This window comes from Hymenobacter sublimis (genome assembly GCF_023101345.1).
Taxonomy (GTDB): Bacteria; Bacteroidota; Bacteroidia; order Cytophagales; family Hymenobacteraceae; genus Hymenobacter; species Hymenobacter sublimis.
In genome coordinates this window covers 824217-881887 of the sequence record NZ_CP095848.1, presented here as the reverse complement: position 1 = coordinate 881887, position 57671 = coordinate 824217, and the positions used below count along the sequence as shown (strand labels likewise).

The window sequence follows — 57671 nt, the reverse complement described above, 5'->3', positions numbered from 1 at the left end:
CTGGTGACCCTATACCATCTGGATCGGCCTTACTACCTGTTCCGGCAGTCAGTAGGTGATGCGCGCAATGCTAACGGCAACCCGTTCTCGCAGCCTTCAGCCATCAAGAGCACGGTGGAAGGCGGCGTGGGCGTTTTCACGGTGCTGAGCTACGACCGGAAGCAGATTATCATCCGGTAAGGCATCGTTTCAAAGCAGCTTCCAGCACCCCCTAGTGTCCTGGCGGGCACCGAAACAGCAGTATATAGCAGCCCGAATGCAAAAGGCTGGCCCCAGTTCTACCCCCACAAGATGCCCCAGACCGATTAATACAAAAAAGGGCCGTTGCCACATTGGCAACGGCCCTTTTTTGTATTAGTCAGCGTGTTTTACTACAACTTCTCCAGTACCCGGCGTAGCAAGGCCGTGAGGCGGGGCTCGGCTACGGCAGCCGTGCGCAGGATGTCAGCAATGTCAACCTTCTTGAGCTTGCCCGGCGCGCACAGGTCCGTAATGACGGACACGGCTAGCACGGGTAGGCCCATGTGCACAGCGGCTAGTACCTCGGGCACCGTACTCATGCCCACGGCGTCGGCCCCAATGGTGCGCAGGTAGCGGTATTCAGCGGGGGTTTCGAGCATGGGGCCGGGCAAAGAGGCGTACACCCCGCGGCGCAAGTACTTCTCTAGGCCTAGCTCCTGGGCGGCTTCCTCCGCCAGCTGCAACAAGCCCAAGTCGTAGGGCTCCATCATATCGGGGAAGCGGGGGCCTAGCTCGTCGAGGTTTTTACCGATAAGCGGGTTGGTTGGCTGCAGGTTGATGTGGTCCGAGAGCAGCATCAGGTCGGAGTAGTCGTAGTCGGGGTTGAGGCCGCCGCTGGCGTTGCTCACGAACAGGCGCCGGATGCCGAGCAGCTTCATCACGCGCACCGGAAATACTACCTGCTCCATGGTGTAGCCCTCGTAGTAGTGAAACCGCCCGCGCATCACCAGCACCCGCTTACCGGCCAGCGTGCCGGCCAACAGCTCACCGGCGTGGCTTTCCACCGTCGAAACCGGAAAGTGTGGAATATCGGCGTAGCTGAAGCGGTGCTGCACATCCACGTCTTTCACCAAAGCGCCCAGCCCCGTTCCGAGGATGATACCCGCTTCGGGCTGAAAATCTTGCAGGGTCTGGCGGAGGTAGGCGGTGGCTTCGTGAAGTTGGTGCATGAGGTGATTGGTTGTCAGGTTTTAGTCGGTGGTTGGCAGTGTTAGCTGGCAGTTGCTGGTTGTTAGCGGAGAGGCGTTAGACGTGGTTTGCAGTTGCTAAAAAGCTTCAACTATCTGCAAGGTTTATAAAAAGTCTGTCATCCTGAGCAACGCGAAGGACCTTACCACGCGGCACGGTCCTCGTTGTTACGATTCGTGCCTACGTGATAAGGTCCTTCGCGCTGCTCAGAATGACAGTTCTTGTGGTAGATCAGCTTTAAGTGGCCGACACCTGTCAACTGACAATTAACAGTTGCCGACCAGAACTAACACCGAGCAGCTGTCAGCTAAAAACCAGCAACTAAAATTTACTGCACGTTCACCTCGAACGGCATGCGCATCTGGGCGCCCTTCATTTCCGAGAGCTTCTTGTACTGCTGGTACATGGGATACATCGGGCCCATTTCCTCGCGCACCATGCGCAGTTTGGCTTCCTCCGAGAACGAGCTGAACAGGTTTTCGGCGAAGGATTTCTGGCGGGGCAGCTTCTGAATGCGGTAGTCGCCCTCCTTGAGGTTGGCGCGACGGGCGGCAATGCGCAGGGCATCGTCGAAGGAACCGAGTACATCCACTAGGCCGCGGGCCTTGGCTTCCGTGCCCGACCATACCCGACCCGAGGCCAGGCGGCGCAGGCGTTCTACCGGCATGCGGCGGCCCTGGGCGGCTTTGGTGGTGAAGTCGGCGTAGATGCGGTTGATTTCGGCCTGGAACTGGCTTTGCTCGAACGGCGTCAAGGCGCGCGTGATGGTGGGGAAGTCGGAGAACTTACCCGTGGTTACGCGGTCCGTCGTCACGCCAATTTTGTCGCGCAGGAAGGGCTCAATGTTGGGCAGCACGCCAAACACGCCGATGCTGCCGGTAATGGTGGTCGGGTGGGCCACAATCGTGTCGCAGCCCATGGCAATGAAGTAGCCGCCCGAAGCCGCTACGTCCGACATGCTGGCAATAACGGGCTTCACCTTCTTGGTCAGCATCACCTCGCGGTAAATGATGTCGGAAGCCAGTGAAGAGCCGCCGGGCGAGTTCACGCGCAGCACCACGGCCTTCACGTTTTTGTCGAGGCGGGCCTTGCGGATGGCTTCGGCAAAACGGGTGCTCCCGATGCTTTCGTTGCCGCCCTTGCCCGTTACAATGTCGCCCTCAGCATACACCACTGCAATGCGGTTACCGCTGGTGCTACCCTCTTTGTCGTCCTCGGCCTTTTCGTAGTCCGATAGTTCGATGAGGCTGAGCTTCTCGTCTTTCTCTACCCCAATTTTACCTTTAATGTAGTCGGTAGCCTGGTCGTAGTAGCCCAGGTCCGTTACTAGGTTCAGGCGCTTGGCGTCGTCGGCGTTGTGCACCAGCATGGAGTCGCTGATAACCTTGAGGCGGGCCGGCGCAATTTTGCGGGCGGCGGCTACCTCGGCCAGCATGGAGTTGTTCAGGGAATTCAGGAACGAAGACGTCTGCAAGCGGGCCGAATCCGACATGCTGGTACGGAAGTAGGGCTCCACGGCGCTTTTGAACGAACCCACCCGGAAAATCTGAGCCTGCACGCCCAGCTTGTCGAACAGGTTTTTGTAGTACATCGTCTCGGAGCTCAGGCCGTTGAACTCCAAGGTGCCCTGCGGGTTCAGGTAGATTTTATCGGCTACGGAAGCGAGGTAGTAGCTTTTCTCCGACTGGGCATCGGTGTACGACACCACAAACTTGCCCGACTTCTTGAAGTCGAGCAGGGCGTTGCGGATTTCCTCCATGGAGGCCATGCCGCCCTGCACCAGCTCCAGATTCAGGAAGATGCCCTTGATATCCTCGTCGCCCTTCGCCCGCCGGATGGCGGCTTTCAGCTCGTCGAGGCCGATGGAGCTGCTCTGCCCCCCAGTAAAGCCCGACAGCGGATTGTTGAACTCCCGCTCGCCAATGGGCTTATCGAGCTTGAGCTCCAGCACGGAGTTGCTGGCCACAGTTACCTCTTTGTCGGAAGAAGCGGCGGCGGCAATCAGGGCTACCAGCAGCACCACCCCTACCAGGGCAAAGAGCACGAGGCCGGTGAGGGTAGCCAGCACGTACTTGAAGAATTGTCTCATCGTCAGAAAAATGAATGGTCAGTTCGGTCTGGAAACAAAAGTATCGGCTTTTCCTCCCCGCTCCCGGGTATTCAACCAACCGGCTGTTTTGGGGCGGGAACGGGTGGTAGTGAAGGGGTGATGAAGTGAATGGTGATGAGGTAGGGAGGTGACAGGTAAAAGGAATGGTGCTAGGGTAATTAGAAGAACGTCATGCAGAGCGCAGCGAAGCATCTCGCCCGATTCGTTGAGTTAGCACTACAACGTCAGCACGCGAGATGCTTCGCTGCGCTCGGCATGACGTTCTTCTAATTACCCTAGCACTATTCCCTTCATCATCTCACACCCTAATACCCGTACTTCTCGCCCCAGAGTTGGCGGAGGCGCTCCTGGGCTTTGGCTTCGGCGGGGTTTTGGCCGGGGTGGTAGAACACGCGGCCACTAAGCTGCTCGGGCAGGAATTCTTGGTAGGCAAAGTTGCCCTCGTAGTCGTGGGAATACATATACGTATTGCCGTAGCCCAGCTCTTCCATGAGCTTGGTGGGGGCGTTGCGCAGGGCTATGGGCACGGGCTGCACGCCCTGCTGGCGCACTAGGGCCCGGGCCTCCCGAATGGCCTTGTAGCTGGCGTTGCTCTTGGGCGAGGTGGCGAGGTACACTACCGTCTGGCCCAGGATAATGTCCGATTCGGGCATACCAATCACCGTCACGGCCTGAAAGCAACTTTGGGCCAGCATGAGGGCATTGGGGTTGGCCAGGCCCACGTCCTCACTGGCCAGGATAAGCAGGCGGCGGGCAATAAACTTCACGTCCTCGCCGCCTTCCAGCATCACGGCCAGGTAGTAAAGTGCCGCGTTGGGGTCGGAGCCGCGGATGCTCTTGATAAAGGCCGAAATGACATCGTAGTGCATTTCGCCGCCTTTGTCGTAGCGCGCGAGGTGCTGCTGGGCCAGCTGCTGGACGGCCTCGTCGGTGATGGTGATGGCGCCGGTTTTGGGGTTGGGGCGGCTGGCTTCTACTACAATTTCCAGTAGGTTGAGCAGCTTGCGGGCGTCGCCGCCGGAAATGGTCAGCAGGGCGTTGTACTCCTGCACGCGCACCTTTTTCTGCTTCAGGATTTCATCTTCGGCCAGAGCCTTGTCTACTAGGCTAGTCAGCACGTCTTTACCCAGGGCCTCCAGCACGTACACCTGGGCCCGGCTCAGCACGGCCGGAATTACCTCGAATGAGGGATTTTCGGTAGTGGCCCCAATCAGCGTCACTACGCCTTGCTCCACGGCGCCTAGCAGCGCATCTTGTTGGCTTTTGCTAAAGCGGTGAATCTCATCAATAAAGAGCACGGTGCCTCGCTGCTTGCGGGCCCGCTCAATTACCTCGCGTACGTCTTTCACGCCAGCATTAATGGCCGACAGCGCCGCAAAGGGCAGCCCCAGCTCCTGGGCCAGCAGGTGGGCTAGGGTGGTTTTGCCTACTCCGGGTGGGCCCCACAAAATCAGGGAAGGTAGGCGGCCGGCGTTGAGGTAGCGGCGCAGCACGCCCTCGGAGCCGATGAGGTGCTGCTGGCCGGCGTAGTCGGTTAAGGTGCGCGGGCGCATGCGCTCGGCTAGTGGCGCGCCGGGCCGGGGCACGTAAGCGGCCGAAGCGTCAGGAGCAGGGTCAGAATCGAAAAGAGAGCCAGTGGCCATAGGAAAAGTTCAGAAGCGGCAACGTACAGCTACAGTACGGGCGCGGAGGAGCCCACATACCGCAGTATCTCTACGGTGTGGGTGTTATCGAGGCCACTAGCGTCGCGCTCCTGCTGAAATTGCCGGAACGAAGGCACGGCCAAGACTTGCTGCTGGGTAGCTTCGTCGCGGTACATGGAAAGGTGCACGAAGGTTACGCCATCGTCCTTGGTGTACACGGAGTAGCGAAAGGCCGCGGCATCCAGCTGGGCGAAATCAGCCAGAAAAGCCGCAATGTTTCGCTGGTTCTGCTCAGCGTAGCCAGGCACGACCCGGTAACTTACCTGCACTGTAATCATGCTCTACTTGAAAAGCGGTGAATAGTACCGCAAGATATCGGGAAACCGGCCGCTTTCGGTTTGGGCTTCGTAGTTTGCGGCTGCCCATGAAAAACTCGTTAAAAGTACACGCGGCCCTGTTTGTGGTAGCTCTGATTTACGCGGCCAACTACAGTATTTCCAAGGACGTGATGCCGCGCTACATGGGCCCGTTTGCCCTGGTGCTGCTGCGGATTGTGGGCGCTACGGTTTTCTTCGGCGTGCTGAGCCGGTTGGTTGCCCCGCACGACCGAATTCAGGGCCGCGCCGACCAGCTGCGGGCCGTTGCCTGCGGGGTGCTGGGCATTGGGCTCAACCAGCTGCTCTTCTTCTCGGGCCTGAACCTGACGTCGCCCATCAATGCGTCCCTGATTCAAACCATTGCGCCCGTTGTAACGGTGCTGGCCTCGGCGGTGCTGCTCGGTGAAAAGCTTACGCTGCCCCGGCTGCTAGGCATCGGGTTGGCGGCTGCAGGTGCGGCCAGCATTATTCTGAGTCGGGGACCGGTAGCGGCGGGCGGGCAAGACGGGCTGCTGGGCAACGTGTATATCTTGCTCAATGCCACGGCTTTCGGGATTTACCTGGTACTGGTAATGCCCTTGATGCGCAAGTACCACCCGTTTACGGTGCTGGCGCGCATTTTTCTGGTAGGAGCCGTGCTGGCCGTGCCCGCCGGCTGGCAGCAAATTCAGCAGCCTGACTACGCCAGCTTTCCCACTAGCGTTTGGGCGGCCATTGCCTACATGGTCATTTGCCTGACTATTCTGGCGTATCTGCTCAACAACTGGGCCCTGAAGTACGCCTCGCCATCCTTGCTGGGGGCCTACATCTACCTGCAGCCGGCCCTGGCCGTGCTGATTGCCGTAGCCGTGGGCAAAGACGCGCTTACCTTGTCGAAAGCCCTGCAGGCCCTGCTGATTTTCGGGGGCGTATTCCTGGTAAGTCGTAAGCCCCGGCAGCCGGAACCGGTTGTCACCGCGGCGCCCCTGGAGCCCGTGCAGGACTAAAGCAGTGGCGCCGGCTACGTTGTCATTCCGAGCGAAGCAAGGAATCTGGTTCAGCCGCTTGTGAGTAACCCAGATTCCATGCTCCGCTCGGAAGGGCAGTGCGGCTGATCCAGGATTGAAAAGGGGTAGCGGTTAACACCGGTTGCTGCTTGTTTTCGTAGGTGGTTTTTCGGCTGCCGGGTGCAGCCTGCAGCTTGGCTGGGCTGCTATACTCTCTTTTGCGCGCTGTTTATGACTCAGCTCCCCTCTCCTACCCCTGCTCCAGAAGTCCAGCCTACCCTTCTCACCCCGTTTACCTACTCCCTATTTCGGGCCATCTGGATTGCCTCGGTGGTTTCCAATGTTGGCACCTGGATGCAGAACGTGGCGGGCGTGTGGCTGGTCACGACGCTTACTTCCTCGGCCCTGCTGGTAGCCCTGATGCAAACGGCCACCAGCCTGCCGGCCTTTCTGCTGAGCATGCCCGCTGGCGCCATTGCCGACCTGATTGACCGGCGCCGGCTGCTGCTCTTCACCCAGGGATTTATGGCGGTAGTGGCCCTGCTGCTGGCCGCACTTACCCTGCTGGGCGAGGTTTCGGCCTTGAGCGTACTGGGGTTTACGTTTCTGCTGGGCATTGGCGCGGCCATCAACGCGCCCGTGTGGCAAACCGCAACCATTGAGTTGGTGCCGCGGCGGGTGCTGGGGTTTGCTATTACCCTGAACGGAGTTAGTAACAACATTGCCCGGGCGATTGGGCCGGCCATTGGCGGGGCCATCATTACGTATTACTCGCCGGGCTGGGTGTTTCTGGTCAATGCGGTGTCGTTCGTGGGTACGTTTGCCGTCGTGTATGCCTGGAAGCGGGAGGCGGAGGTAGCCAGCGGTCCGGCCGAAAACCTCACGGGCGCCCTCCGCGCGGGCATGCGCTACGTGCAGTATTCGCCGGCTATTTACGCCGTGCTGTTTCGCACGTTTGCCTTTGCCTTCGGGGCCAGCGCCATGTGGGGCTTGCTCTCGGTAGTAACGGCCCGCCGCCTGCACCTAAGCTCCGATACCTACGGCGTGCTACTTTCCTGGCTGGGGGCTGGGGCCATTACCGGGGCCTTTCTGATGGGCCGGGCTGGCAACCGCCTGACTTTCAACCAGCGCGTTCTGCTCGGCAGCGCGGTATTCGTGGGCACCAACGTGGCCCTGGCCCTGGTGCCGTCGGTGTACTGGCTGTACCCGGTTATGTTTATTTCGGGTATAGCTTGGCTAATGGCCATGACCAGCTTCAGCACCACCGTGCAGCTGCATGTGCCTAAGTGGGTGCAGGCCCGGGTAGTGAGCATGTACATGCTGGTGTTTCAGGCTGGGTTGGCCCTGGGCAGCATGGTGTGGGGCGAGCTGGCCGACCGCACCACCCTGGAAACGGCCCTGCTGGCCACGGCCGCCTGGATGCTGCTAAGTTTACTACTGGCTATTCCGTTTCCGATGCGCTCGGCCGAAGGTCTCAACCTGGAACCCGCCGGGCACTGGCCCGCCCCCACCGTAGCCACCGACATCGACCCCGATGATGGGCCGGTGGTGGTGATGATAGAATACGAAGTAGCCCTGGCCGATCAGCCCGCATTTCGGGTGGCCGCCGCCCAGCTCACCCGGCTGCGCCTGCGCGACGGGTCGTTGCGGGCCGGGGTGTTCACGGATCTGGCCCAGCCTACCCGCATTACCGAGTTTTTCTACGTGGCTACCTGGGGTGAGCACCAGCGCCAGCACCACCGCTTCACTAAGGAAGATCAGGCAGTGGAGGCCCACGTTCGGCAGTTTCATGCGGGCCCAGAGCCGCCCCGCGTTACGCACTTTCTGGCTTTTCCGCGCTCCGGTAATGTGGAAATGGCTACTTCCTACGAAACGATGGAAAGTCTGCAGTAACCACCTCGTTGGCGGGGTGGGGTTTTGCCGGCGCCGGCAATCTGCTACCTTACCATCCTACCTTTCCTTGCTCCCATGAAGCTTCTCCTTCTGCTATCCTTGCTTACGGCCGGCGCGGCGTCACCTGCCCTGGCCCAAACTCCCACCACGCGCATGGCAACCGCTCCTACCCAGGTTCAAACCGCCAACGGTTTGCTCGAAGGCCTGATTACAGCCAATGGTATCCGCGCCTTTAAAGGAGTTCCGTTTGCGGCCCCACCCGTAGGCGAGCGCCGCTGGAAAGCCCCGCAACCCGTGGCTAACTGGACGAATGTGCGCCCGGCCAAGGATTTCGGGCCGCGGGCCATGCAGCTCCCCTTGTTTGGCGACATGAACTTTCGCTCCAACGGCGTCAGCGAGGATTGCCTCTACCTTAACGTCTGGACGCCGGCTAAATCGGGGCGGGAAAAGCTGCCGGTGTTGGTGTATTTCTACGGAGGCGGTTTTGTGGCCGGCGACGGCTCGGAGCCGCGCTACGACGGGGAGAGTATGGCCCGACGCGGCATCGTGGCCGTTACGGTCAACTACCGGCTCGGCGTGTTCGGGTTTCTGGCCCATCCGGAGCTAACTCAGGAGTCGCCAGACCACGCCTCGGGCAACTACGGTTTTCTGGATCAGAGCGCTGCCCTGCGCTGGGTGCAGCAGAACATTGCCGCCTTCGGGGGCGACCCGCAGCAGGTGACAATTGCCGGCGAATCGGCGGGCTCCATGTCGGTTAGCGCCCAAATGATTTCGCCCTTGTCCAAGAGCCTGTTTGCCCGTGCCATTGGTGAAAGCGGCTCGATGCTGAACACGGGTTTTGGCCCAGTCCCACTATCCCAGGGTGAACAGGCGGGGGTAGCGTTTGCCAGTAATTTGGGCGCTTCCTCCCTGGCGGCCCTGCGGGCCCTACCCGCCCAACAACTGCTGGAAGCCACAGGCAAGCCCGGCACGCCCCGCTTCGCCCCTACCCTAGACGGATATTTCTTCCCCAAGCTGCCCGTTGCCACGTTTGCCGCCGGCGAGCAGGCCCGCGTGCCGCTGCTGGTGGGCTGGAACTCCCAAGAAATGTCGTACCAGTTTCTGATGGGGGCCGAAAAACCCACGGTAAACAACTATACTCAGACAGTTCAAAAACTGTACGGCGACCGGGCCCCGGAAATCCTGAAGCTCTACCCCGCCGCCAACGATGCCCAGGCGGAGCAGTCGGCCACGGCTTTGGCCGGCGACCGGTTTATTGCCTACAGCACTTGGAAATGGGCCGATATGCACGCCCAAACCAGCGGCCAGCCCGTGTACCGCTACCTCTACGCCCGGCCCCGCCCCGCCATGACACCCGAAATGGGCAACGCTACGGCGGGCCTAGCGGGCGGCGTGGTGAAGCAGGCGCCCTCGGCCCCTAAAGCGCCGCCTGCTGCTGGCGCCGTGCACTCAGCCGAAATTGAGTACGCCTTGGGCAACCTAGCCACCAACAAAGTCTACGCCTGGACTCCCGAGGACTACAACGTGTCGCAGACCATGCAGAGCTACTTTGCCAACTTTATCAAAACCGGTAACCCCAATGGCAAGGGCCTTCCCACGTGGCCGGCGCTAAGCAAAGGCCCTGGCGGGCAAGTGCTGCGCCTGGATGTGCAAACCAAAGCCGAGCCAGACCAGACCCGTCCCCGCTACCTCCTGCTCGATCAGCAAGCCGGAAAGTAAGAGGCGCTGGCGGAGAAGCCTCGCTGCTCGCATTTTGCTTGCATTAATCAACCACCTCTTTCTATAACCACAAGAAGGGCTGCGGCTGCTCATGTGCAAGATAGTACTCAGAATAAGTCACGTCATGCAGAGCCAGAGGCGAAGCATCTCGCGTGCGGAGGTTGCCATAGTAACCACACGTCAGCACGCGAGATGCTTCGCCTCCGCCTCTGCATGACGGTTGTAGTTGACATTTCCCACAACCCCAGAACATTGCTACCGCCGCAGTCTAGGAGTTACCGGGAACATTCCGGGTTCTCTATATACTTCCTGGTCTGGCTGGCAACCCAGACCTTTGCCGGACGGAACGCCTCCGGGCGGCTCCTACCCCGCCATCAAGCCTACCCCCTACCCGTGGACACCTCGGAAGCCCGCAAGATTATTCACCTCGACATGGATGCCTTTTATGCCTCCGTGGAGCAGCGTGATAATCCGGTGTTGCGGGGTAAGCCCGTGGCCGTGGGTGGCTCCCGGCAGCGCGGGGTAGTGGCAGCGGCTTCTTACGAGGCCCGGCAGTTTGGGGTGCGCTCGGCCATGCCTTCCAGCACGGCCTTGCGCAAATGCCCGGAGCTGGTGTTCGTGAAGCCGCGCTTTGAGGTCTACAAAGAAGTCTCGCGCCAGATTCGGGCCATCTTCGCCGAATATACGCCCCTGATCGAGCCGCTTTCCTTGGATGAAGCCTACCTCGATGTTACGGAGAACCTTAAGGGTATTGCGCTGGCCACGCAGGTAGCCCGCGAAATTCGGGCGGCCATCCTACAGAAAACCGAGCTAACGGCATCAGCGGGCATTTCCTACAATAAATTTCTGGCTAAGCTAGCCTCCGACTACCGCAAGCCTAACGGGCAATTTGTCATTCGGCCCAGCCAGGGGCTAGAGTTTGTGGCGGGCCTAGCGGTGGGGCAGTTTCACGGCATTGGGCCAGCTACGGCGGCGCGCCTCAACCACTTGGGCATCTTCTCGGGCCTTGATTTGCGGCAGCAATCCGAAACTTTCCTGCGCCAACATTTCGGCAAGGCGGGCTCCCATTACTACCGTATTGCCCGCGCCCAGGACTTCCGCCCCGTTGTGCCCGACCGGCTGCGCAAGTCTATTGGCTCAGAAACCACTTTTGAGCAGGATTTGCGTACGCCGGAGGAGTTAACCACTGGTCTGCAACCTTGCTTGGCGTCGGTGTGGCAGCACTGCCAGCGCACCGGCTTGCGGGGCCGCACCGTGACGCTCAAGGTCAAGTACGCCGATTTTCAGCAGATTACCCGTAGCCGTACCTTGTTTGGAGTTGTGCCTGGCCCCGATGCCCTGGCTCACGTGAGCCAGGAGCTTCTGATGGGCATTCAACCCCTTTCCAAAGGCATTCGGCTGCTAGGCGTCACGCTTTCAAACCTGGAAGCTTCGGAGGAAGCTGCCGGTAAGCAATTGGCCCTGCTGCTTTAAACGCAAACCGCCCCGGCTGTGCTAGCCGGGGCGGTTTACAAGCAGAAAGTACGTGACCTTACTGGGGGTCAGCTTTTACTTTTGACTTCTTTTTCTTGTCTTTCATTTTTACGTCCGCAGGCTTGGTCGTCATGGGCGTGTACGTGCCCGAAGTGCTCGACTGCGTTTCTACCGTAGTGGTGGTGGTAGCGGGCGTTGTCGTGGTAGTCGACTGGTTGATGGTGCTGCCGGAGGTAGTACCCTGCATCGGCTGGGTCTGGGTAGTGGTGCTCTGGGTCGGCTGCGTGGTGGTGGTAGTGGTAGTGCTGGAGTTGGTTTGTGCGCTAGCAGCAGAAACACCAGTTACCAATACGGCAGCGAGGGCAAGGAGCTTTTTCATAGCAGGTGGTAGTTAAGGTGGAGAGAAGATCAACCATATGGCTGGTCTGAGTAGCCTTTAACGCAGCTCAACGGCTAAGGTTTTTCAGCGCTACTTTCCATTGACTTACAAGGCCTTACCCTCTTTCCACATTACGCACGCCTAGCTCTTCAGCAACTCGTGCAGCACGGTTTGCATCGAAAACACCCGGTTCCCGGCCTCCTGAATCACCAGCGAGTTCGGCGAATCCAGAATGGCGTCCGACACCTCCACGTTGCGGCGCACGGGTAGGCAGTGCAGGAACTTGGCGCCGTGGGTACCGGCCATGTGTTCGGGGGTGAGCATCCAAGACGGGTCGTTGCTGAGTACCTGGCCGTAGTGCTGGTAGCTGCTCCAGTTCTTGGCCTGCACGAAGTCGGCGCCTTCCAGAGCCTTCTGTTGGTCGTACTCAATGCGGGCCCCTTTCGTGAACTTGGGGTCCAGCTCGTAGCCTTCGGGATGCGTGATAACGAAGTCTACCCAGTCTACTTCTGAAAACCAGTCGCAGAACGAATTAGGCACGCACTGGGGCAGGGCGCGCACGTGGGGGGCCCAAGTCAGCACCACTTTCACGCGCTCCTTTTGCTTGGTCTCAGCCACCGTAATCAAGTCGGCAAACGACTGCAACGGGTGCAGCGTGGCACTTTCCAGGCTGATAACCGGCACAGTGGCGTACTTCAGAATCTTATTGAACACTTCCTCGCTGTAATCGGCCTCCCGGTCCTTGAGCGTAGGAAAGGTGCGCACGCCCAGCACGTCGCAGTACTGGCTCATTACGGCAATGGCTTCCTTGATGTGCTCCTGGGTACCACCGTTCATCACCGCGCCATCGGCCATTTCCAGCGTCCAGGAATCAGCACCAGCATTGAGTACCCAGGCCTGCGCGCCTAGGTTGTAAGCTGCCTTAACCGAGCTAAGCCGGGTCCGCAAGCTAGGGTTGAAGAAGATCAGCCCCACGGTTTTATTGCGCCCAATGTGCTGGTAGCCAAACGGATTCGCCTTGATTTCTAGAGCTTGCCGCAACAGGGCTTTATAGTCGCCCGCATCGGCGAAGGAGGTGAAGTTTTTCATGGGGTGTGTAGCGCGAACTTTATAGTTCGCGTCGTGGAACGTGTATTGCGATGCAACGCGAACTACAAAGTTCGCGCTACAACCACTTCATGGGACTGGCAAGAAACAAGGGGCCGAACCTGTCGGCTCCGCCCCTTGCCAACCCATTAGCCGAGCCAGTGTCGGGCCGCGGCTGCTAGCGCCACTTTGACCGTCTCCAGCATCAGCCACCACCAGAAACTTTTCGGAGCCTCCGGCGGTATAGGTTTACGAAGGACAGATTTCTTCCGTACCTTCGACGCACGCTTTCTACTCATCTGACCGAGAAGTTAGGTGCATCTCCACCTACTTCTTCGAAGCCCTTGGTATTCCCGTACCAAGGGCTTCACCTTTTCAGGAGGCAGCCGTGTGGTGAGGTGGAATGACCGTGCGGTACGGCGAAGGTAAGTTGTTAATCTATGCCTGAGAAAGGCATCAAATTTTTAGTAGGGGAGAAATCTACTTTCCATACATCAAGCTCGAAGAGTTGATCATATTGATCTATCACCAGACTAATCATAACTGGAATCCCATCCTCATCTTGTAATTGTACCTGTGCAATGTCACCTCCATAGCGCCGGTTAGTAGTTGAGCTTGCGAAAAGAAGACTTTCCATTTCTCCGTCGTTCATATCCTCTACTCGAAGCTCATCGAGTAAGGGTAAGTACGTAGCTGCATATTCAGTACCTGCTAGTAGCTGACTTACAATAATTTTCTCTTTTGAAAACAGAGGACGAGGCAAGGGGTAGTGATTGAATCGCTGTTTGTATATCTAAAAAGAATGTCATGCTGAACTGCCACCGCAAGCTCAGCATGACGTTCTAACGTTTCTAATGAAACCGACTACATGGCCTTATACTCGTTCCAGCTTTTGATTTTTAGGTCCTTCATTTCCAGACGGCAGAAGGCTTGAATGAAGGCTTTGGCCAGGCGGGCGTTGGTGAGCAGCGGGATGCCGAAGTCGATGGCGGTGCGGCGGATTTTGTAGTCGTTGTCCAGCTCGCCCTTCGAGAGGTTCTTGGGGATGTTGATGACTAAGTCAATCTTCTTTTCCTTCAAGTAGGTTAGCACGTTGGGCTCCTGGTAGTCATCGGGCCAGAACAGCAGGGAGCTGGGAATGCCATTTTCGGCGAAGAACCGGTGCGTGCCCTGGGTAGCGTAGATGGTGTAGCCCTTCTTTACCAGCAGTTCCACGGCTGATAGCAGTGCTACTTTCGACTTGATGGGGCCGCCAGAAATTAGCACCGACTTCTGCGGAATCTTGTAGCCCACGCTTAGCATGGCCTTCAGCAGGGCTTCGTCGGCGGTGTCGCCGAGGCAGCCTACTTCGCCAGTGCTCACCATGTCCACGCGCAGCACTGGGTCGGCGCCGGGTAAGCGGGTGAAGGAGAACTGCGGGGCTTTCACGCCCACAAAGGGCAGATCGTACACCCGCTCGCTCTCGTCGCGCGACACTTTCTTGCCCAACAGCACCTGCGTGGCCTTTTTGATCAGATTGTTGCCCGATACTTTCGACACGAAGGGGTAGCTGCGCGAGGCGCGGATATTGCACTCAATTACCCGAATTTCGCCAGCTTTCTCCAGGAACTGAATGTTGAACGGCCCGCTGATTTCATAGCGCTTGGCAATCTTCTCGGCAATGGTTTTCAGCCGACGGATGGTGCGCACGTACACCTTCTGCGGGGGGTAGTACATGGTGGCATCACCAGAATGCACGCCGGCAAACTCCACGTGCTCGGAAATGGCGTAGCTCACGATTTCGCCCTTGTCGGCCACCGCGTCCAGCTCAATTTCCTTGGCCTCCTGCATAAACTCCGATACCACCACCGGGTACTCGGCGCTTACCTCAGTGGCTGCCCGTAGGAAGGCTTCCATTTCGAAGGCGTTGGAAACCACGTTCATAGCGGCGCCTGATAGCACGTAGCTCGGACGAATCAGCACGGGGTAGCCTACCTCCCCCACGAACTCGAACATAGCGTCCAGTGAGGTCAGCTCTTTCCAGCGGGGCTGGGCAATGCCCAACTCGTCCATGATGCTGCTGAACTTGTGGCGGTTTTCGGCCTCATCAATGCGGGCCGGAGCCGTACCCAGGATGGGCGCGTTGGCGTCGGCCAGACGGGTAGCCAGGTTGTTCGGAATTTGGCCGCCAGTGGAGAGAATTACGCCCTCTGGTTGCTCGAACTCCAGGATGTCCATCACCCGCTCGAAGCTCAGCTCCTCGAAGTACAGCCGGTCCGACACGTCGTAGTCGGTGGAAACGGTTTCGGGGTTGTAGTTGATGATGATGGTTTTGTAGCCCTCCTCGGCGGCCGTCTGCACGGCATTCACGCCGCACCAGTCGAACTCCACGGAGCTACCGATGCGGTACACGCCCGAGCCCAGCACCGCAATCGACTTGTTGGTCTCCGGCTCCAAGTCGTTTTCGGTGCCGTGGTAGGTGCTGTAGAGGTAGTTGGTTTTGGCCGGAAATTCGGCGGCCAGCGTGTCAATCTGCTTGATGACGGGTAGCACGCCCAGGGCCTTGCGGCGGGCGCGCACCAGCAGTTCGTCGGCTTTCACGTCGCCTTCGCCCAGCAGCTTCACGGCAATCTGCTGGTCCGAGAAACCGGCTTTTTTCACGTCGCGCAGAAGGACCGTTTCCAGGGCATCTAGGCCGCTGCCACGCTTTTCCGCCAGCTTCTTGCCCAGCTCGAAAATGGTGAACAGGCGCTGCAAGAACCAGTGGTCAATCTTGGTCAGATCGTGCACTTGCTCCAAGGTGTAGCCCGCCTCGAAGGCCAGATTGATGGCGAAGATGCGCTCCTCGTTGGGCTCACTAAGCAGCCGGTCGATGGTGGGGTTGTCTACCTGCTCGGGCTTGTTGGCCACGAAGCCGCGCTTGCCGGTATCCAGCATGCGCAGGCCTTTCTGAATGGCTTCCTCGAAGGATTTGCCGATGGCCATGACCTCACCCACGCTCTTCATGGCCGAGCCAATCTGCCGGTTCACGCCTTCGAACTTGCCCAAGTCCCAGCGCGGCAGCTTTACTACCACGTAGTCGAGCGCCGGCTCGAAGAAGGCCGAAGTAGTCTGCGTTACGCTGTTCTTGAGCTCCGACAGCGAGTAGCCTAGGCTCAGCTTAGCCGCCACAAACGCCAGCGGGTAGCCCGTAGCCTTGGAAGCCAGCGCCGAGGAGCGCGACAGGCGGGCATTCACCTCAATCACACGGTAGTCCTCCGACACGGGGTCGAGAGCGTACTGGATATTGCACTCACCCACAATGCCTAGGTGGCGGATGGTTTTGATGCCGATGCTGCGCAGCTTGTGGTACTCGCGGTTGCTCAGGGTCTGCGACGGAGCTACCACGATGCTTTCCCCGGTGTGAATCCCGATGGGGTCGAAGTTCTCCATGTTGCAGACCGTGATGCAGTTATCATACTGGTCGCGCACCACCTCGTACTCCACTTCCTTCCAGCCCTTCAGGGACTCTTCCACCAGAATCTGGTCCGAAGTGGTGAAGGATTTCTGGGCCAGGGTCCGTAGCTCGTCCATGTTGTTGGCAAAACCGCTGCCTAGGCCACCCAGCGCAAACGCCGCCCGCACGATAATCGGGAAACCGATTTTCTCGGCTGCGGCCAGCGCGTCCTCCATGTTGGTCACGGCCACGCTGCGGGCCGAGAGTACGCCAATCTGGTCGAGCTTCTCCTTGAAAATGTCCCGGTCCTCGGTGTCGATGATGCTCTGCACGGGCGTGCCCAGCACCTTCACGTTGTACTTCTCAAACACGCCAGCGCGGAACAGGGCCACGGCGCAGTTCAGGGCCGTTTGGCCCCCAAACGCCACCAGAATACCATCAGGCTGCTCCTTCTTGATGACTTCCTCCACGAAGTAGGGCGTCACGGGCAGGAAGTACACGTCGTCGGCAATGTTGTCCGACGTTTGCACGGTAGCAATGTTGGGGTTGATGAGGATGGTGCGGATGCCTTCCTCTTTCAGCGCCTTGAGGGCCTGAGAACCGGAGTAATCGAACTCACCGGCCTCGCCAATTTTCAGCGCACCGGAACCGAGGATGAGAACTTTCTGTGGTTTTTCCATTCTAGGGGTTAGGGTAACAGACCGCTGGTGCGGTCATGTTAAAAGGCAGTCGTGCTAGGCCGGCTACAGCCGGTGGTTTATATAGAGAGAGTAGGTGTTACTTGGAAAATAGGGTGTCGCTCTTCACGATTTCCCAGGTGCCGGATGCCCGTTTGGTCATCCAGAGTTTGATGGTGGCATTAGCTTGCTCACCGTCCAACAAGAAGCGGAAGACGAGCGAGTCCTTCTTAGCACTCAGGTTCTCCACCTTGAAATTTTTGGAGCTTATGCGTCCTGTTCTACTGGTTATTCTGGGTGAAACTCGAGCCGAACTCATGGCGGTAGCAATTAGATCAGCGGGTTCTCCCAGCACTGCTTTCATAATCGTTCGTTGGCCTAGGTTCCTGACGAAGTAAAACCCCGCGAAAGCCAGAGCGCCCAACAACACATACCCCCAAGTCGGAAAAACTCTACTTTTCGCTGGCATGGGAGGAGTGCGGTTTACTTAGTGAAAACGGTGTCGCTTTTCAGCATTTTCCATTCGCCAGATAGCTGCCTCATGACCTTAGTCTTGATGGTAGCGGTAGCTTTCTCGCCTTTTAGCACGAGCCGGAACGTGAGGGAGTCCTGTTTCGGGCCTGGCTTCCCGGCGTCAAACTTCTTAGAGACAATCTTTCCGGTGCGGCTCAGAATTCGAGGTGATACATTGGCACTATTCAGTGCCGAAAGAACCAACTCCGATTTTTTACCCATTGCCAGTCTGACCACGTCTTCTGCCTTGATGCTCCTGATGAGGTAGTACGCCGCAAATGCCACGATTCCCAATGCCACATATCCCCAGTTCTGCAGACCCCTACTTTTTGCATGCATAGTGTTTGATAGTGTTTGTTTATGCGTTGGAAATGGCCGGGCTGAAGACAGGGAAGCTCAGCATGAAGGGGCAGTGACATTTTCGGCCAGCTTATTTCGCAGCTTTGTGCTCGGCTACGGCTTTGAGGAAGTCATCGAACAGATACTCCGTATCCTCGGGGCCGCCGGCGGCTTCGGGGTGGAACTGCGTGGAGAAGAAGGGCTTGGTCTTGTGCTTGATGCCTTCGCAGGTGCCGTCGTTGAGGTTCTCGAACAACATGGTCCACTCAGCGGGTAGCGTGTCGGTATCTACCGCGAAGCCGTGGTTCTGGCTGGTGATGTAGCTGCGCTGGGTGCCCGTAAGCTTTACCGGTTGGTTATGGCTGCGGTGGCCGTACTTCAGCTTGAAGGTGTCGCCGCCCGCGGCCAGGCCCATAAGCTGGGAGCCTAGGCAGATACCGAAAATGGGCTTGTCCTGGCCCAGCGCGGTTTGCAGGTGGCCGATGGTGGCGGTGCACATCTTCGGGTCGCCGGGGCCATTGCTCAGGAACAGGCCGTCGTAGTCAATTTTAGTGAAGTCGTAGTCCCAGGGCACGCGGATGAGCTCCACGTCGCGCTGGAGGAAGCAGCGGATGATGTTGGTCTTGGTGCCGCAGTCGACGAGCACGATTTTATGCTGGCCGTTGCCGTAGTGCTTTACCTGGGTAGGGCTCACCTGGGCCACCAGGTTGTCCTGGTTGGGGTCGTGCAGCTCCACGTCTTCCTCGGCCACAATCTTGCCCAACATGGCGCCTTTTTCGCGCAGGATTTTGGTGAGCATGCGCGTATCCACCCCAAAGATGCCGGGAATGTTGTACTCCTTGAGCCAGTCGCCGAGGCTTTTGGCAGCGTTCCAGTGGCTGTGCTCCTCGGAGTAGTAGTTTACCACGAGGCCGGCAATGTGAATCTTGTCCGACTCGAAAATCTTGGAAATCGACTCATATAATTCCTCGCCGGGTACGCCGTAGTTGCCTACCATCGGGTAGGTTAAAACCAGAATCTGGCCGGCGAAGGAGGGGTCGGTGAGGTTTTCGGGGTAGCCGGTCATGGCCGTGCTAAACACTACCTCGCCCGCGGCGGAGGTGAATGCGCCGAAAGACTGGCCCTGAATTTCAGTGCCGTCCTCGAGAATGAGTTTTACCGATTTAGCGTTTTCCACTCTGTTATGCGAAAAAAGGTTTACTCTGTTGTTGATAGGTTGCAGTAGTCAGACAGGCAGCTCCCTGGCTCGTTGCGAGGGCGGCGTTTGGTGCCCTCCTCGATCCACTCAACGCGGATTGGCGCTTTGCTAGCGAAGGAAAAGGCAACGGCCTGGCGTTTCCTATCCCGGGCGTTTTGCGCGTGTGCGGCGTGGCTTCGGCCACCTTTTCGAACCACCCGGATACAATTTCGGCTGGAACAGAACCAAAAATTAGAGGTCTATTCCAGCCGAACGGTGACTTAAGCCAAACGGGAGCGAAAGAGGATACATCTATCGGCCCCGCGCACTGCCGCTTCCGGATGTCAGGCATCGGAAAATCGGGCGGGCACAACTGCTGGAAGGAAAAGTGGGAGGCCGTTCTTTCAGGGAAAGAACCGGCCGGCTGCTGGGCAATAGTCACCAATGGCAGCGGGCAGCTAATCAGAAGGGGAGCCGGGCTCGGGAACTTCATCGTGCTACTCATTGGGGCTGCAAGTTAGGTTACAGGTTGCTTACTTTTTTACCCCAGCCGGAATAAGTGTGTATAGCGCCTGCAAGAAATGGTCAACTTCGGCCTTGGTGATGTTCAGCGGGGGTAGCAGGCGCAGCACGGTGGGGTCGGAAGCATTGCCCACGAAGATGTGGTGCTTCGTTAGCAGCTTGTCGCGTACGTCTTTGATGGGAAAGTCGTACTTGATGCCCACCATTAGGCCGCGGCCGCGGATTTCCTCGGCCCCGGCATTGGCTTCCAGCTCCGAGCGGAGGTAGTGGCCTAGCCCGGCGGCGTGGTCCAGCAGGTTTTCCTGCTTAATAACCTCCAGCACGGCTAAAGCAGCGGCGCAGGCCAGGTGGTTGCCGCCGAAGGTAGTGCCCAGCAACCCATAGGACGCCTTCAGCTCCGGCGCAATCAGGATGCCGCCGATGGGAAAACCGTTGCCCATGCCCTTGGCCACCGAAATTACATCGGGCCGGACGCCCGCGTGCTGGTGGGCGAAGAACTTGCCGCTGCGGCCGTAGCCACTCTGTACCTCGTCGGCAATTAGCAACGCACCGTACTGCTTACACAGCGCGGCTAGGCCTTGCAGAAACTCGTCGGAAGGCATGATGATGCCGCCTACCCCCTGAATAGGCTCGATGATGGCCGCGCACACGTCGCCACCTTGCAGCACCTGCTCCACCGCCGCCAAGTCGTATTCCAGAAAGGAAATGGCGTGGTCGGCGTTGAAAGGCGCTACAATTTTGGGGTTGTCGGTAGCCGCTACCGCCCCAGACGTACGGCCGTGGAAAGCCCCTTTGAAGGCCACCACACGTTTTTTGCCGGTGTGGAAAGACGCCAGCTTCAGGGCATTCTCGTTAGCCTCGGCGCCGGAGTTACACAGGAATAGCGAGTAGTCTTCATAGCCCGACACCTGCCCGAGCTTGCGGGCCAGCTCCTGCTGAATCGGAATCTGCACCGAGTTGGAGTAGAAGCCGATGTTCTGCAGTTGCTCGGTGAGGCGCTGCACGTAGTGCGGGTGGCTGTGGCCGATGGAAATAACGGCGTGCCCGCCGTAGAAATCCAGGTATTCCTGGCCCTTATCGTCCCAGAGTTTCGCCCCCAGCGCCTTTACCGGCGTGATGTTAACGAGCGGATATACGTTGAAAAGCTCCATGGTATGGAAATGAGAGCTGAGAGGTTAGAACTAAGTAGCAGGGTCAGAAATCAGAAAAAGAACGTCATTCCGAGCTTGCCAAGGAATCTCGCGTGCTGGTGTTGAGATGCTATTCAGAAGGCAGCACGCGAGATTCCTCGACTTCGCTGCGCTACGCTCGAAATGACGTTTTGTGGGGTTAAAATAGCCCCGCTTTCAATCCTAGGCCAGTCGTTTCCGGCAAGCCAAATAGCAGGTTCATGTTCTGCACTGCTTGGCCCGAAGCGCCTTTCACTAGGTTATCGATGACCGAGGTAATGAGTAGCTGCTTGCCGAACTTCTGCACGTGTAGCAGGCACTTATTGGTATTTACTACCTGCTTCAAGTGAATTTCCTGGTCCGATACCGTGGTGAACGGCGCCTCGGCGTAGAACTTCTGGTACAGCTCCCGCGCTTCGTCCTGGGTTAAGTCCGAGGGCGTGTAGACGCTAGCGAAGATGCCCCGCGAGAAGTTGCCGCGGTACGGAATGAAGTGCATGGCGCTGTTCAGTTGCGGCTGTAGCTGCGCTAGGCTCTCCCCGATTTCGCCGAGGTGCTGATGCGTGAAGGGCTTATAGATGGATACATTATTCGTGCGCCACGAGAAGTGCACCGTCTCCGACAAGCTCTGTCCCGCGCCCGTGCTGCCCGTAATGGCCGATACGTGCACATCTTCCGTGAGCTTGCCGGCCTGCGCCAGGGGTAGTAAGGCCAGCTGAATAGTCGTGGCGAAGCAGCCGGGGTTGGCAATACTCTGGGCCTGCTGGATGCGGCTTCGGTTCAGTTCCGGCAGCCCGTACACAAACTCCCTACCCCCAAAGTCCGCGTCGGCTTCCAGGCGAAAGTCGTTGCTCAAGTCGATTACGGCGGTAGTTTCCGGTAGCTCGTACTTCTCGAGCCACGCCTTGGAATTGCCGTGGCCCAGGCACAGAAATACCACGTCCTCATCACCAGCCAGCTCCGAGGCAAATACCAGGTCTGTTTCGCCAACTAGGTCATCATGAACTTGATACACCGGATTTCCGGCGTTAGAAGAACTGACCACGGCCACCAGTTCCGCGTACTCGTGGTGCAGCAGAATGCGGAGTAGCTCCCCGGCCGTGTAGCCGGCGCCACCGACGATGCCAACCTTAATTTTCATCGTTGAACGAGGAATGAATGCGCAACTGGTTGCTGAAGATTTTGATGAAGCCTTTCGCGTCGCGTGAGTCCCAGGCGTTGTTTTCCTCGCCGTAGGTCGCCACTTTCGACTGCATCATGTCGAAGTCCGACTCAATACCCAGCAGTTCAAACTGGTACGGCTTCAGCGCCACGTACACCGTACCTGACACCCGCGCCTGCGACGACTCTAGGAACGCCTCCATGTCGCGCATCACCGGGTCGAGGTACTGGGCCTCGTGCAACAGCGTGCCGTACCAGTTGGCGATGTAGTCCTTGTGCAGCAACTGCCACCGCGACGACACATGTTTCTCCAGCAAATGGTGGCCCTTGATGAGAATCAGCGGCGCGGGAGCCTCAAAACCCACCCGGCCCTTAATACCCAGAATGGTGTCGCCCACGTGCACGTCGCGGCCGATGGCATACTGCCCAGCCAACTCATTCAAGGCTACAATCAGGTCCACTGGGCTCATGGTTTTGCCGTTCAGGGCTACCGGTTCGCCTTCCTCAAAGGTGATGCTGATTTCCTGCGGCTCGGTTTTGCTCAACTGGGTAGGCCAAGCTGATTCCGGCAGGCCCTGGCGAGAGGTTAGCGTTTCCACCCCGCCCACGCTGGTGCCCCAAATGCCTTTATTAATAGAGTACTTAGCCTTTTCCCAGCTCATTTCTACCCCATTGGCTTGCAGGTACTCAATCTCCTGCTGGCGCGAAAGACCCAGGTCGCGGATGGGCGTGATGATTTCCGTGTCGGGCGAAATCACCGAAAAAGCCACGTCGAAGCGCACTTGGTCGTTGCCAGCCCCGGTGCTACCGTGAGCAATGTAGTCGGCCTTGTTTTCCCGAGCGTACTCAGCCAGCGCCAAGCTCTGAAACATTCGCTCCGCACTCACGCTCAATGGGTACGTATCGTTTTTCAGGATATTTCCCGCCAGCAGGTAGCGCAGACAGTCGTGGTAAAACCGCTCGGTTACGTCGATGACCTCGTGGCGCTTGGAGCCCATTTCGTACGCGCGCTTTTCGATGCCAGCCAATTCCTCTTTCGAAAAACCGCCTGAATTAACGATGACCGTGTGGACTTCCAGGCCCAGTTCTTTCGTCAGATAGACGACGCAATACGATGTATCCAATCCGCCGCTGTAGGCGAGAACTACCTTTTTCATTCGTTGGTAAAGAGGTTTTAGAACGTCATGCATGCCTCCTGAAACAGTCATGCCGAGCCGAAGGGGGCTATTGCTGCTGGCTTAAAATTTCGATGGTTTGCTGGCTGAATTTGTCATTCAGGTTGTCGTATACCATACCGGTGCACAAGCACATCTTGCGCTGATTTTCCATCAGGATGCCGTAGTTCTTGCAGCTGGAGCAGCCTTTCCAGAAGTCGTCGGATTGGGTAAGTTCAGGAAAGGTTACTGGCCTGTAGCCCAGCTCGTTATTGATCTTCATCACGGCTGCGCTGGTTGTAATACCGAAGATTTTGGCCTCCGGATACTTCGTGCGCGACAGCTCAAACACGCGGTGCTTGATGGCGCGGCCCAGGCCCTCCTTACGGAGCTCGGTATTTACAATCAGGCCCGAATTGACCACGAACTTATTATCCTCGAAGGTTTCAATGTAGCAGAAGCCAGCCAACTGCTCATCAAGGAAGGCAATGATAGAATCGCCCCGTTCCATCTTCTTTTTCAGATAGTTAGGGTCGCGCTTGGCAATGCCAACGCCGCGCGATTTGGCAGATTCCTCATACCACTGACATAGGGTATCCACGTACTGCGCATCGGCAGCATGGGCGACTCGTAAAAGCATGGTCGAAGCTCGGTTGGTTGCCTTGATGTACGGCAACAGACTCGGGAAGACGATAAACGAAGGGCTGAAAATGCCGCTTTTAGGTGGGGCCTGGCCGCTACCAGCACAGAACTAGTCGCGGAAAAAGCAGCCCAGAAAAAGCAAGGAAGCCGGTATAGCAAGCCGCCGGAGCGGAGCAGTTAGGCGAAATTCGGCTGGGGGAGGCGCACCAAGGCTTACACTCGTGTCAATTCGTTATTCGTAGAACCTTTCTTCAGTAGGGCGTCGCTTTCGGAGCCCTATCGTCGGTTTTTATTGTACTAAAAATGCCGACGAGATATTGCATGCCAGCGCTTAAGCTGGCATTGTTCGCACGACCAAGTTGGGTCGTCGCAGAAGCGCAATAGAAGAGAGACGAATCATGAAGACTGCCGTGAGGCGAGGGAAGTGTTTCTGCGGTTTAAAATGAATAGGACCGCTAAATCGTTGCAAAACTAGATGTTTTTTTTTGGAAACTTTGCTGGCCCAGCCGCAAAAAAAGCGCTGTTCTATGTTGGGCCTACCCAGGCTGTGCACGGGTTTGGCGGTTTGTTTTGGCCACCGGTGGTCCCCTACGGCCTGTTTTTCTCCTCCTCTTTTCTATGCGCGAAGGCCTGAAAATTTTTAAGATTGGTGGCGGTATCATCGATGACACGGCTCAACTAGGCCAGTTCCTAACTCAGTTTGCCCAAGTGCCGGGCCGCAAGATGTTGGTGCACGGTGGTGGCAAAGGCGCCAGCCAGATGCTGACCGATTTAGGCATTGAGCCGAACATGGTGCAGGGCCGCCGCATCACTGATGCCCCTACCCTCGACATTGTAACCATGTTTTACGCCGGCAAAACCAACAAGCAAGTGGTGGCCCTGCTACAAGCCGCCGGCGTAAATGCCCTGGGCCTCTCCGGCGCCGATGGCAACGCAATTCGGGCCGTGAAGCGGCCGGTTCAAGATATTGATTACGGCTTTGTGGGAGACTTGCCCGAAGGCAGCATCAACACTGCGCTGCTGGATCAATTGCTCCAAGCCAGCATCACGCCCGTGTTCTGCGCCATCACCCACGATGGCCAGGGGCAGCTGCTCAACACCAACGCCGACACCATTGCCAGCACTCTAGGCCGGGCTTTGGCCGCTCGGTACGAGGTAGAGCTGCACTTCTGCTTCGAGAAAGACGGCGTGCTACGGGACCTTAATGATGAAGCCTCCGTGATTCCGCAAATCACCGCCGACCAGTACCAGCAGCTGAAGGCCGGGGGGATTATTGCCGCTGGCATGGTGCCAAAGCTGGACAATGCCTTTGCAGCCTTGGAAGCGGGCGTGGAGCGAGTAGTGATTGAAAACGCGCTGAAAATCAATGAACCCGTGAAAACTGTCCTATGCCGAAGCTAATTGAGCGGCTGACTGAGGATGCCATTACGCTGCTGCGGGAGCTAATTCGGACACCTTCGCTTTCACGGGAGGAAGACCAGACCGCAGAGCTGATTTTTCGGTTTCTGGCTTTCTACGGTGCTCGGCCCCACCGAGACAATAACAACGTCTGGGCCGTGTCGAAGCACCTGGATGCCACCAAACCGACCATCCTGCTCAACTCCCACCACGACACCGTTCGGGCCGGCAACACGTGGACTTACGACCCATTTGGGGCCACGGTGGAGGGCGACAAGCTGATTGGTTTGGGCAGTAATGATGCGGGCGCTTCGGCCGTAAGCTTGCTGGCTACGTTTCTATACTTTCATGAGCGCACTGATTTGGCTTATAACCTGATCTGCGCCATTACGGCCGAGGAAGAGGTATCGGGCGCCAACGGCATTCGGAGTGTGCTACCCCAGTTAGGCCATATTGACTTGGGCATTGTGGGCGAGCCTACTCAAATGGACCTAGCCATTGCCGAAAAAGGCTTGGTAGTGCTCGATTGCGTGGCCCACGGCCGCACCGGCCATGCCGCCCGTGAAGAAGGCGAAAATGCCCTTTACAAAGCCCTGACTGACATTCGTTGGTTTGAACAGTTCCGCTTTCCGCAGGTTTCGCCGCTGCTGGGCCCGGTCAAGATGACCGTCACACAGATTCAGGCGGGCTCCCAACACAACGTGGTGCCCGACCGGTGCACTTTTGTGGTGGATGTGCGCACGAACGAGTGCTACTCCAACCAGGAGGTAGTAGAGCTGGTGCGGCAGCACATTACCTCCGACGTAACGCCGCGCTCCACCCACCTGAACTCCTCTCGCATCGACTTGAGCCACCCGTTGGTGCAGCGCGGCCTAGCCCTAGGCCATCGCACGTTCGGCTCCGTGACCCTCTCCGACCAGTCGATGATGCCTTTTACCACGGTTAAGATCGGCCCCGGCGACTCAGCCCGCTCCCACACGCCCGATGAGTTTATTCTGCTGAGTGAAATCCGGATGGGTGTGCAGGGCTATGTAGCTTTGCTGGAGGGGCTGCAGTTGTAACATGCCAGCAGCGGTTTCTCTTGTCTAATTGGGGCAAAAACCGGGGGTTGGCCAAATATTCAAAACACATGAAAATCTGGGATAAGGGCATTGCCGTCGATAAAAAGATTGAACAGTTTACCGTGGGCCGCGACCGGGAACTGGATTTATACCTCGCGCAATTTGACGTGCAGGCCTCCAAGGCGCAGGCTAACATGCTGGCTACGGCTGGGCTACTTTCCGCTGAGGAAAATCAGCAGCTCCAGCAAGGCCTAACGGAATTGGCCGCGCACATAGAGGACGGCCGCTTCGCCATTGAGGAAGACTTTGAGGATGTGCACTCCAAAATTGAGTACTACCTGACGGAGAAATTCGGCGACGCAGGCAAGAAAATCCACACGGCTCGCTCCCGCAACGACCAGGTGCTTACGGCTATTCAGCTGTTTTTAAAGAACTACACGGAGCGCGCCACCACCAAAACGCTGGAGCTGGTGCAGGTGCTACTACAGAAAGCAGAGGCCCACCAAACCGACCTGATGCCGGGGTACACCCACTTTCAGGCCGCCATGCCTAGCTCCTTTGGGCTGTGGTTTTCGGCGTATGCTGAGCATTTGTTGCTGGACCTGGCCCTGTTCGAGGCGGCCCACACCGTGGCCGATCAAAACCCACTGGGCTCGGGCGCGGGCTTCGGCAGCTCCTTCCCCATCGACCGGCTCCAGACTACGCGGGAAATGGGGTTTAGCAACTTGGCCGTGAGCAGCGTAGGCGCGCAGATGCTACGGGGCAAAACGGAAAAAACCGTGGCGTTTGCGTTGGCTGGCATGGCCGCTACTTTGGCCAAAATGGCCTACGACCTAGTGCTTTACAACGGGCAGGATATGGCATTTGTGGAACTGCCGGCGGCCTTCACTACCGGTTCCAGCATTATGCCGCACAAGAAAAACCCCGATGTATTTGAGCTGATTCGGGCGCGCTGCAATGCCTTGCAGGCTCTACCCAACACGCTGATTCTGGCCACCAGCAACCTACCCAGCGGCTACCATCGTGACTTCCAGATTCTGAAGGAGTTGCTTTTCGAGCCCATGACGCAGTTTCTGGACATTCTCGACATTGTGTTGTTTGCCCTGCCTCAGCTGAAAATCAAGCCCAACCTGCTACACCAGGAGAAGTACGACGCCGTATTTACGGTGGAAAATATCAACCAGCTTATCCAGGCTGGCACGCCGTTTCGCACCGCTTACAAGCAGGTAGGCGTGGCCGTAGAGGACGGCAGCTATGTACCTCACAAGGACTTTCACACCACCCATCTGGGTAGCGTACACAACCTTGGGCTGGCAGAAATTCAGGCAAAAGTCGAGCGGTTTAAGGAACGAACCCGCATGGGTTAACTAGTGGCAAAGAGCCCTTCGTTAGCATTTGTACTACCTCAGACATTCCACTGAAATGAAGTGTACATAAGGCTAGACTTACTATGTGTTTGCGTTCTTCACTGATAGTGCCAGGCTAATAGCAAGTGCTGATGTTCTCATCATTCAGCTGAGTAATATGCATGACAAAATTTTGAACAACTAGTATATAAATCATAAATTCAATCACTTACGCTATATAATTAGTATGGTGAGTGATTACTCACAATAAAAAAGTGAGCTACTACTTACTAGTTTCGAATTTCTTGCTTAATATTGCTCCCGCTATCAGATAACGATTCCCACTAGTTGTTCGATAGACAATTCCCACGCCCCGTTTACCCGGATGTACTCCCACCCTCATCCGGAATTTTTCAAGAACCGCGCGGCCCTGCCCCCGGCCTCGCCGCCTGCAGGTTGTTGAATCCCACGTAGCCGGCCGATTTGGTGCTCCCAAATCGGCCGGCTTCTGTTTTTAGCCAATTTGGTCCTTCGAGTGAAGTCAACCTAGCAAGTGCACTTTCCAAAAAAAATAGCGCGTTTTAGCTCGCATAGACCGAACTTGCGGCGTTTCTTCTAGTAAGTGAGGGAAAGACTACGCGGCATAGTGCCATCAAATTGAACTCCTCTGTTTATGACTAACCGCAAACAGCACATTGCAGAAATAGCATTGCAGCTATTTGGGGAAAAAGGCTTTGAAAACACCTCCACGCAGCTGATTGCCAAAGCGGCTGGCGTGTCGGAGGCGCTTATTTTCAAGCACTTCGGCTCGAAAGATCAACTCCTGGAATTCGTTATCCGCAATGGCTACAAGCGCATTATTGAGGATAACCGCGGCGGTTTAGCCGAGCCTGATCCGTTGGCTTTTATTTACAGCGTAATTGAGCTGCCCTTTAAGTTGGTACAGGCCGAGCCTCACTTCTGGAAGCTCCAGTACCGACTAGCCGACTCAGAAATGGCGCGGCAGCAGCACGAGCGGTTCATGAAACCCGTACCCGCCTTGCTCCGGGAGGCCTTCAAGAAGCTGGGCTACGCTGACCCAGATAAAGAAACTGAACTGCTGCTGCTGCTGGTAGAGGCGTTGTGGAAGCAGGAAGCCACCAAAACCGAAGAGCACGGCCGCGGTATGCTAGACTTTATCAAAGGAAAATACCGGGCGCAGTAACCAGCAAATGGCTGCAGAAGTGAGCGTTATAAGAATATGACTTTTCGGAATTGCTACGCTGTGAGCTTACTGCTGGCAAGCTGTTTATTACCCAATCGCCTGCACGCGCAAACAAACCGGATTCAGGTGCAGCACCTGGAGCAGGAGCTGGAATTGGTAAAAATGCTGCCGGACTCGCTGGATGTAAACCCGGGTCCGATGCTGGTGCTGCCATCAGCCTCATGGGGAAGCGCGCAAAAGCAGCTTCCGGCCGATAAAGGTGTGATATATGGAAGCTGTTTGCAGCGACTGGACGGCTCCCGCAGCGGCGGCTTAGGGCAATATGTTCGGGTGGTGAACCTAGAAACGCGGAAAAATTTCCGACTCAATGTGAAACCCATTGTGCGAACCCGCCGGGAAAACCCTTTCTGTTACGCCCTCCCACCCGGCCACTATGCCCTGCATAGCTACGAATTCTCAGACAGCAAGTGGTACGGGGCTCAGGCCTTCCTAGAGTCCATCCGCAAACCCCGCAACAGCCAAACTTTGGCCAATACGCGCTACGTATTTGAGGTCAAGCCCGGTCAATTGCACTATGTAGGCACCTGGGACCTTAGTCAGGAATTTGATCCACGTTTCTTGGATGAAAAATCTACTATTGACGCTGACTTCCACAAGAGTTACCCTCACCTACCCCTCAACGACGCTCAAACTGTGCTGCCGCGTTAAAGCATGAAAAGCCCCCGCCGAGTGTACGGCGGGGGCTTTTGGCTTGGTAATGGGGCGGCTACCCTACTTTCTATAAGTGGATTACCTCACCGTAGGCGGCCGCGGCAGCTTCCATCACGGCTTCCGACATGGTGGGGTGCGGGTGCACAGCCTTGATGATTTCGTGGCCAGTGGTTTCGAGCTTGCGGGCAACGACTACCTCGGCAATCATTTCCGTCACGTTGGAGCCAATCATGTGGGCGCCCAGCCACTCGCCGTACTTCTTGTCGAAGATTACCTTCACGAAGCCGTCCTTAACGCCGCCAGCGGAGGCTTTGCCGGAGGCCGAGAATGGGAATTTACCTACCAGAATGTCGTAGCCCTGCTTTTTGGCTTCTTCTTCAGTGAGGCCTACCGAGGCAATTTCCGGCGAGGCGTAGGTGCAGCCGGGAATGTTCTGGTAGTTGAGGGGCTCGGGGTGGTGACCGGCAATTTTCTCAACGCAGATGATGCCTTCCGCCGAAGCGACGTGCGCCAGGGCCGGGCCGGGCACAATGTCGCCGATGGCGAAAATGCCGGGCACGTTGGTCTGGTAGAAGTCATCTACTAGCACACGGCCTTTCTCCACCTTAATGCCCAGTTCTTCCAGGCCCAGGTTTTCGAGGTTGGTAACTACCCCAGCGGCGCTCAGCACTACGTCGCAGGCAATTTGCTGTTCGCCTTTAGCCGTTTTAATGGTTACGTTGCAGCCTTCGCCGGCGGTATCTACCTTGGTCACTTCGGCGCTGGTCAGCACGTTCACGCCAATTTTCTTGAAGGATTTCTCCATCTGGCGCGACACTTCCTCGTCTTCCACGGGCACGATGCGCGGCAGGTATTCCACTACCGTTACCTCGGAACCCATGGTGCGGTAGAAGTAAGCAAACTCGACGCCGATGGCGCCGGAACCTACTACCACGAGGCGCTTGGGCAGGGCCGGCAGCACCATGGCCTGGCGGTACCCAATGATCTTCTTGCCGTCGATGGGCAGGGCGGGCAGCTCGCGGGAGCGGGCACCGGTAGCCAGGATGATGGACTTAGCTTCCACGGTTTCTTTGCCGCCGTCAGCCTTGGTCACCTCCACTTTGCCGGGGGCCAGCAGCTTGCCAGTACCCGACACGACGTCGATTTTATTTTTTTTGAACAAGAAGTTGATGCCCTTGCTCATGCCGTCGGCCACGCCCCGGCTGCGCTGAATTACGGCGCCGAAATCGTAGCCCACGCCTTCCGCCTTCAGACCGTAGTCGCCGGCGTGGTTGAGGTACTCAAATACCTGGGCGCTCTTGAGCAGGGCTTTGGTAGGAATGCAGCCCCAGTTGAGGCAGATGCCGCCGAGCGACTCCCGCTCTACCACGCCTACTTTCAAGCCTAGCTGCGAAGCCCGGATAGCGGCTACGTAGCCGCCGGGGCCGCTGCCGATAACGACCAGGTCGTATTGCAATGCCATGTTGTGTTCGGTTGAAGGTTAAGAAAGAAGGGCCACTGCCGCATCGGGCGGGCAGGTAGCCCGGCAAAGATAGGCAGGCCGCGCTACTCCGCCGCGTTGCCCGCCAACACAGGAGCTTGCCGGTACGCGGCAAAATTTTGGGGTTAGTCATGGCCATTGCTGAGGGCTGCGCGTACAAGGGCCCACACGCCGTTTAGTGGCACTTTTGCCGCCGGTTTTCCCTTAAAACTTCCCTCATGAAGGCACCCATACTTTCGCTGGCAACCTGTCTTACGTTGCTTTTTCTGACGGATTGCGCCCGCACTACTACGGAAGTAGAACGTCCTACTTCCGCCGCCCGCAACGCGGCCCGCGAGACCTCCGTGGCCCAAGCCGCCGATTCGGCCGCGCGGCCCGCTGCTGGAGTAAATGCTACGGCCTCAACGGCTCCTACCCCACCCTTGCCGGTAGAACCTGCCGCGCGTAAAAGCAACGCCGACTACCGAGCTGACATCCGGACGGCCGACTTGGCCCTCAAAGCCAAGCCCCGCGACTTTGACGCCCTACTAGCCCGCGCCAAGGCCAAGAGCCACCTCAAGGATTACCGCGAAGCCGTAACCGACTACAATGCGGCCCTGCGGCTGAAGCCCACCAACGCCGAGGCGTACTACAACCGGGGCCTCAACCGCCTCAAGCTCAAGGAGTACAGCGCCGCCATCGTAGACTTCGGCAAAGCCGTGAAGTACAACCCCCAGGACAAGGAAGCTTATTTCGGCCGCGGAGCTGCTAAAATGCAGATGTTCAACTTCAAGAGCGCCATTCCGGACTTCGCCAAAGCCATCAGCATCGACCCCAACTACGCTGATGCCTACGAGTACCGGGGCATCAGTTACGCTTCCATCAACAAGCCCGTCGAAGCCAAAGCAGATTTGGAAAAAGCCACCCAACTCAACCCGGAAGCTGAAAAGAGCCTACGCCGCTACGCAGGGAAGTAGTGAGGTAGTGATTTAGCGACTGAGTAAATTAACCCGTCTGTCATCCTGAGCCCAGCGAAGGACCTTTTTACGCCAGCACGAGCCGTAATAACGACTTGTTCTAACGTGATAAGGTCCTTCGCTGGGCTCAGGATGATAGACGGGTTTGAGTGAATGCTCTGGCTTTGCTTTTACTCTACCCTTACCTCACACCATCCTACCCTTTTACCTCATACCCTAATTTTCTCTCTCATCGTCCCAACAGCAGCTTCGCGTAGAAACTAGGCTTGCGCAGCCGTTCGCGCAGGTCCAGGTCGAGGAACATGTTGCTGATGGTTTCGGCTAGAGTGGGGTTGTTGGCGGCGCGGTTGGCGACGAAGTTGAACAGCCAGGGATAATTAAGCAGGCGTTGCATGCCGCGGCTGAGGCGCAGTTCCTGCCACAAGCGGTTGTACACGGCCGCATCGTAGCCTTTCAGGAAATCGGCGGTGAAATCTTGTGCGGCTAGGGCCCGTCCGGCCCAGTCGGCGGCGTGGCGCCCCGATACCATGGCGTGGCTGATGCCTTCCCCAGAAAATGGGTCGATGAGGGAGCCAGCGTCGCCGAGCAGTAGGTAGGCGGGCCCCGAGAGCGGGCGGCGGCGGGAGCCCAGGGGTAGCCCAAACCCGCGCACTGGCCCGAGCCGCTCAGCGTTGGCAAACCGGTCTTTCAGGGCGGGATGAGTGAGCAGCATTTCCTCCAGCCGCTCGCGCAGCTTCACCTTTTTCTTTGAAACGGCTTCGGTGAGCATCCCTACCCCTACGTTGGCCTCGCCATTGGGCAAGGGAAAAACCCAGAGGTAACCCGGCAGAAAATCCTTGATGAAGTGAAGCTCAATGAAGTTATCGGGGTGCAGGCCCGTGACGCCCCGGTAGTAGGCCCGCAGGCCGGCACAATGGTGGGCGGGCTCCAACTCGTGGCCCCCAATCTGGCGGGCAAAGCTGGATTGGGCCCCATTGGCGACCAGCAGCAGCCGAGCCACGACAATCTCCTGACCGCCAGCATCCAGCAGGCGCCACCGGCCATCCGGCAGTTGCTCGTGGCGGGCTACATCTACGTTCTCGCGGAAGTTAATTTCCGGCCGCTGGCGTACTTCTTCAATCAAAAAGTTATCGAAGTGCAGGCGCTTGCTGATGTGGCCGGCGGCTTGGTCGGTGGCCGGATTGTATTTCGGTTTGAAGGGAACGGCCAGGCGGCGGCCGTTGGGGGCGTAGAAATCAATACCCCAGCTGGGCAGCTGAATTGGCTCGGCATTCAGACGGGCTGGCAACTCTTCTCCGATACGGCGCAACTCATTGATTACCTTGCCACTCAGGGCGTCGCCGCACACTTTGTCGCGGGGGAATGAGGCGCGGTCGAGGAGCAGGCAGCGGTAGCCGGCGTTAGCCAGGTGCAAGGCGGCCGTGGCCCCGCCCGGCCCAGCTCCTAGAATACAGATATCGGTTGTCATTGTAAGCTGTTAGCTGCTAGCTATTGGCTATAGCTTTTGGGCAAGGGTATTTCGCTGCAAGCTACGGCAAAAGCCAATGGCTCGTCCAACGAAACGCCAACCGCTACCAGCTAGCAGTTACCAGCTCAAAAAAGGCTCCTATCTTCGCCGGCATGACACAACTGCTTGACGGGAAAGTGGCCCTCATTACGGGTGCTTCCAAAGGAATTGGCCGCGCCATTGCGGTGTATTTTGCCCAGCAGGGCGCCCAGGTAGCCTTTACCTACCTTTCCAGCGTGGAAAAAGGCCAGCAGTTGGAGCAGGAGCTTTCCGCCCACGGCACCAAAGTAAAAGGCTTCCGCTCCGACGCTTCCATTTACGCCGAGGCTGAAAAGCTGGTGGATGAGGTAGTAGCTGAATTTGGCAAGCTGGATATTCTGGTCAACAACGCCGGTATCACGCAGGATGGCCTGCTCATGCGCATGAGCGAGCAGCAGTGGGACCAAGTGCTGGCCGTAAACCTGAAGTCGGTGTTCAACCTGACTAAAGCCGCCACCAAGCCCATGATGCGCGCCAAAACGGGCAGCGTCGTGAACATGACTTCGGTGGTGGGCATTAAAGGCAACGCCGGGCAGGCCAACTACGCCGCGTCCAAGGCCGGAATTATTGGCTTCACTAAGTCGGTGGCCCTGGAGTTGGGCTCGCGCAACATCCGCTGCAACGCCATTGCGCCCGGCTTCATTGAAACCGAAATGACCGATGCCCTCGACCAAAAGCAAGTAGACGAGTGGCGCAAGGCCATTCCGCTCAAGCGTGGCGGCTCCCCCGAGGACGTAGCCAAAGCCACCGCCTTCCTGGCCTCCGACAACTCGGCCTACATCACCGGCCAGGTACTGCAGGTTGATGGCGGCATGCTGACGTAGTAGCAATAGAATAATCCGATTAGACCGTCATTCCGAGCGGAGTGAGGAATCTCGCATGCTGACCTTGCAGAAGTGACTCAACGTCAGCACGCAAGATTCCTCACTCCGCTCGGATTGACTTTTTTATCTAGCTTCATTTTCTACTTTACTTCTACACTTGTATGCCCCGGCGTGGTCTATTTCTGCTGCTACCACTCTTGCTGCTGACCGTGCTGGCCTACCCCCGCCTGCGCCACCGTTATGCCCGCTACCAACAGGCTCAAGCCGCTTCAAAAGCGGTGCAACAGATATCTTCCCGCCTCCGCAACGGCGACCTGATCTTTCAAACGTCCCGGTCGGCGCAAAGCCGCGCCATTCAGCTGGCTACTCATTCCGCGTACAGCCACTGCGGCATCTTGTTTAAGAAGGACGGCGAGTGGCGCGTATTCGAGGCCGTGCAACCCGTCGGCGAAACTTCCCTGGCGGCCTGGACTGCACGGGGCCAAAAGGGCACATTTGTAGTGAAGCGCCTGCACGATGCCGAAACAGTGCTTACCCCCGCGGTACTCCAGCGCCTGCAAGCTGCCGGTGAGCGGTACCGCGGCAAAAATTACGACCTGTACTTCGGCTGGTCTGATGAGCGAATTTACTGCTCGGAACTGCTCTGGAAGATGTACCGCCAAGCCACTGGCCGCGAAATCGGGAAGCTTCAGACCCTGCGCGAATTCGATCTAAGCCACCCGGTCGTGCAAGCCAAGCTGCAGGAGCGCTACGGCAAGCGCATTCCACTGCATGAGCAGGTCATTTCGCCGGTCAGGATGCTGAAAAGCAAGGAATTAGTGACGGTGCTGTGAGGCAGGAGACAATTCGTTGTTAGACCCGAATAATTGCTGCTTCAGTACACGGAATCCTTCCCACTAAAACCGAGTATCAGGTACTCTTATATTGGTCTCCGCAGTCTGCATAAAAAGCGAGTAGTTGGGTAGTATTACCATAAGTCAAATTTTTCATTGGCAACCTCGCCCTGAGTACTGGCTTTTCATATGTGCTAGGACTCCTTCTGGGGAAGAGTACAAAACACGCGCACCCAACTACGAACAGAAAAGGCGCTATTTTCTGCATACTATATCTTCCATCATTTCCATGCTTCAAGATAGACGACCTCTACCCTACGTACTTATCCGCAACTTCCTACCTTCACGCTGCCTCCTACCCCGCCCGGCGCAACCAAGCCACGCAAAACGGGGTTCTTTAGTGCGGTTGCTATATCGTTCTGCCTTTGCTACTATCTGCTTCTCCCTGGTTTATCCTGCTGTGCCTGCTGGTGGGGGCGGGCTACGCGGCCCTGCTGTACTCGGCCAAGGCGCCCTGGGGCCGGGCCGTTAATTACGCCCTAGCTTTTGTGCGCTTTGCCGTCGTGAGCTTTCTGTGCTTTCTGCTGCTTTCCCCCTTCCTTAAATCGACAACGACTACTACCGAGGCCCCTACCCTTGTGCTGGCCCTGGATAATTCTCAATCGGTGGGGCTGTTCACGCCGCCCACAGTGCTGAGCCAGACTACTCAGGGGTTAACCCAGCTGGCTGCCACTTTGCGCGGCCAGGGCTTTCGGGTGGAAACTCAAACGCTCATGAGCTCTGGCCGGCCTACCCGCCCCGATTCGGTGCGCTTCCGGGCCCCAGCCACGGATTTAGATGGGCTGCTCACCCGCATTGGCGAAGGCTACCAAAACCGAAACTTGGCGGGCGTGGTGCTGGTCTCCGATGGACTGGTAAACCAAGGCCGGGCGCCCCAATACACCGACTACCGATTTCCAATTTATGCCGTAGGGGTAGGTGATACGCTGCCAAAAAAGGACGTGAGCATACCGGTCCTCACGTATAACCGTGTGGCGTTCAGCGGTAACCAGTTTCCCATTGAGGCTGAAATTGCCTACGATGGGTATGCGGCCGGCACTTCAGCAACGGTGTTGCTGCGCGAAAATGGCCGCGTACTGCAAACCAGGCGCGTGCCCTTGCTGGCCGGACGACGGCGCACCAAAACAACGTTTCTTGTAACGGCCCCAACGCCCGGCAAGCGCCGCTACGAGGTGGTGGTAGAAAAACTGCCTGGCGAGTTCACCCTGCTCAACAACCAGAAGTTCGCCTACCTCGACATTGTGAAGGGTAAGCTGCGGGTGCTGCTGGCCGGTGCCGCCCCCCACCCCGATCTGAAGGCCCTGCGCGCGGCCATCTTGCAAAACGATAATTTCGACCTGACTACCTACCTGCCCGGTATCAGCCCCTTGCGGCGCCAGGATTTTGACGTGGCCATTCTGCATCAGTTGCCCGCCCAGAACGGGGTAGGCGCTGAGGTGCTGGCCCAAGTGAAAGCCCGCCGGGTACCTGCCTTATATGTGCTGGGGGCCCAGTCGGATTACAGTGCCTACAACGCCCTGAGCGCCGGCCTGACGGTGACCCCACGCGGTGACCAAACCGATGCCGTGACCCCCGTGCCTAACGCCACTTTCACCCGCTTTGCCTTCGAGGAAGATGCGCTGCGCCGTTTTGCCGCTTACCCGCCCGCGCCGGTACCCTTCGGGGATATTCGGCTGGGCGCCGGGGCCGAGGCCGCGCTGTGGCAGCAAGTAGGCCGGGTGAAAACGCAGAAGCCCTTGCTGGTTTTTGGGGGCACGCCAGCCCAGCGCCAAGCCACCCTGCTCACCGATGGCAGCTGGCAGTGGCGCCTGCAGGAAGCCGGGGAGCACGACGACCGACCCGAAGCCTACGACCGGCTGGTGCTCCGGACCCTGCAGTTGCTCACCCAAAACGCCAATAAAAAGCGCCTCGACGTCTACCCCACTCAAGATGCTTTCAACTCCCAGGACGACGTAACCTTCGGGGCCGAGACTTACAACGCCATTTTTGAGCGCATTTACGGCCAGCAAATCACGCTTAGCCTCACTAACGAGCAGCAGCAAACTCGCACCTTCACGTACACCACCACCGAAGACGGTGCCCCGCTCCACCTGGGGCCCTTGCCGGCCGGCCTATACCGCTACACGGCCCGCGCTACCCTCGGGGGCCAGCCCCAGCAAGACCGGGGCGAGGTGCTGGTGCAGGAGCAGCAGCTGGAGGCCCTGCAGTCGCGGGCCGACCATAACCTGCTCTACCAAGTGGCCCGGCGCAGCGGCCAGCGCCTGTACTTTCCCGCCCAGTTTGCCCAACTTGCCCAGGACATCCGAAAAGCCAACTACAAGCCCGTCATTTATGAGCAGGAAGAGCTCAAGGACCTGATCAACCTAAAATGGCTGTTTTTTGTGTTGCTAGCCCTGCTGACCGTGGAGTGGGCTACCCGCAAATATTCTGGTGGCCTGTAAATTTGCTGCTTATCTGGCCGGGAACTGGAGCCGCCGGGGCCGTGTCATGCAGTGCTCCTCTCCCGCCGACCAATCGAATTTTCTCATGAAACCTTTATTCCTTGCTCTGCTCTGCGCGGGCTTACTGCTCACGGGCTGTACCAAAACCACCGAACAGCAAACAGAGCTGGCTGTGCAGGACTTCGTGCGCAACCGCGTTTCTGATCCTAAAAACTACTTTCCCGGCAAGTTCAAATTCAGCCCTTACACCAAGCGCGACTCTTTGCTGTACCTGGCGCAAATGGCCCAAATTAATGGCCAGCCGGCCCCGCCCGCCCCTACCCCCGCCGACTCCGTTAGAATCGGCACCCTGGTTTACCACGACTACCGCGACGAAATGCGCAACGGCGTATCGGTGCGCGACAGTGGCGAATATGTGGTGCGTCCTAACGGCGACGTGCGTATTCTCATGGCTGAAAGCATCCGGCGCCGACGCCTGCAGAAGTAAGGCGTACCTTTGTTGCCACGAGGGGCCGGACACTGGCCGAGGTACGTAGGTGTACTTCCGCTTTCTGCCCCGGCGGAATCATCTTATTTTGTTGCTTTTACGTGGGCTGGAAGGCTCATGCTCTTCCATGCGTTACATTCTGCTCAACAAGCCTTACGAAGTCCTCACACAATTTACGGACGAAACCGGCCGCAAAACCCTCAAGGATTTTGTTTCAATTCCCAACATTTACCCGGTTGGGCGACTGGATTATGACTCCGAGGGCCTCGTACTGCTCACCGACGATAAACAGCTTCAGCACCGCCTTTCCGAACCGCGCTTCAAGGTTCCGAAAACGTACTGGGTGCAGGTAGAAGGCGTTCCGACCCCGGAAGCCCTGGAAAACCTGCGCCGCGGCGTAGACCTGAAAACGGGTTTCACTACCCCCGCCGAGGTAGCCCTGCTACCCGAAGCCCCCGAGCTGTGGGAGCGTAGCAAGCCGGTTCGCTTCCGGGCCAACATTCCAACTAGCTGGGTCCAGATTCGCATTTCACAGGGCATGAACCGGCAGGTGCGCAAAATGACGGCCGCTGTGGGTTACCCTACCCTGCGCCTCGTGCGCGCCAGCATTGCCGATTTACAAGTTGACCAGCTTCAGCCCGGCGAGTGGCGTGAGCTGACCAAGGCTGAAGTGCAGGCGCTGACCGAGGATATGGCGGCCCAAACTGTGGCGGCCGGCACCTTTAAAACGCCAAGCAAAGGCTCCGAGTACTGGCCCGGCGGGGTGCGCCCCGCCGATGCCAAACCGGGCCAGAATAGCGCTGGTGGCTACAAACGGGGCGGTTTTGGTGCGCAGAACGAGGCGAAGACACCCGGGGCCAACGCCCGCTCCACCGGCTCCCGAGGCGGTGCCCGGTCGGGTGGCAATGGCACGTTTAGTCCAAAACCTACGGGTAGCAAAACCGGAAGTAACCGGGCAACTCCCGGCAAAACCGGTAGCAAGCCCGGCCCGAAATCAGCAGGCCGTGGCACTACCAGCCGGAAGCCGGGCCCGGCTGGTGGGCGTTCGGGCCGCAGCTAATGGCCCAGCGAAACAAACTGAAGCGCGGGCGTCAGCTAGCGTGGGCGCTCGTGGTAGCGTTAGTGGCTATGAACATCGTAGCCGCTTTTCATGCTTGGCGCTTCACGCATTTTACTACCCCGGTTGGCACCCACACGGATAATCCGGAGCAGCTCTCAGCCCCTCAGAAACTGTGGGTGCTGCTTACGGGCATCCGGAACCCTAAGCCGACGAACCGGATTCAGCCAGATTTTCCCTTCGAAACCGTTCATCTTACTAGCGCCAACGGCCGGTTGGAAGCGTGGCAAGGCCAAGTAGCCAACCCGCGCGGTACGGTAGCCCTATTTCACGGCTACACGAGTTCCAAAAGCAAGCTCCTAACTGAGGCGAGCTTTTTCAGAAACTTGGGCTACAACGTGCTGCTCACCGATTTTGCCGGCAACGGCGGCTCCGAGGGCAACGTCTGCACGGTAGGTCACCATGAGGCGGCTGACGTAGCAGCGGTAGTTCAGTGGCTGCAACGGCGGCCCGGGCCAGTATACATTTATGCCAATTCCATGGGCGCGGTGGCTACGTTGCGGGCCGAGGCCGAACTAGGCGTACGGCCTACGGCCAACCTGCTCGAATGCCCCTACGGCTCCATGCTCGAAACCGCCCAAAGCCGCTTCCGCTCCATGCATGTTCCGCCCTTCCCCATGGCCAACCTGTTGGTATTCTGGGGCGGAGTTGAAAACAACTTTTGGGCCTTCGACCTGGATGCCACCGCCTACGCCGCGCACGTCACGACTCCTACCCTGCTCATGTGGGGCGAAGCCGACCCACGCGTAACCCGCCAGGAAACCGACGGTATTTATGCCGCCCTCCGCGGCCCCAAGCAGCGCCAGAATTTTCCCGGCTCCGGCCACGAGCCCTACTGGTGGAAGCACCAGCAACTATGGGAGCAAACCATTCAGGGGTTCCTGGCTAATTAACCCATTCTTCTGAGCTGAGTAGAGGACCATTCCACGATAAAACGAATCGTCATCCCGATTATCGGTCAGGCGTGATAAAGCCCTTTGCAAGCGCAGAATGATGAGGAATCCATGGCTAGCACGTTACCTCCTGCCCGGCTGTCAGCATATCCTACCCTTGGTTTTCCCGTAGAAGTCAGACCGTCGCGAAACCGTGCCGCGAGCTGCCCTAAAATGACAATCTGTCACGAGTAAAGGGCATTTCTGCGGCTGGTACGCGTCTTGTAACTCCCCCGGTGCGAGTGATTCGCACCTGATATCTGACACCTCAACTCCTACATAACAACCATTCACATGGGCAAAATAATCGGTATTGACCTCGGCACCACCAACTCGTGCGTGGCCGTAATGGAAGGCAACGAGCCGGTAGTGATTCCGAATAGCGAAGGTCGCCGCACGACTCCCTCCATTGTGGCGTTCCTCGATAACGGTAAAGGCGAACGGAAAGTCGGTGACCCCGCCAAACGTCAGGCCATTACCAACCCTAAGAACACGCTCCAGTCAATTAAGCGCTTCATGGGTCGCAGCTTCGGCGAAGTGACTGAAGAAGCCAAGCACGTTTCTTACGAGCTGGTGCGCGGTTCTAATAACACGGTAGCCGTACAAATCGGCGACCGGCAGTACACGCCCCAGGAAATTTCGGCCATGGTGCTGCAGAAGATGAAGCAGACCGCTGAGGACTACCTCGGTACGTCGGTAACGGAAGCTGTAATTACGGTACCCGCCTACTTCAACGACGCCCAGCGCCAGGCTACCAAGGAAGCCGGTGCCATTGCCGGCCTCGACGTGAAGCGCATCATCAACGAGCCTACTGCTGCTGCCCTGGCCTACGGCCTCGACAAGAAGCACAAAGACCAGAAGATTGCCGTGTACGACCTCGGTGGTGGTACCTTCGACATCTCGATTCTGGAGCTGGGTGATGGCGTATTTGAAGTACTGAGCACCAACGGTGACACCCACCTCGGTGGCGACGACTTCGACCAAGTTATCATCAACTTCCTGGCTGAAACGTTCGCCAGCGAAAACGAAGGCCTCGACCTGCGCAAAGACGCTATGGCCCTGCAGCGCCTGAAAGAAGCCGCGGAGAAAGCCAAAGTAGAGCTGTCCAGCTCGACGGAAACGGAAATCAACCTGCCCTACGTAACGGCTACTGCTTCGGGCCCGAAGCACCTGGTAGTAAAGCTGAGCCGCGCAAAGTTCGAGCAGCTGGCCGACAACCTGGTGCGTCGCTCGATGGAGCCCTGCAAAAAGGCCCTGCAAGATGCTGGCCTGAGCACTTCTGACATCGACGAGGTAATCCTGGTAGGTGGCTCGACCCGCATTCCGCGCATTCAGGAAGAGGTAGAGAAGTTCTTCGGCAAGAAGCCTTCCAAGGGCGTGAACCCCGACGAAGTAGTAGCCGTGGGTGCTGCCATCCAGGGTGGCGTACTGACCGGTGAAGTGAAGGACGTACTCCTGCTCGACGTAACCCCGCTCTCGCTGGGTATCGAAACCATGGGCGGCGTGATGACCAAGCTCATCGAGTCGAACACAACCATTCCGACCAAGAAGTCCGAGACCTTCTCGACGGCTTCCGACAACCAGCCTTCGGTAGAGATTCACGTGTTGCAGGGCGAGCGTCCGTTGGCTTCGCAGAACCGTACCATCGGCCGCTTCCACCTCGACTCAATTCCGCCAGCACCCCGCGGTGTTCCGCAGATCGAAGTAACCTTCGACATCGACGCCAACGGCATTCTACACGTATCGGCCAAGGACAAAGGCACTGGCAAGGAGCAGAAGATCCGCATCGAAGCTTCTTCAGGCCTCACCGATGCTGACATTGAGCGCATGCGCAACGAGGCTGCCGCCAACGCCGAAGCCGATAAGGCGGAGACCGAGCGCATCGGCAAAATCAACGCCGCTGACTCGATGATTTTCCAGACTGAAAAGCAGCTGAAAGAGTACGGCGACAAGCTAAGCGCCGGCAACAAAACGGCCGTTGAGAATGCTCTGGCTGACCTGAAGAAGGCGCACGAGAGCAAAGACCTCGGTGCTATTGACACCTCCATGGAGGCCATCAATGCCGCTTGGCAGGCCGCTTCGCAGGAAATGTACGCCGCTACCCAGGGTGGTGCCGATGGCCAGCCCGGCGCTGACGGTGGCAACCCCTTCGGTGGTGGTGGTCAGCCCGGCGGCAACGGCCAGCAAGGCCAGCCCCACGACAACGTGACGGACGTAGACTACGAGGAAGTAGGCAAGTAATTGCCACTTAGAAAACAAAAAGGCCCGCAGCTGCTGCTGCGGGCCTTTTTGTTTTCCGGGTAATCTGCAACTGTAGGTTGTACGCTGCCTAATCTTGAAATTCAGCTACAGACCTAGTCGTGAGCAAATAGAAGTTGCTTTCTTACGGGACTTGCAGCAGCCACGCTACGGCCGCGTTTTCGTCCTCAAATAGCCGGTATACCAAACCAGATTCCCGGGCTTCGTTCATCACCAGGTTCATAGCCAATCGGGCGAAAACATCGTGCGCGAGCAGCACGGCTCCGTAGTAAGGATGGGCCGTGGTGGAGCGAGTTAACCAGTTTTCGGTAATCCAGACGCGCTCCGCTTCCGTGAAGGCCGCCATTACCCGTTGGTCGCCGAGCAACTTGTGCCAGTTCCGCTGCTGGAGCAAGGTGCTAGCCTGGGTCAGAAAGGTTTTCAGTTCTTCCAGCTTGCGCTTGCCGGCATTGTACTGTACCACCAGATAGCCATCGGGGTGTTCTAATAAGCGGCCAACCGGGTTTTCGAAGTACAGCCGCAACTGAGGATGCACGGGTGAGTGAGACATGGAAAAGGAGAGCAGAACAGGGCGGGAGAAGGATGCAGGCGCGGGCTTGCCATGCAAGGGACTAGTTAGTCAATAAAATGATATAAAATTTGCCTAGCAGAACCGTAGGGGCGTTTTTTTCAAGTAAATCCTACCTTGTCACATCGTTTTGAATAGCGCAAACCCACAGATAGCATGGCGGATTTTGCAATTATTGGGGCCGGGATTGGTGGGCTAAGCGCGGCACGTGCCCTTGTGCTGCAAGGCCATACGGTGCGGGTGTACGAAGCGGCCACTGAGCTACGCGAGGTAGGCGCAGGCGTAGTGCTTGGAGCCAATGCCATGCGGGCGCTGCAGCAACTAGGCTTGCACGAGGCTGTGCAGGCTCACGGCTCCCCAGTTACTCATCTGAACCTACTTGACCAGCATGGCCGCTTGCTCCAGGCCGCCGACACTACGGCTTTCACTGCTGCTTTAGGCTTTGACAACCTAGGTATTCACCGAGCTGCATTGCAGCGGACTTTGCTGGCGCAGCTTCCCCCGAGCACCGTGCAGCTTGGGCACCAGTTTGCGCGTTTCAATGCTACTGATACCGGAGTTTTGGTGCACTTTGCCGATGGGCATTCGGTGCAAGCGGATGCGCTTATTGGAGCCGACGGCATCCGCTCGAAAGTGCGCGGCCAGCTCCTGCCAGCCGTTGCGCCGCGCTACGCCGGCTATACCTGCTGGCGCGCTGTGGTAGATGTTCACCACTTAGAACTTCCAAGAAGTGAATCGGACGAAACCTGGGGCGAGCGGGGCCGGCGGTTCGGGTACGTGCCCGTTGGAGGCGGCCAGGTGTACTGGTTTGCCTGCCTGAACAGTTCACAGCCTCAGAATCCACGGTTTCGGGCGTACCGGGTAGCGGACTTGCAAAGCGAGTTCTCCGATTTTCACGCCCCTGTGCCCGAGCTGCTGGCCTGCACGCGCGACGAACAGCTAATCTGGAACGATATCCTGGACCTACGCCCCCTCTCCCACCTTGCCTACGGCCGGGTGCTACTGCTCGGCGACGCGGCCCACGCCACTACCCCCAACCTGGGCCAAGGCGCCGGCATGGCCGTGGAGGACGCGGCCGTACTAGCGCAATGCCTGCAGGCTAGCTCCAACCTAACTACCGCTTTTCAGAGCTTCGAACAACGCCGCCGGGCACGCACCGCGCGCATCATCCAAACTTCCTGGCTGCTGGGTCGGATAGGCCAGCTGCAAAGCCCCCTGCTAGGAAAGCTACGCAACACCCTGATGCGGCGGCTGCCCGCTGCCGTCAGCCGCCACCAAATGGCTTGGCTATACGACGAGCTGTAGCAGAATCGAACGGGGTGACTACGTTGCCAGAACTCAGTGTGGAAACCGTCAGGCTTCGTTCAAGTCCTGCAAGACGGTTCTAGATTTGTTCAGACGTGTTGGCTCCGGTAGGTAACCACCATACCGGCCGAAGCAGTGCTGCTTCGGCCGGTATGGTGGCTTTTACGTGGTAAGTTCTTTTTTGCGGTTCGGGTCGGTGGCTTCTTCCTGCTCCTCCTCATCCTCTTCCTCAAACCCCTCCTGAATCTTCTCTACTGCTTCCTGATGGTCCTCCACATCGGCCTGCTCGCCGTTTTGCTCCTGCTTTTCCTTGTCGTGGGGTTCGTAGCTGAGCTTGATGTAAATAGGAAAGTGGTCAGAGCCTACGTAGGGTAGGCGCTCCATATCATCAACCTTAAAATGGGGCGAGACGAATACGTGGTCCAGGGGCCAGCGCATTAGCGAGTACTCGGCGTGGAAGGTGGGTAGCAGCCCGCGGCCCACCCGCGGATCAAGCAGACCGCTGATGCGGCGAAACAGTTCGGAAGTGTGCGACCACGCCACGTCGTTCATATCCCCAAACACAATGGTTGGCTCGTCTTTCTGGTCGATGGTTTTGCCTACGAGCAGCAATTCGGCGTCGCGCTTGGTGCTGGTTTTGGCTTCGGCTGGCGCGGGAGGCTTCGGATGAAGGCCGTAGATGCGCACCTTCGTATGACCATCAGCCAAGCCAACCACGGCGTGTACCGAGGGCACGTCGTCATCCAGTAGATACTTGATTTCGCACTCGTGCAAGGGTAAGCGCGAGAAGAACAGCAGCCCGTACGTATTATCGAGGGGTTCGTGGCAGGTGTAGGGGTGAGTCTCTTCCAGGGGCTTTAATTGCTCCAGCCACCACAGGTCCGTTTCCACGGCCATAATCAGGTCCGAGTCGGCTTCCTGTAGTACTTGCAGAGCCTTCTGACCCTGCTTGTTGTACTGCAGCACGTTCATCATGGTCAGGCTCAGGTGGCGCCGCCCGTCTTGAAGCGTACTATCCTCCACCTGCTTTTTTACCAATCGGGTGTAAGGCACAATTCGAAACGACTGGTATCCAATGGCCAGCAGCAGCACCAGCAGCGTAGCCGGGCCCCAGTACGTGCCATCGGTTGGGCGGTGCCACTCCAGCACCAGCCCTGCGGCCAGCACCAGTCCTAGCACGCCCACAATTTGTAAGCGGGGAAAGTCGAATATCCGGATCCACCACGCTGTTTGGCGCAAGAGCGGCAGCACAGTGGCAATGAGGGCAGCTACTACGAGAAAGAAGGTGAATCCGTGGGCTAGCTGGAGCCAAAAAGGTACGTCAAGATCAGGCACGGATGGGGAGAGGTAGGCGTGGAGGAATCAGGTGGGAGAGGGCAGATGAACGGAGCGGAAGTAACACTTAGTCATCGTTGAAGCCGCCTTTGCGCAGCTCTTCAATGGTGCGCATTACCTTATCCTTCAAGGAAGTACGGTATTTTTCTAATACATCAGCCAGCCGTGCGTTGCCCAGGGCCAAAATCTGGGTAGCCAGCACGGCGGCATTAGAGGCCCCGTCGAGCGCCACCGTAGCCACGGGTACGCCCGCCGGCATTTGCAGCATCGACAGAATAGAATCGAGGCCGTGGAAGGAGGTGGTGGAGTTGATGGGCACCCCAATGACGGGCAAGGTAGTAAAGGAAGCGACCATGCCGGGTAGGTGAGCCGCTCCGCCGCCGCCGGCAATAATTACGCGCAGACCGCGCTTGCGGGCCGTTTCGGCGTATTCTACCAGCCGGTGGGGCGTGCGGTGGGCCGAAACCAGGGTTATTTCATAGGTAATCCCAAACTGCTGAAGTAGCTCAGCGGCCACCGACATAATTTTCAGATCGGACTGAGAGCCCATGATAATTCCTACCAGGGGAGTATCATGAGGAGCGGGAACATCGGCCGCCGCAGCGGCGGGAAGCGTGGTAGGCATAGGAAAAAACAAAGAAACAGGATCAACCTAACTAGGATTGGCTTCTACGGCCCTCCGAAACGGTGGTTGAGTCTATAAACATAGCATTTTCCCTGTTTGCTGATTCTCAAAGGCTCGTACCTTTACCCGCTGTCCTTGTGTTTTTCTGCCTATGGAAATTCTGCTTGCCACGTTTACTACGCTGTTTTCCGTGGTGAACCCCTTCAGCGCCATGCCCGTCTTCCTGACTCTGACGGAAGAGGACACGCCCGCCCACCGGGCCAGCATTGGACTGCGGGCCTGCCTGTACATGATTGGGGTGCTCTCCGTTTCGTTTTTCGCGGGCCAGTACGTGCTGAATTTCTTTGGCATTAACATTCACCATTTGCGCATTGCCGGCGGCATTCTGCTCATGCGCTCGGCCTTCGATTTGCTCACGCCCGGCGGCAACCGCAGCAAAGTATCCGACGCTACCCTGGATGAGAGCCGCCACAAAGACGACATCAGTTTCACGCCCCTGGCCATGCCCATGCTCTCGGGCCCCGGCTCCATGGCCGTATGCATCGGCTTGTTCACCGAAAAGCTGAGCATTCTGGACATGAGCCTGATTTTTCTGGGCTTCGTGCTGGTGGCCCTGGCCGCCTACCTCATCCTGATGTCGTCACTGCGCCTGACGCGCTTTCTGGGCCGCCCCGGCATGGCCGCCCTAGCCCGCATCATGGGCTTTATCACCCTGGCCATCGGGGTGAACTTTTTGGCTACGGCCATCGGAGCGCTATTTCCGGGGCTGAGCCGGTAGCGTGGGACGATGGTAACGGGGGGTTACATTTTACTTGCGCTACTCCTGCTCGTGGTACTGGTGCTGGGCTCTTATCTGAGCTTGTACCGCTGGATACAGCGGCGCTGGGGCCAAGGCGCGAGCATAACACTACTGGTGGTTACCCATTTGGCGGTGGTGTACGTAGTGCGTAGTACCGCAACTTATAATTCTAATGGTTTCTACCGCGACGAATACGAACGGATAACGCTCCGCCCGTTTCCAGAATCCGGTCAGCTGTCCTCCACGCACGAAAGCACCAGCACCAGTTCGACCACGTATCCTTCTCGGAATCAGACTTGGGCGCTACTGAGAGTGTCGCCGCAGGAGTACCGGCAGCTGCAGAAGCAATTGGCGCAGGACGCACGTTTTTCGCCCTATCCGTGCATTGTGAGCCGACTGCACCACGGGAGCCGGCCGTTTCTGATGAATTTGGATGACGCGTTTGCCTGTGGCCAGTATGCCTACGGCTACGCGCGGCGCGACCAATCACAATTGTTGTACATCGGCTTCGTGACGAATGGTCAGGACCTGGTTATCTTATCCCTGGATTCCGCATTCATCCCTTCCGGCCACTGACAACACCGTAGCGAAGCGTATCTTTGCGCCTCCTATGCTGAAGAACGACCTCCTCCTCCGTGCCGCCCGTGGCGAAGAAACGGAACGCACCCCCGTATGGCTTATGCGCCAGGCCGGCCGCATTTTGCCTGAATACCGTGCCCTGCGCGCCCGCCTCAGCGGCTTCAAAGAACTGGTAGAAACCCCCGAGCTGGCCGCTGAAGTCACCATTCAGCCCGTAGATGCGCTGGACGTAGACGCGGCCATTATCTTCTCCGATATTCTGGTAGTGCCCGAGGCCATGGGCCTGACCTACGAGATGGTAGAAGCCCGCGGCCCGCTGTTTCCCGAAACCATCAAAACGGCTCACGACGTAGCCCGCATGCGCGTGGCTGACCCCGAGGAGCACCTAGGCTACGTGCTGGAAGCCATCCGGGTGACCAAGCGCGCCCTCAACGGTCGGGTGCCACTCATTGGATTTGCCGGTGCGCCCTGGACTATTCTGGCCTACATGGTGGAAGGCCACGGCTCGAAAACCTTCAGCAAAGCCCGTCGCATGCTCTACGCCGAGCCGGAACTGGCTCACGAGCTGCTGCGCAAAATCACGGCGACTACCATTGCCTACCTCCGGGCGCAGGTGCAGGCGGGAGCCAACATTATTCAGGTGTTTGACTCCTGGGCCGGCATTCTGCCGCCCGCGCACTACCAGGAGTTCAGTACCCGCTACATTGCCGAAATCTGCCAGGCCATTCCGGAAGTGCCCGTGACGGTGTTTGCCAAGGGTGCCTTCTGGGCCGTGGAGGAGTTTGCCCAGCTGCCCTGTCGCACCATTGGCCTCGACTGGAACCAGGACCCGCGCGCCGTGCGCCCGCTCGTCGGCGACAAAACCCTGCAGGGCAACCTCGACCCCTGCGCCCTCTACGGCACCCCGGAGCAGGTGCGCGCCGCTACCCTCCAGATGCTGGAACAGTTCGGCAAGCACCGCCACATTGCCAACCTCGGCCACGGCGTCTACCCCGACACCAACCCCGATAACGTGAAAGTCTTCATTGAAACGGTGAAGGAGCACAGCCGCCGGTAGGCAGAATATAGTCCAACAAAGCGTGTCATTCCGAGTGGAGCGAGGAATCTGGGTTAACCATTAGGACAACCCAGATTCCTCGCTCCACTCGGAATGACACGCTTTGTAGCAAACTGACTTCTGTAGCCTTACAGCGCCAGTCCTACCTCTTCGGCCTCGGCCAGAAGCTGCTGCTTTTCAATAGGCACTACCCCTACCTGCTCGCAGACCAAGCCACCGCCCAGGTTCGCCAGCGCGGCCGTAACGGGGGCAGGCAACCCCAGGGCCACGCACAGCGCAGCAATGCTAATAACCGTGTCGCCGGCGCCGGAAACGTCGGAAATGGTGCGCAAGTGGGCCGGAATGTAGGTACGGGTCAGGCTGCCGTTTTCCACGAACACGCCGCGCTCAGAGAGGGTAACCAGCACGATTTCGGGGGTGAGCAGTTCGCGCAGCCGAGCCACAGCGCTTTCAAAGGCAGGACGGTCGGCTTCGGCATCGCCGAACTCTAGCTTCAGGCCTTCGCGCAGCTCCTTGAGGTTAGGCTTGAACAGCGTGCAGTGGCGGTAGGCCAGGAAGTTTTTCTTCTTAGGATCCACAACGGTCGGAATGTTGCGCTGCCGGGCCAGGCGGATGAAGTGCTCAATACTGGCCTCGTTGAGTACGCCCTTGTCGTAGTCCTCGAAGATGACCACATCAGCCTGCCCGAGTAGTTGCTCGTAGCGGGCGGTTAAGTCGGCGTTTTCAGAGGGGCTCAGGTCGGTTTCTACCTCCGAATCGATGCGCAGGAGTTGCTGGCCGTGGGCCAGGATGCGCTGCTTGACGGTGGTAGGGCGCTGCGAGGAACGCACGATGCCAGCAGCTGAAAGGCCAGTATCGTGCAGTAAGTCCAGGAGTTGGTCGCCGCCCTGGTCCTTGCCAATTACGGCGCAGAGTAGCGGGGTAGCGCCCAGGGCCTGCACGTTCAGGGCCACGTTGGCGGCCCCACCCAAGCGCTGCTCGGTGCGGCTCACATTTACTACCGGTACCGGCGCCTCGGGCGAGAGACGGGCGGCTTTGCCCCACACGTAGGCGTCCATCATCACATCCCCCACGATGAGCACTGTGAGATTATTGAACGCGGCAAATAATTCAGGCAGGGAAGCGGGCAATACGGCAGCAGGCATTACGGCAGGTTCAGGAGATGAAGGCCGCAAAGGTAAGTTTTGGCTGTCATTCCGAGCGGGAGCAAGGAGCCGGAACTAGTCGATTTGCTGGTCCCCCGATTCTTCATTCCTGCCCGGAATGACAGTTCAACAGCACTTTAGCCACGAAAAACGCCGTGCTCCTTGTCAGAGCACGGCGTCTTGTTTCTTATTGAAAGACCTTGGGTTCTGCTTACTTCAGCTTCGCCAGACTGTTTTTGAGGCGGACAAACGCCTCCCGCAGCTTTTCGTCGGCAGCGGCAGTGCTGAAGCGGATGCAGTTAGGGGCGCCGAATGCGGAACCATCCACGGCGGCTACGTGGGCATCATGGAGCATGAACAACGACAAATCCATGGCGGAATTAATGACCTCGCCGCTGGGGGTAGTCTTGCCAAAGTAGCCCGTTACATCGGGGAAGATGTAGAAGGCGCCGCTGGGGGTAGGCGTGCGGAAGCCAGGGATTTCCTTGACCAGTTCCAGCACCAGGTCGCGGCGGCGGCGGTAGGCTTCCACCATTTCATCGGCGGAGGAGCGGCCACCTTGCAGAGCCGCCAGGGCGGCGCGCTGGGTCATGGCGCAGGTGCCGGAAGTAATCTGGCTTTGCATTTTCTCACAGGCGCAGGCAATGTCCTTGCTGGCGGCCAGGTAGCCCACGCGCCAGCCCGTCATGGCGTAGCCCTTCGAGAAGCCATTCACCGTAATGACGCGGTCCTTGATGTCGGCGAATTGGGCAATGCTCACATGCTCGCCCACAAAGTTGATGTACTCGTAAATTTCATCGGCCAGCACGTACACCTGGGGGTTACGCGCGACTACCTCGGCAATGGCGCTCAGCTCCTGGCGGGAAAACACGGCTCCCGTGGGGTTACAGGGCGAGGAATACATGATGAGCTTGGTGCGGGGCGTAATGGCGGCTTCCAGCTCCGCCGCCGTCACTTTGTAGTCGTTTTCCAGGGAGCCCATCAGCTGCACCGTGGTGCCATCAGCCAGCCGTACCATTTCCTCGTAGCTGACCCAGTAGGGCGAAAACACAATAACCTCGTCGCCAGGATTCACCAGGCTCAGCACGGCGTTGGCCAGGGCCTGCTTGGCGCCGGTGCTCACCACAATGTTCTCGGGCTTGTAGTCGAGCTGGTTGTCGCGCTTGAATTTGTCGCAGATGGCCTGGCGCAAATCGGGGTAGCCGGGCACCGGGGTATAAAAGGTGAAGCCGTCATCCAGCGCCTTTTTGGCGGCGTCCTTGATGTACTGCGGGGTTTGAAAGTCCGGCTCGCCGAAGCTGAGGCTAATTACATCCACGCCCTGGGCGGCCAGCTCGCGGGCTTTTTTAGCCATGGCAATCGTCTGCGACTCTTGCATGGCGTTGATACGGTCGGAAAGTACGAGGGGGGCGAGGGTGGTAGCTCCAGACATGGAAAACGGGTGGTTGGGGAAGGCCACAAAGGTACGGGGAATGTACGGAGTGTGGCGCGAAACTCCGGGCGCCCTCCCCTCCTACCGGGCACCCATCCGCCAGACGGCGCTAGGCTTCGCGGCCCAGCCAACGGAAGCAGCGCAGCAGCAGCGTTACGTCGGTGCTGGCCTCATACTCCTTGGCGTAGAGCAGCTCCAGGCGGCGGCGGGTGGCGTCCGTTAGAGGGGCGGCGGTGCCCGGGGCAGCATCGGCGGCGGAAAGCACGGCCCGGGCTAGGCGGCGTGGGGCCGTGGCGTAGCGCAGCCCTACCCAGGTGCGGGAGCCGGCCAGCACGCGCAGGCAGTTGCGCAGAAAACCCAGCTTGTGCTGTTGCGCCCATACCACCACCGGGGAGGCCAGCAGCAGCAGCAAGCTCACCAAGATATCGAGCAGGCGCTTGTTGCGGATTTGGGCCGGCCGGAACAGGTTCAGGGTAATATCCAGGGTGTAGTAGTCGCCCGAGGAGTCCTTGCCCGAGCTGCCGATGATGTACTCACTACCCTGGGGCAGAATTTTGTACTCCACCGGCGGCTGGCGGTGCAGCTCCACCATCAGCCCAATGATCTGACTGGCGGCCAAGTCGCGGCCGCAGAAAATCAGCTCGTTGAGGTTATAGATGCGAATAATATCGTCGAGCTGGCGCACTTCCCCGAGCAAGTCATCGGCCGGGGAGGCGGCTTTATTGGTGGTATTGCCCGGCTCAATGTAGCCGATAACCCGGGCCGGCACGCCGGCGTGTTCCAGCAGCTGGCGCACCCGCTGAGCTTCCTCCAGGGAGCCGACAATAGCCACGTTTTTCTGGTGCTCGTCGGTGAGGCTGAAGCGGCGGTGCCGGATGAAGTTCGTAGCTACCCGGCGCAGAACCAGGGCGGCCACGGCCCACACGCCGCCCAGTACAATGAGAGCTTTGGAGAAACGCCAAGCATCCAGAAAATTACTGAACGCCGAAATGAGCACGGTGCCCACAAAGATGCCCCGCACAATGCGGCTGGCGCGGGTAGGCTTATCGTAGGCCCCACTGAAAAAGGCCGACAGCAGCCACACGGCCACATACACCGGCACGGCTACTGCCATGTAGTTATCGGGGTAGGGCCCGCGCACGTAGCGGTGGTTTTGCTCCCAGTAGGTTTTCAGGAAGTACATGCCCCCGTAGATCAGACCAGCATCCAGCAGCACGGGGGCAGCCTGCACTACCAGCCGCTGGGCCACCGCTGCCCCCGCACGCAGCCAGATGGCCAGGTTTATCAGGAAGCTAAAAGCCCCTGCCCGATTCGGGGCGAAGTGCTTGCGGGCAAAAATCACCATAGCCCGGTAGAACACGAACACGTAGTTCACGCTCGTGCGCTTGGTACTCTCGCCCTTGTAGTGAATGATGCGGGTACCGGCGAAGTAGTAATTTTTCCAGCCGCCTTGCGTGAGCCGGTACGAAAGGTCGATGTCCTCGCCGTACATGAAGTAGTCCTCATCCAGCAGCCCCACCTGGTCCAGGGCGGCCTTGCGCATGAGCATAAAGGCGCCGCTGAGCACCTCAATTTCGTGGCTTTGCTCAGGGCTCAGAAACCCCAGGTGGTAGCGCCCAAACCGCCTTGACTTTGGAAACAGCTTGGCCAGCCCGAAAATCTTATAAAAAGCTACCCAAGGGGTAGGCAGCCCGCGCTTGCTTTCCGGCAGAAACATGCCCTGCCCATCAAGCATCTTCACGCCCAGTCCGCCCGCCTTGGGGTGCTGGTCCATAAACTCGCAGCACAGCCGGAAGGTATCTTCCTCTACCACTGTGTCGGGGTTGAGCAGCAGCACGTACTGGCCCTGGGCCCGGCGCAGAGCCTGATTGTTGGCCTTGGAAAAGCCGGGGTTGTCGTGGTTTTCGATAAGAATTACCTCCGGAAACCGAGTTTTCACCATGGCTACTGAGCCGTCTACGGAGTTATTGTCCACCACGAAGACTTCCACCGGCCGGCCCAGCTTTTCCACGGCCCGCCGCACCGACAGCAGCGCCTGCTCCAGAAAGTAGCAGACGTTGTAGTTGACAATTACGACGGACAGGGCAACGGCAGACGGCACGGGCGCAGAGCAGGAAAGGCCGCGAAAGGTAAGCAGACTCTCCCTGTTCTAAGAATCCGGTAAGCAGCAAGCGTGGTTTTCAGCCAAGAAAGCTGCTTTCCAGTTGGGCTACCATTTACCTGGCAACAAAAAAGCCCTACCTCTCCAGGCAGGGCTTTTTGTAGCTTATATCTTTCAAACCCATTACCGCGCCTGACGCTGGCGCTCCACAATACTGCGGCCCAGAGTAATTTCATCGGCGTACTCCAACTCGCCGCCCATGGGAATGCCGCGGGCAATGGTGCTCACGTTCAGCTCGGGCAGGTCGCGGAGCTTGCGCGAGAGGTAGAAGGCCGTGGTGTCGCCCTCCATGGTGGGGCTAATGGCCAGAATTACCTCCCGAATTTCAGAGCCCTCCTTGGTCACGCGCTCCACCAGGGAATCAATAGTCAGATCGGAGGGCCCAATGCCTTCAATGGGCGAAATGACGCCGCCCAGCACGTGGTACATGCCTTGGTATTGAGCCGTATTTTCAATGGCAATAACGTCGCGGATGTCGGACACCACGCACACGGTGCTCTGGTCGCGCAGCTGGTTGGCGCAGATGCTGCACTCCGGCGTATCGGAAATGTTGTGGCAGGTATCGCAGTAGCGAATTTCGAAGCGCATTTTAGCCAGGGCCTCCGCCAGGGTAGCGGTGGTATCGGCTTCGGCCTTGAGCAAGTGCAAGGCCAGCCGCAGGGCGGTTTTCTTGCCTACTCCGGGCAGCTTCGATAATTCGCCAACGGCGCTTTCTATCAGTTTGGAAGGAAATTCCATTCAGGTCAGGAAGAGGGTAAAAGAACTGTCATCCGGGGCTCGCGCTACCTGAGCAGGCGGCCTGTTCTTAAACAACAATTGCCACCCAATGGGTCCGTCGCAAGCGCAGGATGACAGATTTTTTCAGCCGATAAAATGGCTACACCACATCGGCCGAGATGCCCCGGTCGTGGATGGCGGTGCACATGCCTGCCAGTTCATCGTAGGCCCCGTGCTTTACCGTGCACTGCCCTTTGTAGTGAATGAGCAAGGTACACTGCTCGGCCTGCTCTGGCTGGTGGCCGCACACGTCCATGAGCGTTTTGATGACGTGGTCGAAGGTATTGATGTCGTCATTGTACACGATTAGGTCGCGGACATCAGTGGTTTCTTCCAGGAGCAGAACGTCCTCGTCGTACTCAATTTGCGGTTTGCTGTTCATGGCACAAAAATACGGAGAAGCAAGCAAAGAGCCGGATTCGATGGGCCCGGCTGGCCTGATATAACTTGTTGAGAAGCTGAATCGTTTCCGCTGCCCACAAAGTTTACCCGACGCAATAGTTAACCGCCTCGGCATAAACCAAGTTAGCCCGCCGGCTGGTGCGGCGGCAGTTGTGGGAGCTTCGCTAGTTATTGTTCGTGTTGCGTTTAGCAGGGTAGCAGCCGACAACCAGAAAAGCATTGCCCAAGGTTGAGCAAAGCAAACAGTAAGCGGACTGCCAACGTCTACCGTACTGCGGCTATTTATCTGCGCCGTTTCCGGGCTATTTTTGACCTTTATTTGCTGCCTACCCCTGCCTCATGCCCGTCCCGTCCGCCGAATTCAAGCGTGCCCTCAAGCGTTTATCTGACAAGGAAAAGGAAGCCCTGCTGCTGCGGGCGGCCCGCCGCGACGCCGAGCTTTACGATACGCTGTGCTTTGAGCTGCTGCCAGAAGTAACCAGCGAAACTGTGTTTGAGCAGGCTTCCGACCAGATTCACGAGCTGTTTGCCGTAGGCGCTACCGGCCGCCTGCTCAACCGCAGCCTCACGAAAGCCCTGCAAAAAGCTACCAAAGAAGTTGCCCGCGCCCGCCGCATCACCAAGGACAAGCGCCTGGAAGTTGACCTGAACCTGTTTACCCTGCGCCACATCTTCGAGAATTACACGGGGCAGTTTGAGAGCGTATACGCAGGCTTCTACACCAGCACGGCCCGGTTGGCGGCCCGTACCGCCCAGCTGATTCTGCAGAACCTGCACGAGGACTTGTGGCTGGAATACAAGCCGGAAATGGATGATTTTCTGCAGCAACTGCATGCCCGCACCAAAAGCCGCAGCCTTAAGTTTGAACTGCCCCGGGAGCTGGAGCTACCGGATTAGCCCAGGCCAACAGCAAGTGCCTACGTACTACATGCAATAGGCTGTATTTAAGCAGGATAATTCATCAATCTTTCATTTTTCGACTATAGGAAAGCAGTTGATCCGATAGATTTGTCTGGGAGTGCCCGGAGGCGGTACGCAACAAGTTTATCTTTTCACACTTCATATTCCTATGCGGAAAAATTTTACCCGTTTTGCGGCCGTTGTTACTACCGCTGCTTTGCTCACTAGCTGCGCTGGTAGCTACCACGCCATCCGGCCAGAACGCATTAGCTCCTACCAAACTGGCAGTGCCGCCGGAGCCCCCGTCGATTTTAGCTACCGCTACAGCGCCCTGCTCAACGGCGGCCCGAACAAAAAGTACGTCAAGAAGGAGCGCAAGCAGGGCTACCAGGTAGTGGCCGTACAGATCAAGAACAATACCGGCGGCGACCTTAACTTCTCCCGCGACCTGGAACTGACCTTCGGCGACCGGCCCATTATGCCTGTGCCGTCGATGCAAGCGGCCAACGACTTGAAGCAGGGCGTGGCCATCTACCTGCTCTATGTGCTCCTAAACTTTAACGTAGGGAGCTACACCACCATGAACGGGCAGATTGTGGAGGATAACCGCAAGTTCATTCCTACAGGACCCTTCATTGCCGGGGGTAATATGCTGGGCGCCAGTGCTGCCAACAAAAATATGCGTAACGAATTCACCAAGTACGACCTCGCTAACAAGGTGATTCATCCTGGTGAAACCGTGTACGGCATTGTGGCCCTGCGCGAAACCGGCGTGGCTCCTCTCAAGCTTACCCTGCGCAACAGCGCCGCCGTAGCGCCGGCGCCCGCCCAGGCTCCTACCCCGGCGCCGGCGGCCAGCCCGGCCCCCAGCACCACTAGCGGTGGTCGTTAGCCCACGGGCGCTGCTTATTTGTAATACATAATACAAGAAAAACCCCTGCCGGCACTGCCGGCAGGGGTTTTTCAGCTTTGTAGAAGCTTGAAAATTACTTCTTGGCAATGACGTTGAAGCTCATGGTGAATTCGTCCATGATGGCTTTGTCGCCGATGCTCTCGAAGAACGACTTCGAGCCGTACTTGATGTCGTACTTGGTGCGGTCAATGGTAGCGGTGCCGCTGGCCGAGGCCACGCCGTTTTTCACACCTACTTTGGCTGGGAAGGAAATCGGCTTGGTAATGCCTTTAATGGTCAGTTCACCGTTTACGGTGGCGTTGTTACCATTAGCGTCGCCTTTCAGCGGAGCCAGGCTGGTGATTTTGAAGGTAGAAGTGGGGTTTTTGTCGATGCTGAAGAAGTCCTCGGAACGCAGGTGGCCCACCAGCTTGCCGTTGTACTCCTGCTCCTTAATGTCCTCCACTTTCAGGGAGTTCATGTCCACCACGAAGGTACCGCCCACAATTTGGTTGCCGCGCACCAGCACGTTGCCATCCTTAAACTGGATGTTGCCGTTGTGCTGACCCGTTACTTTTTTGCCTACCCAGCCCAAAGTGCTCAACTGGGGCTGCACGGCATACGCTACACTGGCGGCTTTCTCAGTGCCGGCATTGGTTTTCTTCACGGCGGGCTGCTGAGCAAAAACCGGAGCAGCGAACAAGGAGGCAGCCAGCAGGGCCGGCAGAATCATTTTTTTCATGACGTAAAAACAAAAAGGGAATAGGGAAATCAGAAGAAACTGAAACCGTCAGTTGCGGACTTTATCGAGCAGGGCGCTGAGTTGAGCGGCCTCCTGAATTGTGAGGTTATGCAAGCCAATATTCTGGGACTCCAGCACGGCATCTAGGCGCTGCAGTAGCTCCAGCCCAGCTTCCGTAATGCGGATGTCAACGGCCCGCCGGTTGCTGGGGCAGACTTTGCGGGTTACCAGTTGCTTGGCTTCCAGCTTATCAACAATGCGGGAGGCATTGCTGGTTTTATCCAACATGCGCTCAATCAGCAGGTTGACCGTGGCCGGCTTGGGGTGCTGGCCGCGCAGAATGCGTAAAATGTTGAATTGGGGCAATGTCAGGCCATATTCCTTGAACGTGGCGCTCTGACGCTGCTGCAGCCACCCCGCCGTGAATATCAGGTTGATATAGGCTTTCTGGTAATCGTCTTTGAAGGTTGGCTGCTTAATTTCGTCCTCTATCTTCATGAGTTGCAGGGCAAGGCTGAATGACGGTGCAAATATATGTACCTACATTTAATGTCACAACACCGTTCGTCTTATTTCTTCAAAAATAACTATTTTACTCTACCCTTGGTTCAGGCGGGCAAGGAAGCTGATCAGGTAAACGCCAGCGGGCAAAC

At 57.8% G+C, this 57671-nt stretch carries 51 protein-coding genes (1 of these 51 only partly in view); 24 read left to right on the top strand and 27 right to left on the bottom strand.

Annotated features, from left to right (window positions below; all coding sequences use genetic code 11):
- On the top strand, positions 1-180 hold the 3' end of the coding sequence (locus MWH26_RS03840) for a DUF4249 domain-containing protein (RefSeq protein ID WP_247976115.1). Its footprint begins 663 nt before the window's first position; only the last 180 of its 843 coding nucleotides appear in the window; its start codon lies off the left edge, out of view; its stop codon occupies positions 178-180.
- Between the two features lie 191 nt (positions 181-371).
- Here the strand turns inward: MWH26_RS03840 and MWH26_RS03835 are convergent, their stop codons facing one another.
- From MWH26_RS03835 to MWH26_RS03820, 4 genes are all read right to left on the bottom strand, one after another.
- Positions 372-1190: a purine-nucleoside phosphorylase gene (locus MWH26_RS03835; protein ID WP_247976114.1), complete on the bottom strand. Its 819-nt coding sequence runs from the start codon at positions 1188-1190 to the stop codon at positions 372-374.
- Positions 1191-1537: 347 nt separating this feature from the next.
- Positions 1538-3298 (bottom strand): signal peptide peptidase SppA, encoded by a 1761-nt coding sequence (gene sppA / locus MWH26_RS03830; protein WP_247976113.1) that lies wholly within the window; start codon positions 3296-3298, stop codon positions 1538-1540.
- A 326-nt stretch (positions 3299-3624) separates the two neighbouring features.
- On the bottom strand, positions 3625-4872 hold the full coding sequence (locus MWH26_RS03825; RefSeq protein WP_247977055.1) for a replication-associated recombination protein A: 1248 nt from the start codon (positions 4870-4872) through the stop codon (positions 3625-3627).
- A gap of 119 nt (positions 4873-4991) precedes the next feature.
- Entirely contained in the window at positions 4992-5300 is a 309-nt protein-coding gene (locus MWH26_RS03820) for a hypothetical protein (protein ID WP_247976112.1), read from the bottom strand.
- 86 nt (positions 5301-5386) lie between these two features.
- Between MWH26_RS03820 and MWH26_RS03815 the strand changes: the two genes are divergently transcribed.
- The 4 genes from MWH26_RS03815 to dinB all read left to right on the top strand — a co-directional run bounded on the left by MWH26_RS03815 (position 5387) and on the right by dinB (position 11410).
- Entirely contained in the window at positions 5387-6325 is a 939-nt protein-coding gene (locus MWH26_RS03815; RefSeq protein WP_244695313.1) for a DMT family transporter, read from the top strand.
- A gap of 231 nt (positions 6326-6556) precedes the next feature.
- Positions 6557-8218, top strand: coding sequence for an MFS transporter (locus MWH26_RS03810; RefSeq protein WP_247976111.1), 1662 nt, complete (start codon positions 6557-6559; stop codon positions 8216-8218).
- A gap of 75 nt (positions 8219-8293) precedes the next feature.
- A complete protein-coding gene (locus MWH26_RS03805; protein ID WP_247976110.1) occupies positions 8294-9937 on the top strand; it encodes a carboxylesterase/lipase family protein in 1644 nt (547 codons plus the stop codon).
- Between the two features lie 393 nt (positions 9938-10330).
- Positions 10331-11410, top strand: a complete 1080-nt coding sequence (gene dinB, locus MWH26_RS03800; RefSeq protein ID WP_247976109.1) for a DNA polymerase IV — start codon at positions 10331-10333, stop codon at positions 11408-11410.
- 58 nt (positions 11411-11468) lie between these two features.
- Here the strand turns inward: dinB and MWH26_RS03795 are convergent, their stop codons facing one another.
- The 11 genes from MWH26_RS03795 to MWH26_RS03745 form a co-directional block, all read right to left on the bottom strand.
- Positions 11469-11789: a hypothetical protein gene (locus MWH26_RS03795; RefSeq protein ID WP_247976108.1), complete on the bottom strand. Its 321-nt coding sequence runs from the start codon at positions 11787-11789 to the stop codon at positions 11469-11471.
- A gap of 141 nt (positions 11790-11930) precedes the next feature.
- Positions 11931-12878 (bottom strand): N-acetylornithine carbamoyltransferase, encoded by a 948-nt coding sequence (locus tag MWH26_RS03790; RefSeq protein WP_247976107.1) that lies wholly within the window; start codon positions 12876-12878, stop codon positions 11931-11933.
- A gap of 430 nt (positions 12879-13308) precedes the next feature.
- Entirely contained in the window at positions 13309-13638 is a 330-nt protein-coding gene (locus MWH26_RS03785; protein WP_247976106.1) for a DUF6984 family protein, read from the bottom strand.
- A gap of 101 nt (positions 13639-13739) precedes the next feature.
- Positions 13740-16970 (bottom strand): carbamoyl-phosphate synthase (glutamine-hydrolyzing) large subunit, encoded by a 3231-nt coding sequence (gene carB, locus MWH26_RS03780; RefSeq protein ID WP_247976105.1) that lies wholly within the window; start codon positions 16968-16970, stop codon positions 13740-13742.
- A gap of 97 nt (positions 16971-17067) precedes the next feature.
- A complete protein-coding gene (locus MWH26_RS03775; RefSeq protein WP_244695306.1) occupies positions 17068-17331 on the bottom strand; it encodes a hypothetical protein in 264 nt (87 codons plus the stop codon).
- A 119-nt stretch (positions 17332-17450) separates the two neighbouring features.
- Positions 17451-17819: a hypothetical protein gene (locus MWH26_RS03770; RefSeq protein WP_247976104.1), complete on the bottom strand. Its 369-nt coding sequence runs from the start codon at positions 17817-17819 to the stop codon at positions 17451-17453.
- Positions 17820-17910: 91 nt separating this feature from the next.
- The gene (gene carA / locus MWH26_RS03765) at positions 17911-18996 is read right to left on the bottom strand and encodes a glutamine-hydrolyzing carbamoyl-phosphate synthase small subunit (protein ID WP_247976103.1); all 1086 of its coding nucleotides are present in this window, start codon (positions 18994-18996) and stop codon (positions 17911-17913) included.
- Positions 18997-19529: 533 nt separating this feature from the next.
- The gene (locus tag MWH26_RS03760; RefSeq protein ID WP_247976102.1) at positions 19530-20669 is read right to left on the bottom strand and encodes an aspartate aminotransferase family protein; all 1140 of its coding nucleotides are present in this window, start codon (positions 20667-20669) and stop codon (positions 19530-19532) included.
- Positions 20670-20847: 178 nt separating this feature from the next.
- Complete coding sequence (gene argC, locus MWH26_RS03755; RefSeq protein WP_247976101.1) at positions 20848-21828, bottom strand: N-acetyl-gamma-glutamyl-phosphate reductase; 981 nt, start codon at positions 21826-21828, stop codon at positions 20848-20850.
- Positions 21818-23005 carry an argininosuccinate synthase gene (gene argG, locus MWH26_RS03750; RefSeq protein ID WP_247976100.1) on the bottom strand — a complete coding sequence of 396 codons (1188 nt, stop codon included), beginning with the start codon at positions 23003-23005 and terminating at the stop codon, positions 21818-21820. Before argG ends, argC begins: the two co-directional genes overlap by 11 nt.
- A gap of 67 nt (positions 23006-23072) precedes the next feature.
- Complete coding sequence (locus tag MWH26_RS03745; RefSeq protein WP_244695302.1) at positions 23073-23642, bottom strand: GNAT family N-acetyltransferase; 570 nt, start codon at positions 23640-23642, stop codon at positions 23073-23075.
- 620 nt (positions 23643-24262) lie between these two features.
- On the opposite strand from MWH26_RS03745, the gene argB reads away from it, so the two are divergent.
- From argB to MWH26_RS03720, 5 genes are all read left to right on the top strand, one after another.
- A complete protein-coding gene (argB, locus tag MWH26_RS03740) occupies positions 24263-25045 on the top strand; it encodes an acetylglutamate kinase (protein ID WP_247976099.1) in 783 nt (260 codons plus the stop codon).
- Positions 25033-26103 (top strand): M20 family metallo-hydrolase, encoded by a 1071-nt coding sequence (locus MWH26_RS03735; RefSeq protein WP_244695300.1) that lies wholly within the window; start codon positions 25033-25035, stop codon positions 26101-26103. The genes argB and MWH26_RS03735 overlap by 13 nt, the downstream gene beginning before the upstream one ends.
- A 68-nt stretch (positions 26104-26171) precedes the next feature.
- Entirely contained in the window at positions 26172-27470 is a 1299-nt protein-coding gene (gene argH, locus MWH26_RS03730) for an argininosuccinate lyase (protein WP_244695299.1), read from the top strand.
- Between the two features lie 652 nt (positions 27471-28122).
- Positions 28123-28653: a TetR/AcrR family transcriptional regulator gene (locus MWH26_RS03725; RefSeq protein WP_244695298.1), complete on the top strand. Its 531-nt coding sequence runs from the start codon at positions 28123-28125 to the stop codon at positions 28651-28653.
- A 60-nt stretch (positions 28654-28713) separates the two neighbouring features.
- A complete protein-coding gene (locus MWH26_RS03720) occupies positions 28714-29361 on the top strand; it encodes a hypothetical protein (protein ID WP_247976098.1) in 648 nt (215 codons plus the stop codon).
- Between the two features lie 70 nt (positions 29362-29431).
- On the opposite strand, the gene lpdA is transcribed toward MWH26_RS03720, so the two are convergent.
- A complete protein-coding gene (gene lpdA, locus MWH26_RS03715) occupies positions 29432-30826 on the bottom strand; it encodes a dihydrolipoyl dehydrogenase (RefSeq protein ID WP_247976097.1) in 1395 nt (464 codons plus the stop codon).
- A 236-nt stretch (positions 30827-31062) separates the two neighbouring features.
- Here lpdA and MWH26_RS03710 point away from each other — a divergent pair, with 236 nt between their 5' ends.
- On the top strand, positions 31063-31800 hold the full coding sequence (locus MWH26_RS03710; protein ID WP_247976096.1) for a tetratricopeptide repeat protein: 738 nt from the start codon (positions 31063-31065) through the stop codon (positions 31798-31800).
- Between the two features lie 229 nt (positions 31801-32029).
- Here the strand turns inward: MWH26_RS03710 and MWH26_RS03705 are convergent, their stop codons facing one another.
- Positions 32030-33268 (bottom strand): NAD(P)/FAD-dependent oxidoreductase, encoded by a 1239-nt coding sequence (locus MWH26_RS03705; RefSeq protein ID WP_247976095.1) that lies wholly within the window; start codon positions 33266-33268, stop codon positions 32030-32032.
- Between the two features lie 152 nt (positions 33269-33420).
- Here MWH26_RS03705 and fabG point away from each other — a divergent pair, with 152 nt between their 5' ends.
- The 7 genes from fabG (at position 33421) to dnaK (ending at position 42281) form a co-directional block, all read left to right on the top strand.
- Positions 33421-34170, top strand: coding sequence for a 3-oxoacyl-[acyl-carrier-protein] reductase (gene fabG, locus MWH26_RS03700; RefSeq protein ID WP_247976094.1), 750 nt, complete (start codon positions 33421-33423; stop codon positions 34168-34170).
- A gap of 161 nt (positions 34171-34331) precedes the next feature.
- The gene (locus MWH26_RS03695; RefSeq protein ID WP_247976093.1) at positions 34332-35003 is read left to right on the top strand and encodes a YiiX family permuted papain-like enzyme; all 672 of its coding nucleotides are present in this window, start codon (positions 34332-34334) and stop codon (positions 35001-35003) included.
- A 425-nt stretch (positions 35004-35428) separates the two neighbouring features.
- On the top strand, positions 35429-37504 hold the full coding sequence (locus MWH26_RS03690) for a VWA domain-containing protein (protein ID WP_247976092.1): 2076 nt from the start codon (positions 35429-35431) through the stop codon (positions 37502-37504).
- Positions 37505-37589: 85 nt separating this feature from the next.
- Positions 37590-37991, top strand: coding sequence for a hypothetical protein (locus MWH26_RS03685; protein ID WP_247976091.1), 402 nt, complete (start codon positions 37590-37592; stop codon positions 37989-37991).
- A gap of 127 nt (positions 37992-38118) precedes the next feature.
- Positions 38119-39051 carry a pseudouridine synthase gene (locus tag MWH26_RS03680; RefSeq protein ID WP_247976090.1) on the top strand — a complete coding sequence of 311 codons (933 nt, stop codon included), beginning with the start codon at positions 38119-38121 and terminating at the stop codon, positions 39049-39051.
- Positions 39052-39119: 68 nt separating this feature from the next.
- Positions 39120-40001, top strand: coding sequence for an alpha/beta hydrolase (locus MWH26_RS03675; RefSeq protein WP_247976089.1), 882 nt, complete (start codon positions 39120-39122; stop codon positions 39999-40001).
- Between the two features lie 333 nt (positions 40002-40334).
- The gene (gene dnaK / locus MWH26_RS03670) at positions 40335-42281 is read left to right on the top strand and encodes a molecular chaperone DnaK (RefSeq protein ID WP_244695287.1); all 1947 of its coding nucleotides are present in this window, start codon (positions 40335-40337) and stop codon (positions 42279-42281) included.
- 142 nt (positions 42282-42423) lie between these two features.
- Here the strand turns inward: dnaK and MWH26_RS03665 are convergent, their stop codons facing one another.
- On the bottom strand, positions 42424-42849 hold the full coding sequence (locus MWH26_RS03665; protein WP_244695286.1) for a hypothetical protein: 426 nt from the start codon (positions 42847-42849) through the stop codon (positions 42424-42426).
- 174 nt (positions 42850-43023) lie between these two features.
- Here MWH26_RS03665 and MWH26_RS03660 point away from each other — a divergent pair, with 174 nt between their 5' ends.
- A complete protein-coding gene (locus MWH26_RS03660) occupies positions 43024-44172 on the top strand; it encodes an FAD-dependent monooxygenase (RefSeq protein WP_247976088.1) in 1149 nt (382 codons plus the stop codon).
- A gap of 162 nt (positions 44173-44334) precedes the next feature.
- On the opposite strand, the gene MWH26_RS03655 is transcribed toward MWH26_RS03660, so the two are convergent.
- Together MWH26_RS03655 and purE are read right to left on the bottom strand one after the other, a co-directional pair.
- Positions 44335-45507 carry an endonuclease/exonuclease/phosphatase family protein gene (locus MWH26_RS03655; protein WP_247976087.1) on the bottom strand — a complete coding sequence of 391 codons (1173 nt, stop codon included), beginning with the start codon at positions 45505-45507 and terminating at the stop codon, positions 44335-44337.
- A gap of 67 nt (positions 45508-45574) precedes the next feature.
- Positions 45575-46132 (bottom strand): 5-(carboxyamino)imidazole ribonucleotide mutase, encoded by a 558-nt coding sequence (gene purE / locus MWH26_RS03650; RefSeq protein ID WP_188556801.1) that lies wholly within the window; start codon positions 46130-46132, stop codon positions 45575-45577.
- A 151-nt stretch (positions 46133-46283) separates the two neighbouring features.
- On the opposite strand from purE, the gene MWH26_RS03645 reads away from it, so the two are divergent.
- Genes MWH26_RS03645 through hemE form a run of 3 tightly spaced genes read left to right on the top strand, consistent with a single transcriptional unit; the run spans position 46284 to position 48567 of the window.
- The gene (locus MWH26_RS03645) at positions 46284-46910 is read left to right on the top strand and encodes a MarC family protein (protein WP_247976086.1); all 627 of its coding nucleotides are present in this window, start codon (positions 46284-46286) and stop codon (positions 46908-46910) included.
- Between the two features lie 51 nt (positions 46911-46961).
- Positions 46962-47507 (top strand): hypothetical protein, encoded by a 546-nt coding sequence (locus MWH26_RS03640; protein ID WP_247976085.1) that lies wholly within the window; start codon positions 46962-46964, stop codon positions 47505-47507.
- Positions 47508-47541: 34 nt separating this feature from the next.
- Positions 47542-48567 carry a uroporphyrinogen decarboxylase gene (gene hemE, locus MWH26_RS03635; protein WP_247976084.1) on the top strand — a complete coding sequence of 342 codons (1026 nt, stop codon included), beginning with the start codon at positions 47542-47544 and terminating at the stop codon, positions 48565-48567.
- A gap of 128 nt (positions 48568-48695) precedes the next feature.
- On the opposite strand, the gene MWH26_RS03630 is transcribed toward hemE, so the two are convergent.
- The 5 genes from MWH26_RS03630 to MWH26_RS03610 all read right to left on the bottom strand — a co-directional run bounded on the left by MWH26_RS03630 (position 48696) and on the right by MWH26_RS03610 (position 54464).
- The gene (locus MWH26_RS03630; protein WP_247976083.1) at positions 48696-49712 is read right to left on the bottom strand and encodes a bifunctional heptose 7-phosphate kinase/heptose 1-phosphate adenyltransferase; all 1017 of its coding nucleotides are present in this window, start codon (positions 49710-49712) and stop codon (positions 48696-48698) included.
- Positions 49713-49923: 211 nt separating this feature from the next.
- Complete coding sequence (locus MWH26_RS03625; protein WP_247976082.1) at positions 49924-51144, bottom strand: pyridoxal phosphate-dependent aminotransferase; 1221 nt, start codon at positions 51142-51144, stop codon at positions 49924-49926.
- Positions 51145-51253: 109 nt separating this feature from the next.
- Positions 51254-53245: a glycosyltransferase family 2 protein gene (locus MWH26_RS03620; protein ID WP_247976081.1), complete on the bottom strand. Its 1992-nt coding sequence runs from the start codon at positions 53243-53245 to the stop codon at positions 51254-51256.
- A 183-nt stretch (positions 53246-53428) separates the two neighbouring features.
- Entirely contained in the window at positions 53429-54043 is a 615-nt protein-coding gene (gene recR, locus MWH26_RS03615) for a recombination mediator RecR (protein ID WP_188556807.1), read from the bottom strand.
- A gap of 139 nt (positions 54044-54182) precedes the next feature.
- A complete protein-coding gene (locus MWH26_RS03610) occupies positions 54183-54464 on the bottom strand; it encodes an ATP-dependent Clp protease adaptor ClpS (protein WP_247976080.1) in 282 nt (93 codons plus the stop codon).
- A gap of 359 nt (positions 54465-54823) precedes the next feature.
- Here MWH26_RS03610 and MWH26_RS03605 point away from each other — a divergent pair, with 359 nt between their 5' ends.
- The gene (locus MWH26_RS03605) at positions 54824-55381 is read left to right on the top strand and encodes a hypothetical protein (protein WP_247976079.1); all 558 of its coding nucleotides are present in this window, start codon (positions 54824-54826) and stop codon (positions 55379-55381) included.
- 172 nt (positions 55382-55553) lie between these two features.
- The gene (locus MWH26_RS03600; RefSeq protein ID WP_247976078.1) at positions 55554-56276 is read left to right on the top strand and encodes a hypothetical protein; all 723 of its coding nucleotides are present in this window, start codon (positions 55554-55556) and stop codon (positions 56274-56276) included.
- Between the two features lie 94 nt (positions 56277-56370).
- On the opposite strand, the gene MWH26_RS03595 is transcribed toward MWH26_RS03600, so the two are convergent.
- On the bottom strand, positions 56371-57018 hold the full coding sequence (locus MWH26_RS03595; protein WP_244695276.1) for a YceI family protein: 648 nt from the start codon (positions 57016-57018) through the stop codon (positions 56371-56373).
- Positions 57019-57066: 48 nt separating this feature from the next.
- Positions 57067-57516, bottom strand: coding sequence for a MarR family winged helix-turn-helix transcriptional regulator (locus MWH26_RS03590; protein WP_247976077.1), 450 nt, complete (start codon positions 57514-57516; stop codon positions 57067-57069).
- Positions 57517-57671 lie beyond the last annotated feature (155 nt).

Coding starts and splice junctions, on each gene's coding strand:
- MWH26_RS03835 (WP_247976114.1), bottom strand. CDS start 1,190: ATGCACCAACTTCACGAAGCCACCGCCTACCTCCGCCAGACCCTGCAA.
- sppA (WP_247976113.1), bottom strand. CDS start 3,298: ATGAGACAATTCTTCAAGTACGTGCTGGCTACCCTCACCGGCCTCGTG.
- MWH26_RS03825 (WP_247977055.1), bottom strand. CDS start 4,872: ATGCGCCCGCGCACCTTAACCGACTACGCCGGCCAGCAGCACCTCATC.
- MWH26_RS03820 (WP_247976112.1), bottom strand. CDS start 5,300: ATGATTACAGTGCAGGTAAGTTACCGGGTCGTGCCTGGCTACGCTGAG.
- MWH26_RS03815 (WP_244695313.1), top strand. CDS start 5,387: ATGAAAAACTCGTTAAAAGTACACGCGGCCCTGTTTGTGGTAGCTCTG.
- MWH26_RS03810 (WP_247976111.1), top strand. CDS start 6,557: ATGACTCAGCTCCCCTCTCCTACCCCTGCTCCAGAAGTCCAGCCTACC.
- MWH26_RS03805 (WP_247976110.1), top strand. CDS start 8,294: ATGAAGCTTCTCCTTCTGCTATCCTTGCTTACGGCCGGCGCGGCGTCA.
- MWH26_RS03795 (WP_247976108.1), bottom strand. CDS start 11,789: ATGAAAAAGCTCCTTGCCCTCGCTGCCGTATTGGTAACTGGTGTTTCT.
- MWH26_RS03790 (WP_247976107.1), bottom strand. CDS start 12,878: ATGAAAAACTTCACCTCCTTCGCCGATGCGGGCGACTATAAAGCCCTG.
- carB (WP_247976105.1), bottom strand. CDS start 16,970: ATGGAAAAACCACAGAAAGTTCTCATCCTCGGTTCCGGTGCGCTGAAA.
- MWH26_RS03775 (WP_244695306.1), bottom strand. CDS start 17,331: ATGAAAGCAGTGCTGGGAGAACCCGCTGATCTAATTGCTACCGCCATG.
- MWH26_RS03770 (WP_247976104.1), bottom strand. CDS start 17,819: ATGCATGCAAAAAGTAGGGGTCTGCAGAACTGGGGATATGTGGCATTG.
- MWH26_RS03760 (WP_247976102.1), bottom strand. CDS start 20,669: ATGGAGCTTTTCAACGTATATCCGCTCGTTAACATCACGCCGGTAAAG.
- argC (WP_247976101.1), bottom strand. CDS start 21,828: ATGAAAATTAAGGTTGGCATCGTCGGTGGCGCCGGCTACACGGCCGGG.
- argG (WP_247976100.1), bottom strand. CDS start 23,005: ATGAAAAAGGTAGTTCTCGCCTACAGCGGCGGATTGGATACATCGTAT.
- MWH26_RS03745 (WP_244695302.1), bottom strand. CDS start 23,642: ATGCTTTTACGAGTCGCCCATGCTGCCGATGCGCAGTACGTGGATACC.
- argB (WP_247976099.1), top strand. CDS start 24,263: ATGCGCGAAGGCCTGAAAATTTTTAAGATTGGTGGCGGTATCATCGAT.
- MWH26_RS03735 (WP_244695300.1), top strand. CDS start 25,033: ATGCCGAAGCTAATTGAGCGGCTGACTGAGGATGCCATTACGCTGCTG.
- argH (WP_244695299.1), top strand. CDS start 26,172: ATGAAAATCTGGGATAAGGGCATTGCCGTCGATAAAAAGATTGAACAG.
- MWH26_RS03725 (WP_244695298.1), top strand. CDS start 28,123: ATGACTAACCGCAAACAGCACATTGCAGAAATAGCATTGCAGCTATTT.
- lpdA (WP_247976097.1), bottom strand. CDS start 30,826: ATGGCATTGCAATACGACCTGGTCGTTATCGGCAGCGGCCCCGGCGGC.
- MWH26_RS03710 (WP_247976096.1), top strand. CDS start 31,063: ATGAAGGCACCCATACTTTCGCTGGCAACCTGTCTTACGTTGCTTTTT.
- MWH26_RS03705 (WP_247976095.1), bottom strand. CDS start 33,268: ATGACAACCGATATCTGTATTCTAGGAGCTGGGCCGGGCGGGGCCACG.
- fabG (WP_247976094.1), top strand. CDS start 33,421: ATGACACAACTGCTTGACGGGAAAGTGGCCCTCATTACGGGTGCTTCC.
- MWH26_RS03695 (WP_247976093.1), top strand. CDS start 34,332: ATGCCCCGGCGTGGTCTATTTCTGCTGCTACCACTCTTGCTGCTGACC.
- MWH26_RS03685 (WP_247976091.1), top strand. CDS start 37,590: ATGAAACCTTTATTCCTTGCTCTGCTCTGCGCGGGCTTACTGCTCACG.
- MWH26_RS03680 (WP_247976090.1), top strand. CDS start 38,119: ATGCGTTACATTCTGCTCAACAAGCCTTACGAAGTCCTCACACAATTT.
- MWH26_RS03675 (WP_247976089.1), top strand. CDS start 39,120: ATGAACATCGTAGCCGCTTTTCATGCTTGGCGCTTCACGCATTTTACT.
- dnaK (WP_244695287.1), top strand. CDS start 40,335: ATGGGCAAAATAATCGGTATTGACCTCGGCACCACCAACTCGTGCGTG.
- MWH26_RS03665 (WP_244695286.1), bottom strand. CDS start 42,849: ATGTCTCACTCACCCGTGCATCCTCAGTTGCGGCTGTACTTCGAAAAC.
- MWH26_RS03660 (WP_247976088.1), top strand. CDS start 43,024: ATGGCGGATTTTGCAATTATTGGGGCCGGGATTGGTGGGCTAAGCGCG.
- purE (WP_188556801.1), bottom strand. CDS start 46,132: ATGCCTACCACGCTTCCCGCCGCTGCGGCGGCCGATGTTCCCGCTCCT.
- MWH26_RS03645 (WP_247976086.1), top strand. CDS start 46,284: ATGGAAATTCTGCTTGCCACGTTTACTACGCTGTTTTCCGTGGTGAAC.
- hemE (WP_247976084.1), top strand. CDS start 47,542: ATGCTGAAGAACGACCTCCTCCTCCGTGCCGCCCGTGGCGAAGAAACG.
- MWH26_RS03630 (WP_247976083.1), bottom strand. CDS start 49,712: ATGCCTGCTGCCGTATTGCCCGCTTCCCTGCCTGAATTATTTGCCGCG.
- MWH26_RS03625 (WP_247976082.1), bottom strand. CDS start 51,144: ATGTCTGGAGCTACCACCCTCGCCCCCCTCGTACTTTCCGACCGTATC.
- recR (WP_188556807.1), bottom strand. CDS start 54,043: ATGGAATTTCCTTCCAAACTGATAGAAAGCGCCGTTGGCGAATTATCG.
- MWH26_RS03610 (WP_247976080.1), bottom strand. CDS start 54,464: ATGAACAGCAAACCGCAAATTGAGTACGACGAGGACGTTCTGCTCCTG.
- MWH26_RS03605 (WP_247976079.1), top strand. CDS start 54,824: ATGCCCGTCCCGTCCGCCGAATTCAAGCGTGCCCTCAAGCGTTTATCT.
- MWH26_RS03600 (WP_247976078.1), top strand. CDS start 55,554: ATGCGGAAAAATTTTACCCGTTTTGCGGCCGTTGTTACTACCGCTGCT.
- MWH26_RS03595 (WP_244695276.1), bottom strand. CDS start 57,018: ATGAAAAAAATGATTCTGCCGGCCCTGCTGGCTGCCTCCTTGTTCGCT.
- MWH26_RS03590 (WP_247976077.1), bottom strand. CDS start 57,516: ATGAAGATAGAGGACGAAATTAAGCAGCCAACCTTCAAAGACGATTAC.